This window comes from Sporichthya brevicatena (genome assembly GCF_039525035.1).
Classification (GTDB): Bacteria; Actinomycetota; Actinomycetes; order Sporichthyales; family Sporichthyaceae; genus Sporichthya; species Sporichthya brevicatena.
In genome coordinates this window covers 10,187-62,032 of the sequence record NZ_BAAAHE010000027.1, presented here as the reverse complement: position 1 = coordinate 62,032, position 51,846 = coordinate 10,187, and the positions used below count along the sequence as shown (strand labels likewise).

Annotated in this window: 44 protein-coding genes; 20 read left to right on the top strand and 24 right to left on the bottom strand. The window is 72.8% G+C overall.

Translation table 11 applies throughout. The features are described 5' to 3' along the window. Positions 1-32 precede the first annotated feature (32 nt). Complete coding sequence (locus ABD401_RS16735; RefSeq protein ID WP_344606763.1) at positions 33-1,946, bottom strand: putative glycoside hydrolase; 1,914 nt, start codon at positions 1,944-1,946, stop codon at positions 33-35. Between the two features lie 304 nt (positions 1,947-2,250). On the opposite strand from ABD401_RS16735, the gene ABD401_RS16730 reads away from it, so the two are divergent. After that, on the top strand, positions 2,251-3,366 hold the full coding sequence (locus tag ABD401_RS16730) for a polysaccharide deacetylase family protein (RefSeq protein WP_344606761.1): 1,116 nt from the start codon (positions 2,251-2,253) through the stop codon (positions 3,364-3,366). Positions 3,367-3,714: 348 nt separating this feature from the next. Here ABD401_RS16730 and sepH read toward each other — a convergent pair whose 3' ends face one another. Together sepH and ABD401_RS16720 are read right to left on the bottom strand one after the other, a co-directional pair. Then, positions 3,715-4,869: a septation protein SepH gene (gene sepH / locus ABD401_RS16725; RefSeq protein ID WP_344606759.1), complete on the bottom strand. Its 1,155-nt coding sequence runs from the start codon at positions 4,867-4,869 to the stop codon at positions 3,715-3,717. Positions 4,870-4,959: 90 nt separating this feature from the next. Further along, positions 4,960-5,388, bottom strand: a complete 429-nt coding sequence (locus tag ABD401_RS16720; RefSeq protein WP_344606757.1) for an MFS transporter — start codon at positions 5,386-5,388, stop codon at positions 4,960-4,962. 599 nt (positions 5,389-5,987) lie between these two features. On the opposite strand from ABD401_RS16720, the gene ABD401_RS16715 reads away from it, so the two are divergent. From ABD401_RS16715 to ABD401_RS16700, 4 genes are all read left to right on the top strand, one after another. Continuing rightward, the gene (locus ABD401_RS16715; protein WP_344606783.1) at positions 5,988-7,061 is read left to right on the top strand and encodes a ferrochelatase; all 1,074 of its coding nucleotides are present in this window, start codon (positions 5,988-5,990) and stop codon (positions 7,059-7,061) included. Continuing rightward, complete coding sequence (locus ABD401_RS16710) at positions 7,058-7,915, top strand: inositol monophosphatase family protein (RefSeq protein WP_344606781.1); 858 nt, start codon at positions 7,058-7,060, stop codon at positions 7,913-7,915. Before ABD401_RS16715 ends, ABD401_RS16710 begins: the two co-directional genes overlap by 4 nt. 68 nt (positions 7,916-7,983) lie before the next feature. Continuing rightward, positions 7,984-8,280, top strand: coding sequence for a DUF4193 domain-containing protein (locus tag ABD401_RS16705; RefSeq protein ID WP_344606755.1), 297 nt, complete (start codon positions 7,984-7,986; stop codon positions 8,278-8,280). Positions 8,281-8,371: 91 nt separating this feature from the next. Continuing rightward, on the top strand, positions 8,372-9,766 hold the full coding sequence (locus ABD401_RS16700; protein ID WP_344606753.1) for a phosphodiester glycosidase family protein: 1,395 nt from the start codon (positions 8,372-8,374) through the stop codon (positions 9,764-9,766). A gap of 16 nt (positions 9,767-9,782) precedes the next feature. On the opposite strand, the gene ABD401_RS16695 is transcribed toward ABD401_RS16700, so the two are convergent. After that, the gene (locus ABD401_RS16695; protein WP_344606752.1) at positions 9,783-10,067 is read right to left on the bottom strand and encodes a DUF4235 domain-containing protein; all 285 of its coding nucleotides are present in this window, start codon (positions 10,065-10,067) and stop codon (positions 9,783-9,785) included. A gap of 76 nt (positions 10,068-10,143) precedes the next feature. Here ABD401_RS16695 and dut point away from each other — a divergent pair, with 76 nt between their 5' ends. From dut to ABD401_RS16675, 4 genes are read left to right on the top strand one after another with little or no spacing between them, the layout of a single operon-like run. Further along, positions 10,144-10,671, top strand: a complete 528-nt coding sequence (gene dut / locus ABD401_RS16690; protein ID WP_344606750.1) for a dUTP diphosphatase — start codon at positions 10,144-10,146, stop codon at positions 10,669-10,671. Positions 10,672-10,673: 2 nt separating this feature from the next. Further along, entirely contained in the window at positions 10,674-11,564 is an 891-nt protein-coding gene (locus ABD401_RS16685; RefSeq protein WP_344606748.1) for a DUF3710 domain-containing protein, read from the top strand. Beyond that, complete coding sequence (locus tag ABD401_RS16680) at positions 11,564-11,950, top strand: OB-fold nucleic acid binding domain-containing protein (protein WP_344606746.1); 387 nt, start codon at positions 11,564-11,566, stop codon at positions 11,948-11,950. Before ABD401_RS16685 ends, ABD401_RS16680 begins: the two co-directional genes overlap by 1 nt. Positions 11,951-11,961: 11 nt before the next feature. Beyond that, positions 11,962-12,654, top strand: coding sequence for a DUF3159 domain-containing protein (locus ABD401_RS16675; RefSeq protein ID WP_344606744.1), 693 nt, complete (start codon positions 11,962-11,964; stop codon positions 12,652-12,654). A gap of 1 nt (position 12,655) precedes the next feature. Here the strand turns inward: ABD401_RS16675 and ABD401_RS16670 are convergent, their stop codons facing one another. Together ABD401_RS16670 and ABD401_RS16665 are read right to left on the bottom strand one after the other, a co-directional pair. Continuing rightward, a complete protein-coding gene (locus ABD401_RS16670) occupies positions 12,656-13,321 on the bottom strand; it encodes a potassium channel family protein (RefSeq protein ID WP_344606742.1) in 666 nt (221 codons plus the stop codon). Further along, a complete protein-coding gene (locus tag ABD401_RS16665) occupies positions 13,321-13,983 on the bottom strand; it encodes a potassium channel family protein (protein ID WP_344606740.1) in 663 nt (220 codons plus the stop codon). Before ABD401_RS16665 ends, ABD401_RS16670 begins: the two co-directional genes overlap by 1 nt. A 79-nt stretch (positions 13,984-14,062) precedes the next feature. On the opposite strand from ABD401_RS16665, the gene ABD401_RS16660 reads away from it, so the two are divergent. Further along, positions 14,063-15,364, top strand: a complete 1,302-nt coding sequence (locus tag ABD401_RS16660; RefSeq protein ID WP_425566183.1) for a class I SAM-dependent RNA methyltransferase — start codon at positions 14,063-14,065, stop codon at positions 15,362-15,364. 13 nt (positions 15,365-15,377) lie between these two features. Here the strand turns inward: ABD401_RS16660 and ABD401_RS16655 are convergent, their stop codons facing one another. The 6 genes from ABD401_RS16655 to egtA form a co-directional block, all read right to left on the bottom strand. Beyond that, complete coding sequence (locus ABD401_RS16655; protein WP_344606738.1) at positions 15,378-16,979, bottom strand: multicopper oxidase family protein; 1,602 nt, start codon at positions 16,977-16,979, stop codon at positions 15,378-15,380. Between the two features lie 75 nt (positions 16,980-17,054). After that, positions 17,055-18,086, bottom strand: a complete 1,032-nt coding sequence (locus ABD401_RS16650; protein WP_344606736.1) for a hypothetical protein — start codon at positions 18,084-18,086, stop codon at positions 17,055-17,057. A 188-nt stretch (positions 18,087-18,274) separates the two neighbouring features. Then, positions 18,275-19,267 carry an L-histidine N(alpha)-methyltransferase gene (gene egtD / locus ABD401_RS16645; RefSeq protein WP_344606734.1) on the bottom strand — a complete coding sequence of 331 codons (993 nt, stop codon included), beginning with the start codon at positions 19,265-19,267 and terminating at the stop codon, positions 18,275-18,277. Beyond that, on the bottom strand, positions 19,264-20,025 hold the full coding sequence (gene egtC / locus ABD401_RS16640; RefSeq protein WP_344606732.1) for an ergothioneine biosynthesis protein EgtC: 762 nt from the start codon (positions 20,023-20,025) through the stop codon (positions 19,264-19,266). Before egtC ends, egtD begins: the two co-directional genes overlap by 4 nt. Then, a complete protein-coding gene (gene egtB, locus ABD401_RS16635; protein WP_425566186.1) occupies positions 20,025-21,398 on the bottom strand; it encodes an ergothioneine biosynthesis protein EgtB in 1,374 nt (457 codons plus the stop codon). Before egtB ends, egtC begins: the two co-directional genes overlap by 1 nt. Before the next feature lie 29 nt (positions 21,399-21,427). Beyond that, positions 21,428-22,672 carry an ergothioneine biosynthesis glutamate--cysteine ligase EgtA gene (gene egtA / locus ABD401_RS16630; RefSeq protein ID WP_344606730.1) on the bottom strand — a complete coding sequence of 415 codons (1,245 nt, stop codon included), beginning with the start codon at positions 22,670-22,672 and terminating at the stop codon, positions 21,428-21,430. Positions 22,673-22,948: 276 nt separating this feature from the next. On the opposite strand from egtA, the gene ABD401_RS16625 reads away from it, so the two are divergent. From ABD401_RS16625 to ABD401_RS16615, 3 genes are all read left to right on the top strand, one after another. Further along, entirely contained in the window at positions 22,949-25,741 is a 2,793-nt protein-coding gene (locus ABD401_RS16625; protein WP_344606728.1) for an aconitate hydratase, read from the top strand. 71 nt (positions 25,742-25,812) lie between these two features. Beyond that, positions 25,813-27,729: a 1-deoxy-D-xylulose-5-phosphate synthase gene (dxs, locus tag ABD401_RS16620; protein ID WP_344606775.1), complete on the top strand. Its 1,917-nt coding sequence runs from the start codon at positions 25,813-25,815 to the stop codon at positions 27,727-27,729. Beyond that, positions 27,722-29,179, top strand: coding sequence for a protoporphyrinogen/coproporphyrinogen oxidase (locus ABD401_RS16615; protein ID WP_344606726.1), 1,458 nt, complete (start codon positions 27,722-27,724; stop codon positions 29,177-29,179). Before dxs ends, ABD401_RS16615 begins: the two co-directional genes overlap by 8 nt. A gap of 10 nt (positions 29,180-29,189) precedes the next feature. Here the strand turns inward: ABD401_RS16615 and ABD401_RS16610 are convergent, their stop codons facing one another. From ABD401_RS16610 to ABD401_RS16600, 3 genes are all read right to left on the bottom strand, one after another. Continuing rightward, entirely contained in the window at positions 29,190-30,461 is a 1,272-nt protein-coding gene (locus ABD401_RS16610; protein WP_344606724.1) for an HRDC domain-containing protein, read from the bottom strand. A 137-nt stretch (positions 30,462-30,598) separates the two neighbouring features. Further along, positions 30,599-31,144 (bottom strand): LuxR C-terminal-related transcriptional regulator, encoded by a 546-nt coding sequence (locus ABD401_RS16605; protein ID WP_084671810.1) that lies wholly within the window; start codon positions 31,142-31,144, stop codon positions 30,599-30,601. Positions 31,145-31,445: 301 nt separating this feature from the next. Beyond that, positions 31,446-32,099 carry a DUF3000 domain-containing protein gene (locus ABD401_RS16600; RefSeq protein ID WP_344606722.1) on the bottom strand — a complete coding sequence of 218 codons (654 nt, stop codon included), beginning with the start codon at positions 32,097-32,099 and terminating at the stop codon, positions 31,446-31,448. A gap of 146 nt (positions 32,100-32,245) precedes the next feature. Here ABD401_RS16600 and hemE point away from each other — a divergent pair, with 146 nt between their 5' ends. Beyond that, positions 32,246-33,313: a uroporphyrinogen decarboxylase gene (gene hemE / locus ABD401_RS16595; protein WP_344606720.1), complete on the top strand. Its 1,068-nt coding sequence runs from the start codon at positions 32,246-32,248 to the stop codon at positions 33,311-33,313. Between the two features lie 109 nt (positions 33,314-33,422). On the opposite strand, the gene ABD401_RS16590 is transcribed toward hemE, so the two are convergent. Then, complete coding sequence (locus ABD401_RS16590) at positions 33,423-34,718, bottom strand: TolB family protein (protein ID WP_344606718.1); 1,296 nt, start codon at positions 34,716-34,718, stop codon at positions 33,423-33,425. Positions 34,719-34,782: 64 nt separating this feature from the next. Between ABD401_RS16590 and hemG the strand changes: the two genes are divergently transcribed. Next, positions 34,783-36,189 (top strand): protoporphyrinogen oxidase, encoded by a 1,407-nt coding sequence (gene hemG / locus ABD401_RS16585; RefSeq protein ID WP_344606716.1) that lies wholly within the window; start codon positions 34,783-34,785, stop codon positions 36,187-36,189. After that, positions 36,186-36,929 (top strand): hydrogen peroxide-dependent heme synthase, encoded by a 744-nt coding sequence (gene hemQ / locus ABD401_RS16580; RefSeq protein WP_344606714.1) that lies wholly within the window; start codon positions 36,186-36,188, stop codon positions 36,927-36,929. The genes hemG and hemQ overlap by 4 nt, the downstream gene beginning before the upstream one ends. Positions 36,930-36,999: 70 nt before the next feature. Here hemQ and msrB read toward each other — a convergent pair whose 3' ends face one another. After that, on the bottom strand, positions 37,000-37,413 hold the full coding sequence (gene msrB / locus ABD401_RS16575) for a peptide-methionine (R)-S-oxide reductase MsrB (RefSeq protein ID WP_344606712.1): 414 nt from the start codon (positions 37,411-37,413) through the stop codon (positions 37,000-37,002). A 75-nt stretch (positions 37,414-37,488) separates the two neighbouring features. Here msrB and ABD401_RS16570 point away from each other — a divergent pair, with 75 nt between their 5' ends. Next, positions 37,489-38,553, top strand: coding sequence for a DNA polymerase domain-containing protein (locus ABD401_RS16570; RefSeq protein ID WP_344606710.1), 1,065 nt, complete (start codon positions 37,489-37,491; stop codon positions 38,551-38,553). 3 nt (positions 38,554-38,556) lie between these two features. Here the strand turns inward: ABD401_RS16570 and ABD401_RS16565 are convergent, their stop codons facing one another. Then, on the bottom strand, positions 38,557-40,287 hold the full coding sequence (locus ABD401_RS16565; protein ID WP_344606708.1) for a S8 family peptidase: 1,731 nt from the start codon (positions 40,285-40,287) through the stop codon (positions 38,557-38,559). Between the two features lie 107 nt (positions 40,288-40,394). On the opposite strand from ABD401_RS16565, the gene ABD401_RS16560 reads away from it, so the two are divergent. Then, positions 40,395-41,477, top strand: coding sequence for an ATP-dependent DNA ligase (locus tag ABD401_RS16560; RefSeq protein WP_344606706.1), 1,083 nt, complete (start codon positions 40,395-40,397; stop codon positions 41,475-41,477). A gap of 92 nt (positions 41,478-41,569) precedes the next feature. On the opposite strand, the gene ABD401_RS16555 is transcribed toward ABD401_RS16560, so the two are convergent. Both ABD401_RS16555 and treZ read right to left on the bottom strand, forming a co-directional pair. Further along, positions 41,570-42,313 carry a dihydrofolate reductase family protein gene (locus ABD401_RS16555; RefSeq protein WP_344606704.1) on the bottom strand — a complete coding sequence of 248 codons (744 nt, stop codon included), beginning with the start codon at positions 42,311-42,313 and terminating at the stop codon, positions 41,570-41,572. Continuing rightward, positions 42,310-44,061 (bottom strand): malto-oligosyltrehalose trehalohydrolase, encoded by a 1,752-nt coding sequence (treZ, locus tag ABD401_RS16550; RefSeq protein WP_344606702.1) that lies wholly within the window; start codon positions 44,059-44,061, stop codon positions 42,310-42,312. The genes ABD401_RS16555 and treZ overlap by 4 nt, the downstream gene beginning before the upstream one ends. Before the next feature lie 153 nt (positions 44,062-44,214). Between treZ and ABD401_RS16545 the strand changes: the two genes are divergently transcribed. Continuing rightward, positions 44,215-45,546, top strand: coding sequence for a S8 family serine peptidase (locus tag ABD401_RS16545; protein WP_344606700.1), 1,332 nt, complete (start codon positions 44,215-44,217; stop codon positions 45,544-45,546). A gap of 39 nt (positions 45,547-45,585) precedes the next feature. Here the strand turns inward: ABD401_RS16545 and treY are convergent, their stop codons facing one another. Together treY and glgX are read right to left on the bottom strand one after the other, a co-directional pair. After that, complete coding sequence (gene treY / locus ABD401_RS16540; protein WP_344606698.1) at positions 45,586-48,015, bottom strand: malto-oligosyltrehalose synthase; 2,430 nt, start codon at positions 48,013-48,015, stop codon at positions 45,586-45,588. Next, positions 48,009-50,099, bottom strand: coding sequence for a glycogen debranching protein GlgX (gene glgX / locus ABD401_RS16535; protein ID WP_344606771.1), 2,091 nt, complete (start codon positions 50,097-50,099; stop codon positions 48,009-48,011). Before glgX ends, treY begins: the two co-directional genes overlap by 7 nt. 194 nt (positions 50,100-50,293) lie before the next feature. On the opposite strand from glgX, the gene ABD401_RS16530 reads away from it, so the two are divergent. After that, positions 50,294-50,824, top strand: a complete 531-nt coding sequence (locus ABD401_RS16530) for a class I SAM-dependent methyltransferase (RefSeq protein ID WP_344606696.1) — start codon at positions 50,294-50,296, stop codon at positions 50,822-50,824. Here ABD401_RS16530 and ABD401_RS16525 read toward each other — a convergent pair. Continuing rightward, positions 50,802-51,542, bottom strand: a complete 741-nt coding sequence (locus ABD401_RS16525; RefSeq protein ID WP_344606694.1) for a VIT1/CCC1 transporter family protein — start codon at positions 51,540-51,542, stop codon at positions 50,802-50,804. The two genes, ABD401_RS16530 and ABD401_RS16525, sit on opposite strands and share 23 nt — an antisense overlap. A gap of 60 nt (positions 51,543-51,602) precedes the next feature. Further along, positions 51,603-51,846 (bottom strand): sirohydrochlorin chelatase (locus tag ABD401_RS16520; RefSeq protein WP_425566181.1); only part of this gene is annotated, 244 nt, incomplete at its 5' end.

The window sequence follows — 51,846 nt, the reverse complement described above, 5'->3', positions numbered from 1 at the left end:
TCCGGTTTGCTGCTGAGTTGACGCCGAGGTGCCTACGGCGTGGCCGAGGGCGACGGGGAGGCGGTGGCGCCGTCCGTCGACTCGGTGCTCGCGGACTCGGTGCCCTCCGACTGTGTCGCGGAGTCGGCCGCGGAGTCGGTCGACTCCTCGGTCGACGACTCCGTGCCCTCGGTCGTGGCCGGGTCCGGCGTGGTCTGCGATCCCGGCGGCACGAACGTGGTGCCGTTCTTCTTAGCCTCGAAGTAGGCCTTGATGTACTCCTCGGCCGCCTTGGCGTCCTTGGTGCCCTCGCCGGGGTTCACGCCCGGGCGGACCATGGAGTAGATGAGCTCACCCGGCTGGGCGTCACCCGGCTGCATGGCCTCGAGCGCCGCGGCCGTGTACTTGCTGGACGCGTTCCAGAGGTAGAAGCCGTTGATGCCGGCGTCGGCCGCGGCCTTGATCTGGGCCTTGACCTCCGCGACGCCGTAACGCACACCGAGGGAGAAGTCCTGCAGCCACGGGACGATCGCGCAGTCCGTGCCGAGGACGAGGCGGTTGAACTCCATGACGGAGCGGTTGACGATGTCGTACGGCTGGCTGTTCGGCGAGGCGACGCTGTACTCGCCCGGGCCCCAGTGCGACGGGTAGACCATCGGCGCGATGAAGTCGAGGTGCTTCGCCATGCCGGGGATGTCCTGCGCGACCGAGACCGGCGTGAACGCCGAGATGCCGTAGACCGCGGCGCCGACGAAGGCGCCGGCCGCACGGACGCGGGGAGCCGCCTCGGCGACGAAGTCGACGATCGCGGTCATCGCGTCACGGTCGCCGATGCCCGGGTAGACCTGACCCGAGTTCTCCGGCTTGCGGATGTAGTCGAACATGATCTGGTCGAAGCCGAGCTTGGCGGCTTCCTCGGCCAGACTGATGTTGTAGTCCTTGACCTCGGAGTTGGCGAAGTTCGTGAACGACGCCCGGCCGTACTTGCCGGCGTCGTACGCGCCGCCCGAGGAGTTCTGGATGACCAGGTCCATCTTGCCGTTCTTGACGGCCCAGCCCGCGAGCTTCGGGTCGCGGAAGGCGACGATGCGGCCGGTGACGGTGCCCCCGAGGTCGTGGATCTGCTTCAGGGCGTCGGCGGCGTTGTAGCGGTCCGTCCCGGTGCCCGCGGCCTTCGCCAGCGGCACCTCGGACTGGTAGCCGACGATGCCGTCCTCGTCCTTGATGTCGAGCTGGACGTTGTCGATCTTCTTGTCCTTGAGCATCTGCAGGACGGGCTCCCGCAGGGTCGAGGACGACCACCCGAAGGCGGTGATGTGCACGGAGCGGACCGCCGGGTTGAAGACCGGGATGGACGCTGCCTGCTCGGTGACGTTGCCGGCCTCGTCGGTCGCCTTGAGGATCGCGCCGCGCGGCGGGGCCGCGAACTCCTTGGAGAACGAGCCGTCGTTGGCGAGGTCGAGCTGCTCGCCGTTGATCTCCGCGGTCTTGGCGCCCTCGACCTTGCCCTTGAGGGTGAAGGCCTGGTCCATCTTCACCGGCTCGTCCGGGATCTCGAACGTCACGACCGGCGCGACGGTGTCGATCTCGAAGGACTGCGTGGAGGTGGCGGTCCGGCCGGGGAGGCGGCCGTCCTTGGAGGCGGAGAAGGTGTGCTTGCCGTCGGCGAGGTCGGACGGGGCGCGGTAGACGATGTTGTCGCCCTCCTGCGTGCCCTGGACCTCCTGGCCGTCCAGCTTCAGGGTGACGTCGGACATCTTCGCGCCGTTGATGGTGAAGACGAGGTTCTTCGCGGCGTCAGCGTTCAGCATCCCGGTCTGGCTGGCGACCAGCTCGACCTTGGAGCCCGCACCGAGCGGCGAGGCAGCGGCCCCGACGACGAGCAGCAGGGCGGCGACACCACCGACGATGGCGACGTTGCGTCCGGTCTTGCGCTTCTTCGCCACGACCGGCCCTGCAGCCGGCACAGCCGCCGGAACCACCGGCGGCGGCACAGCCGGCGTGCCCTCTCCGCCGTCGCCGGATGCCCCCCACGGGGCGGGCGGCATGCCATCAGAGCCCGTCATATCCCCATCCACCTTTACCGAGTTGAAGCCGAAGCGGCGCGCTGATTTCCCCACCCTCGCCCGCACGGGTACGCCATGATCACCGTTAATGATCAGCGAACTGATCCTGGTCGCAAGATCACGCAGACCAAGAGTGGCAGTACCAAACGACTTTGGGGGGAAAATGCGCCCACGCGATGTAGTGGCGGCGGCTCTCGTTGCCGGATTGTTGCTTTCCGGTTGCAGCAGCGACGACGACGATCCGAACGTCGCCGAGAGCCCGGCCCCGACGGCGGGTGAGACCACCACGCCGACGCCCGACGCGACCCCGGAGCCGTCGGCCGTCGACCCGGCCTCGGTCAAGGCCAACGAGCTCGCCGCGATCCCGGTGATGATGTACCACCAGGTCAAGGCGGAGGTCTGCAGCGCCTGCGTTTACGACCAGACGCCGGCCGAGTTCAAGGCCGAGCTCGCGCGTATGCACAAGGCCGGATTCGTCCCGATCACCGTCGCGCAGATGGTGGCCGGGGAGATCGACGTCCCGGCCGGCAAGCACCCGGTGGTGCTCACCTTCGACGACTCGTCCGCGAGCCAGATTCAGATCGATGCCGACGGCAATCCGACCCCGGATTCCGCGGTCGGCGTTCTGGAGGCATTCGCGAAGGAAAATCCCGATTTCCGCGCGATGGGTTCTTTCTACGTGAACGACACCTCGTTCAACGACCCGAAGGCGCTGCCCTGGCTGGTCGAGCACGGCTACGAGGTCGGCGTCCACACGGTGACGCACGCGAACCTCAAGCAGAGCTCCGACACCACGGTGCAGAAGGAGATCGCGAACAACATCGCGGCCATCAAGGCGCAGGCGCCTGACGCGAAGGTGAACACCATCGCGCTGCCGTTCGGCATCTCGCCGAGCAACCCGCAGCTGCTCCGCTCGGGTGAGTTCGAGGGCAAGTCCTACACCCTCGACGCGGCCCTGCTGGTCGGGTCGAACCCGGCCAAGTCGGTCTTCGACGCGGACTTCGACCCGTACAAGATCGCGCGCATCCGCTCCGGCCCGAAGAACAAGCCGGTCGAGACCGACTCGACCTACTGGCTCGACCTGTTCGACCAGGGCAAGTGGGCCGCGTACACCTCCGACGGTGACCCGACCAAGATCTCGTTCCCGTCGACGTCGACGAAGAAGGTCGGCTCGAAGTGGGCCGACAAGGCGAACCCGTACGAGCCCGCGGGTGAGGGCAGCGGCTCCAGCTCGTCCCCGTCGCCCAGCGCGACCGCGAGCACGCCGCCGTCCTCCTCCCCGGAGGAGACCCCGGCAGCGACGCCCACGTCCACCTCGTGACGTCTGGCTGACGGACCGTCAGCAACTGCGCCGCTCACCTCGGCCCGATCCCCGTTCGCGGGGGTCGGGCCGAGGCCGTCTCCCGGTCCTCCCCGCCCCGTCCCCTCTGCTCTGCGGGATGACGTCCCGCAGCGCCCCCTGTCAGCCCGGGGGCGGGCTGACACCGGCACCGTGCGGGACGTCATCCCGCAGGGGTGGGGTGTCGGCCCGGGGGCGGGCTGACAGGGGCACCGTGCGGGACGTCATCCCGCAGGAGGAACGAGCGAGAGGGGCCCGCACCGGACGGTGCGGGGCCCTCTCGACGATCTGGCGACTCGTGGATCTGGGGACTCGACGATCTGAGGAGGACTACTCCTTGGGGCGGGTGCCGATCAGGATGTCGTCCCAGCTCGGGACCCGGGCGCGGCGACGGCCGCCGGAGCGGGTCGGGGTCGGGGCGGGGGCCTCGTCCGCGGACGCGTCGTGGGTCCCGGTGCGCCGGACGGGCATCGCCTCGGCCGGGGTCGGCGGCGGGTCCATCGGCAGCGTCGGGGTGTCGATGATCGACCGACGCGGGGCCGCCTCGACCGCGGGGGCCGGAGCCGGCGCGGGTTCCGGGGTCGGCTCCGGAGCGGCCTTGGCCGCCGGGGCGACCGGAGCGGCCGCCGGGAGCGGCGGGACCACGGGCGGAGCGGGCGGCGGGGGAGTGACCACCGTCGCCGGGCGCGGGGCCGGGGGCGGAGCGGGGGTCGGCTCGGGGCGGCGCGCTACGACGTCCGGCGGACGGCGGTTCAGCGTCGGGTCCGGGCGACGCATCGCCGTCGGGGCGACCTTCTCCTCGGCCTCGAGTTCGACGTCCTCGTCGTCCTCGACCTCGGCGACGGGTTCGGCGCTGCGCAGCGGGACCGGCGCCGCGATCCGGGGCCGGAACGGCTCGCGAGCGGGGTGCTCCTCGAGCTCGCCGGTGAGGAAGCGGGCCTGGTCGTTCTCCGCGACGACCGTGCGGGCGCGCGGGTCGAACAGGAACGTCGCCTGCTGCGTCAGCGCGTCGTGGTCGTAGCTGACCTGCACCAACCAGCGGCCGTCGTCGCGACGCCACGAGTCCCAGTTCAGGTCGGTCGGCGCGAGGCCGATGAGCTGCAGCTGGGTCGGCACCGACTCGGCGAGGGTGTTCGGGCGCAGCTCGGCCTGGCCGGGGCGGCGCACCGAGGCGCGCTGCGACATCTGTGCCATGTGCTCGCGCTCGGCGAGGACGGGTCCCTCGAACCGGCGCACGCGGTCGACGTGGACGCCGGCCGCGGCCGCGACCTGCTCCGCCGACTCGCCGGCCCGGATACGTGCCTGGATCTCGCGCGGTCGCAGCTGGCCGACGCCGGCGTCGAGCTGTGACAGGAGGGTCTTGTCACCGCGAATCGCGGCGCGCAGGCGCTCGTCGATGGGCACTACGAACTTCTCGCCGTCCGGCGAACGGAGCACCAGATGGGTGCCGCGTTCATTCGCCGCGACGAGACGGAGATCCTGCATGACCGAAGTCCTCCTGCTGCCGACGGCACCTGAGGTCGGTTACGAGTTTGTCCGTTCGAGCGGCCAAAGCCGTGGAGGCGCGCCCGTGAGTCAGGGCACTGTGCCGGGAACTACTCCGATCGGGTGAACGCCGGGCCCCCGACGCAGCCGTGGCGCCCCCGCGGCGGCCAGGGTGGCGGCGCTCAGGGCCGCCACCGTGGCGGCCCAGAACGCGTCCGCCGGCCCGACGTGCTCGGCCAGCCAGCCCGCCGCGGCGGATCCCGTCATCAGGCCGACGGACAGCCCGGTCGTCGCCCAGGCGAAGCCCTCGGTCAGCCGCGCGGGCGGGGCGAGGGACCGGACCAGCCCCATGCCGCTGATCAGCGTCGGAGAGATGGGGACCCCGGCCAGGACGATCAGCCCGGCCAGGACGCCCAGGGACGGCACGAACGGCATCGCGAGCGCCGAGGCGCCGATGCCGACCGCTCCGGCCAGGAACCCCTGCCACGGCGGCGCGTGCCGGCGGGCGGCGCCGAACACGACCCCGGCCACCAGGCTGCCCAGCGCGTAGAGCGCCAGGAGGCCGCCGGCGGCCCCGCGGGCGCCCGCGTCGCCGCGATCGGGCCGACGACGAAGATCACCTCGTCGACGACCGACTCGAAGGAGAAAGCGGTGTGGAGCCGGGCCGCGCCGGTCGGAGCCTGCGCCGGGTCGGACCCGCCGAGCAGTGTCGTCCACCGCGCCCGGACCAGACCGCCGATGCTCGGCATCGTCATCCCGGTGAGCAGGGACAGCGCGACCAGCACGGCTCCCGGCGCCTCGTTGGTCCCGGCGAGGATCAACGCGCCGAGCGCGACGGCCTGCGCGGCCGCCGCCGGACGCAGCACCGCGGCCTGTCCGTACCCGTCGACCAGGCGGGCCAGGCGGGGCCCCGCGACGACGAAACCCAGGTTCACCGCGCCGGCCGCGGCGCCGGCCAGCGCGTAGGAGCGGCCGGTCCCGGAGACCAGCAGAACGACCCCCAGGGTGAGCATCGAGATCGGCAGGCGGGCGAGGAAGCCGGCCAGGCTGAACCGCAGTGCCCCGGGTTGCGTGAGCACGTCGCGGTAGGGGGTCAGCACTTTGACAGGATGACCGACATGAGCGCCGGTCCTTTTGATGCCTTCCTGCTGGTGTCGTTCGGGGGACCCGAGGGCCCCGACGACGTCATGCCCTTCCTGCAGAACGTGACGCGCGGCAAGGACGTCCCGCCCGAGCGCCTCGCCGAGGTCGCGGAGCACTACCACCGCTTCGGCGGGGTCAGCCCGATCAACGGGCACTGCCGCGAGCTGCTGGGTGCCCTCGAGGCCGACTTCGCGGTCAACGGGATCGACCTGCCCATCTACTGGGGCAACCGCAACTGGAACCCGTCGCTGCGCGACGCGATCGCCCAGATGGCCGACGACGGCCGCCGCCGGGCGCTGGTCCTGCTGACCTCGGCGTACGCCTCGTACCCGGGCTGCCGGCAGTACCGCGAGGACATCTTCGCGGCGAAGGCCGGCATCCCGAAGGCGCCGAACTTCGCGCGCATCCGGCACTACTTCAACCACCCGGGCTTCGTGAAGCCGATGGTCGCCAACACCGTCGCTGCGCTCGAGCAGCTGCCGGCCGACCAGCGCGAGTCCGCGACGATCCTGTTCACCACGCACTCGATCCCGATGGCGATGGCGTACAGCGCGGGCCCCGAGGGCGGGCTCTACGTGCGGCAGCACGAGGACGTCGCGGCCGTGGTCGCCGCGGGCGTGCAGGAGGCGACCGGGATCGAGCGGCCCTACGAGCTCGTCTTCCAGTCGCGCTCCGGCCCGCCGCAGGTCCCGTGGCTGGAGCCGGACATCGGCGACCGCCTCACCGCCCTGTCCCAGGTCGGCACCACCGCGGTGGTCGTCGTCCCGATCGGGTTCATCTCCGACCACATGGAGGTCGTGTACGACCTCGACGTCGAGCTCAAGGAGCAGGCCGACAAGCTCGGGGTGGCGTTCGCCCGCGCCGGGACGGTCGGGGCGGCGCCGGAGTTCGTCGCCGCGATCCGTGAGCTCGTGCTCGAACGCGCCAACAGCGTCATGCCGGACCAGCGGCCGGCGCTCGGCGAGCTCGGCGCGTCCTACGACCTGTGCCCGCCGGGGTGCTGCCCGAACCCGAAGGGACCCCGGCCCGCGGTCGCGGGGCGGGACTGAGCGTGCCGGCATCGCCCACGGAGCTCCCCACACAGGAACTGCTCGAGGTCGCCCTACTGGTGGCCCGGGAGGCGGGCACCCTGCTCGCCTCCGGGCGTCCGAGCGGGCCGCTGCGGGTGACGTCGAAGTCGACGCCGACCGACGTGGTCACCGAGATGGACCACGCCGCGGAGGCGCTGATCACCGAGACCCTGGCCCGGCTGCGGCCGGCCGACGGGATGCTCGGTGAGGAGGGCACGGACCACCCCGGGACCTCCGGGGTGCGCTGGGTGGTCGACCCGCTCGACGGGACCGTCAACTACCTCTACGACCTGGGTGGCTGGGCGGTCAGCCTCGCCGCCGAGGTCGCGGGGGAGTCGGTGGTCGGGGTCGTGCACGTCCCGGCGGCGGGGGAGACGTTCGCCGCCGTCCGGGGTCAGGGCGCGACCTGCAACGGCCGGCCGCTGCGCGTGAACCCGGCCCCGCCGCTGGACCGCGCGCTCGTGGCCACCGGATTCGGCTACGACCCGCGGCGTCGGGCGCACCAGGCGGAGGTCCTGCGGCACGTGCTGCCCGCCGTCCGGGACATCCGCCGCCACGGCGCGTGCGCCGTCGACCTGTGCGCGCTCGCCGCCGGGCGGGTGGACGCCTACTTCGAGCGGGGCGTCAACCCGTGGGACTTCGCCGCGGGCGGGCTGATCGCGGCGGAGGCCGGCGCCCGCGTGGCGGGCCTCGCCGGCGAGGCACCCTCCTCGCGGTTCCTGCTGGCCGCACCGCCGGAATTATTCGACCCGCTGGAGGCGTTGTTGCTCGCCGCCGGAGCGGGTCACGAGACGGGCTTGACGGACCCCGTCGCCACCCCCGCCCTGCCTTAAGGCACAATTCCCGCCCCGGGCAGGCATACTGCGGTCCCGCCAATCAGCACGAGGAGACCCGGACCTACATGGCGACTGATTACGACGCCCCCCGCAAGACGGACGACGAGCTCGGCGAGGACAGCATCGAGGAGCTCAAGTCCCGGCGGGTGGACAAGGGCGCCAGCACGGTGGATGTCGACGAGGCCGACCTCGCCGAGTCCCTCGAACTGCCCGGCGCCGACCTCTCCGGTGAGGAGCTCAGCGTCCGCGTGCTCCCGCGGCAGGCCGACGAGTTCACCTGCTCGTCCTGCTTCCTGGTGCACCACCGCAGCCAGCTCGCGAGCGAGAAGAACGGCCAGTTCATCTGCCGCGACTGCGCCTGACGCACGCCGGGCGCACGTCTGGCGCACGTCAGGTTCACTGCGGGGCGCACCCTGGGAGCGCACTCAGAAACGGTGATCATGATGTGCGGCCATGACGTTCCTCTGCCGAGTTCGTCCGGCTTCCTACGCGCTCGCCGGGATCGTCACGGCGACCGCGGTCGCCACGGCCGGGCTCCCGGACTCCGCTGACGCCGTCGCCGCGGCGCCGGCCCCGGCGCCGGACCCGCTGTCCTCGCTGATCGGGAATCTGGCGCCCACGCCCGACCCGGCGCCCACGCCGCCCCGGGCGGCGGAGACGCCGCGGGTCTCCCACGAACCCGCCCTGCCGCTCGGCCGGGCGGGCCTGGCCGAGCGCCGCACGACCAAGACACTCGCGCCCGGCGTCACCCTGACCGTCATCCACCGCGGCACGGGGAAGGCCAAGCGCAAGCGCTGGGCCTCGACGTCCACGGGGCCGTGGGTGGTCAACGTTCTGACCATCGACCCGGACCGGGCCGACGGGCGCCTGCAGCGCACCTACGGCAGGACGCTCGCGGACCCGGACCGCACCACCGCCCTCGCGCGCCGGGCCAGCGCGCTCGTCGGGGTCAACGGTTCGTTCTTCTCCCTGCAGGCGGACAAGCGCTACCGCGGCCTGCCGCAGGGGCTGACGATCTCGGACGGCCGGGTGCTCTCGAAGCCGACCGGGACCTCGCAGGAGGTCACGCTCGCCCTCGACTCCGAGCAGAACGCGCTGCGCATCGGCCGCTTCGACTGGACCGGCAAGGTCCGCTCCCGCGCCGGAGCGGGCGTCCTGACCCTGAACCGGGTGAACAGCCCGCCGAACGTGCCGAAGGGCTGCGCCAAGCACGCGGCGGCGCGCAAGCAGCGGTGTGCGGACTCGGGTCAGCTCGCCGAGTTCACCCGCGACTTCGCCGGCCGCACGCCCACGGGACCGGGCGTCGAGGTCGTGCTCGACCGCGCGGGCTGTCCCGTGCGGATCCTCGGGCACCGCGGCGTCCGGCTCACGGGCGCACAGACGTCCCTGCAGGGCACCGGCGCGACCGCCCTGCGGCTGCGCCGCGTGGCGCGGGCCGGCTGTCTCGACGTCGAGCAGACCGTCGTCAACCGCCCGGACGGCCGGCGGCTGCCGCTGCGCGACGGCGTCTCCGCCGTGACCGGCCGGTACCGCCTGGTCCGCGACGGCCAGGCGATCCTGCACCGGCGCGACAGCAGCCTGTTCGGGCGCAACCCGCGCACGATCGCCGGCACCGACGCCGCGGGCCGCCTGATGTTCGTCACGATCGACGGCCGACAGCCCCGCAGCGTCGGGGCGACGCTGTGGGAGGCGGCGCGTGTGGCCCAGGCGCTCGGCATGCACCAGGCGCTCAACCTCGACGGCGGCGGCTCGACCACCATGGCCGTGCGCGGGAAGGTCGTGAACCGCCCCGTCGGTTCCGAGCGCGCCGTCGCCGACGCCCTGGTCTGGCTGGCGGCGAAGGACTGACCCGCGGCGGCCCGCGTCAGCTCGTGGTGAGGCCGGGCGGCAGCTGGCCGGTGGCCGCCCGCCACGACGAGGCGGCCTTGCGGGTGATGAGCAGGCGCACCGCGCCCGCGACCGCGCCGGTGAGCATCGCCCAGGCCAGGGCCTGCGCCCAGGTGGTGTCGGGGTTCTCGGGGTGCTCCGGGGGAGCGCCGCCGGTGGCGGCCTTCCAGACCCCGGCCACCGCCTTCCGGGTCACGAAGGTGGCGGCGACCGCGCCCCCCGTGGCGACCGCCTTCCAGGCCACGTTGTTGCTCTCTGCCACGCCGCACTCCGCTCTCGCTCGGCCGATCTCCCGGCTGCGCGGGCAAGCCTGCCAGAGGCGGGTAGTGTCGGGCACCGTGACCGCTGACCTGCAGGGAGCCCTGTCCGTGGGCGAGCGGGTCGACGTTCTCGTCCAGCGCCTCGACCCCGAGCTGCCCGTCCCCTCGTACGCCCACCCGGGCGACGCCGGGGCGGACATCTGCACGGCCGTCGACGTCGTGCTCGCCCCCGGCGAGCGTGCGAAGGTTCCCACCGGCCTGGCGATCGCGCTGCCGGCCGGGTACGCCGCGTTCGTGCACCCGCGGTCCGGGCTCGCCGCCCGGTTCGGCGTCGGCATCGTGAACGCGCCGGGGACGGTCGACGCGGGGTACCGCGGCGAGATTCAGGTCATTCTGGTCAATCACGACCCCGAGCAGCCGGTCGTGCTGCGCCGGGGCGACCGGATCGCCCAGTTGGTCATCCAGCGGGTCGAGCTCGCGCGGTTCCACGAGGTGGAGTCGCTGCCGGGTTCGGCCCGGGGCACCGGCGGGCACGGATCCACCGGCGGCTTTTCCGCGCGCGAGTCGACCGCGCGCGAGAATGGCCCCATCGACGAGGGGAACTGAACGTGGCTTTCCGACGCCGCAAGAAGGGCGAGCCCGAGGCGGGCGCCGAGCTGGACTCGTACACCGAGTCCGACGGGGCCGGCAGTGAGGCCGGTGCCGACGCTGGTGCCGACGCCGGTGCCGACGCCGAGCTCGAGGCCGACCCGGGTGAGGTCGACGAGGTGCTCGCCGCGCTGGGCGACACCTCCGCCGCGGACGCGGACCAGAGCCCGTCCTGGCCGGTGGGCACGATCCGCGAGCGGGACGGCGGTCCGTGGGACGCGGACAGCGCCCCCGAGGACAAGATCGAGCGCGTCGACCTCGGCGGGGTCCGCATCCCGATCCTCAACGGCATGGAGCTGCGGGCGGAGCTCGCGGAGGACCAGGTCGTCGCGGTGACGCTGATCATCGAGCGCAGCGCGCTGCAGATCCAGCCGTTCGCCGCCCCGCGCACCATGGGCATCTGGGACGAGGTCCGCGGGGAGATCGCCGAGGGGATCATCGCCTCGGGCGGCCGGTCCACCGAGGAGGAGGGCCGGTTCGGCACCGAGCTCGTCGCCGAGGTCGGCGTCGCCCTGCCCGACGGCTCGACCGGTCTGCAGACCGCGCGCTTCCTCGGCGTCGACGGGCCGCGCTGGTTCCTCCGCGCCGTGATCACCGGGGAGGCCGCCACCGACGCCTCGCTGCGGCGTCCGCTCGAGGACCTCCTCGCCGACGTGGTCGTCGTCCGCGGTCAGGACGCCATGGCCCCGCGCGACCCGATCCCGCTGCAGCTCCCGCAGGAGGTCGAGATCGGCGAGCACGGCGAGCAGTTCCTCGACGAGGACGACGACGAGGGCGACGAGGACGGCGCGCGCCGGACCGACGACCTCAAGCCGTTCGAGCGCGGGCCGGAGATCACCGAGGTCCGCTGATGACCACCGACGCGCCGGCCAAGGGCCTGCTCAAGCGCATGATCGGGCGGATCACGGCCCCGACCCACGAGGTCGAGGCGCGTGAACTGCAGGAGGACGTCGCCGACGCCGGCGGCACCCCGATCCAGCAGTGCTGCGAGCGGGAGATCATGACGATGTGCGGCACGCTGCGGACCGTCACGCTCCGCCCCCGCGCCGGCGTCCCCGCCCTGGAGGCGGAGCTCTACGACGGGTCGGGCACGGTCTCGCTGGTGTGGCTCGGCCGGCGGCAGATCGCCGGCGTCGAACCCGGCCGCGGCATGAAGGTGACCGGCCGGGTCGCGATGGTCGAGGGCCGTCCCGTGGTCTACAACCCCCGCTACGAGCTCCGGCCCGGCGTCGGGTGACCGATGAGCCGGTGACGGGGGAGCGTCCCCCGAACGTCGAGACCGTCGAGGAACTCGTCCGCAAGCAGCTCTCCACCGCCCTCGGCGGACCGCGCGGCGTGCTCGAGGCCGCGATCCCGACCGCGGCGTTCACGCTCGCCTACGTCGTCACCGACGAACTCAAGTTGTCGCTGGCGATCGCCGCCGGTCTGGCGGCGGCCGCGCTGGTCGTGCGGCTGATCCAGCGCAGCACCGTCCAGTTCGTGCTCAACGCCGCGTTCGGCATCGCGATCGGCGCGGCCTTCGCGCTGCGGGCCGACCGGGGCGGGGACGGCGACGACGGCGCGCTCGCGTACTTCCTGCCGGGGATCCTCTACAACACCGGCTACGCCGCGGTGCTGCTGCTGACGGTGCTGATCCGCTGGCCGCTGATCGGCTTCATGGTCGGCGCGGTCACCGGCGACCCGACCGGGTGGCGCTCCGACCCGGCGATGGTCAAGCTCTGCAGCCGTCTGACGCTGCTGCTGGCCGCGCCGTGCATCCTGCGCGTCCTCGTGCAGTACCCGCTCTACGAGGCGGGCGAGGTGGGCCTGCTGGGCACGGCGAAGGTCGTCATGGGCTGGCCGCTGCAGGTGGCCGCGCTGCTCGCCATGGCCGGCCTGCTCGCGAAGGGCCGCACGCCGCTGGTCGATCCGCCGCTGGTCGATCCGCCGGCCGGCACCTGACTCAGTCGTCGTGCGGGGACAGCAGGTTCTGCAGACGGCGCTCCTGGTCCGCGGAGGCGACGAACAGCAGCTCGTCGAGGGCCTCCAGCGGGTCGTCCCGGGAGGGGACGAGGACGCGGTTCTGCCGGATGATCGCGACCAGCGCGGTGTCGGTCGGCCACGGCACGTCGCCGACGCGGTTGCCGATCTGCGGTGAGTCCTCGGGGAGCGTCAGCTCGACGAGGTTGGCCTGGCCCTGCTTGAACGAGAACAGGCGGACCAGGTCGCCGACGGTCACGGCCTCCTCGACCAGCGCCGAGAGCAGACGCGGCGTCGACACCGCGACGTCGACGCCCCACGACTCGTTGAACAGCGACTCGTTGCCGGGGTGGTTCACGCGGGCCACGACGCGGGGCACCGCGAACTCGGTCTTGGCCAGCAGGGACACGACGAGGTTCACCTTGTCGTCACCGGTGGCGCAGATGACGACGTCGCACCGCTGCAGCTGGGCCTCCTGCAGCGAGGACATCTCGCAGGCGTCGGCCAGCAGCCACTCGGCGTCGGGCACGCGCTCGACCTTGATGGCGGACGGGCTCTTGTCGACGAGCAGGACCTCGTGGCCGTTGCCCAGCAGCTCACGGGCGATGGAGCGGCCGACGGCGCCGGCCCCGGCGATGGCGACGCGCATCAGTGCACCTCCGGCGCCGCACCGAACACGGCCTCCGCGGCGTCCGCCGAGTCGTCGCGGAGCAGCACGTGCACGAGGTCGCCCTCCTGCAGGACCGTCTCGGCGGTCGGGAGGAAGCCTTCGCCCAGACGGGTCAGGAAGGCGATGCGGGCGCCGGACGCCGCTTCCAGCTTGGTCAGGGGCAGCCCGATCCAGCCCGGGTGGACGCTGACCTGCGCGAGGGCCACGCAGCCGCTCGGATCGCGCCAGACGGGCTCCGAGCCGGGCGGCAGGAGTTTGCGCAGGATCTGGTCCGCGGTCCAGCTCACGGTCGCGACGGTCGGGATGCCGAGCCGCTCGTAGACCTCGGCGCGAGCCGGGTCGTAGATGCGGGCGACGACGTTCTCGACGCCGAACTGCTCGCGCGCCATGCGTGCGGAGATGATGTTGGAGTTGTCGCCGCTGGAGACCGCGGCGAAGCCGCCGGCCTGCTCGATGCCGGCCTCGAGCAGCGTCTCCTGGTCGAAGCCCACCCCGGTGACGCGACGACCGGAGAACCCGGTCCCGAGCCGGCGGAACGCGTCGGACTCCTGATCGACGACGGCCACGTCGTGGCCCTTCGCCTCCAGGGCGAGCGCGAGCGTCGACCCGACACGTCCGCAACCCATGATCACGATGTGCACGTGGCGAAGTCCTCCTCGGCCAGCCTCCTGGCGTCCCGCACGGACGCTACACGCCTGCACCACTAGTCTCGGCTCCGCCATGGCCCCTTCCTCCTCACCCTCCGAACGGCCGCGCCGACCAGACCGCCGGAGGAGCCGCCGGGGCGGTGACCGCTCCGGCAGCCGGGGCGCCGCGCGGCCGAGCCGCTCCGGGCCGGGGAGCCTGGCGGGGACCGAGTACGAGGTGGAGGTCGGGCCCGTCGCGCACGGCGGCTTCTGCGTCGCCCGCCACGAGGGGCGGGTCGTGTTCGTACGGCACGCGCTGCCCGGCGAGCGGGTGCGCGTGCGCGTCACCGAGGGGCGCCCGAGTGACCGTTTCCTGCGCGCGGACGCGGTGGAGGTGCTGACCGCCTCACCCGACCGCGTCGTCCCGCCCTGCCCGTACGCGGGCCCGGGGCGCTGCGGGGGTTGCGACTGGCAGCACGCGACGCCCGCGGCCCAGCGGGCGCTCAAGGGCGCCGTCCTGGCCGAGCAGCTGCGCCGCCTCGCCGGGCTGGACCTGGAGCCCGTCGTCGAGGCGGTCCCGGGAGCCGGCGACGGCTCGGGCTGGCGGACGCGCGTCCGGTTCGCGGTCGATCCGGCCGGGCGGGCCGGGTTCCGGCGCCACCGCTCGCACGACGTCGAGCCCGTCGACGCCTGCCTGATCGCGGCCCCGGCGGTGAACGCCTCCGGCGTGCTGACCGCCGCGTGGCCGCCGGGGGCGGAGGTCGCCGTGACGGTGCCGGCGGCGGGCACCGGGGACGTCGTGGTCTCGCCGGCGGCCGACCAGCGCGTGCTCGAGTCCGTCGACGGGAGGGAGTTCTCCGTCCCGGCCGACGGGTTCTGGCAGGTGCACCCGGCCGCGGCGAGCGTGCTGACGGCGGCGGTGGCCGAGGCGCTCGCGCCGCGCCCGGGCGAGACGATGCTCGACCTGTACGCCGGATCCGGCCTGTTCGCCGGGATGCTCGCCCCCGCTGTCGCGCCCGGGTCCGTCGTCGCCGTCGAGTCCGACGCGGCCGCCGTCGCCGCCGCGCGCGACAACCTCGCCGACGTCCCCGGGGCGCGGGTCGTCGAGGCCGGCGTGGACGCGGCGGTGCTCGCGGAGGTCGGCCCCGCGGACCTGGTCGTGCTCGACCCGCCGCGCACCGGCGCCGGCCGCGAGGTGGTCGACGGCGTCGCGGCGCTGGCGCCCCGGCGCATCGCCTACGTCGCGTGCGACCCCGCCGCGCTGGCCCGCGACCTCGCGTACTTCGCCGAGCGCGGGTACGTCCTCGCCGGGCTGCAGGCGTTCGACCTGTTCCCGCACACGCACCACCTCGAAGCGGTGGCGACGCTCGAACCGGCAGAGGCACAAGGCACCTGACGGAACCTCAGCATCAGGTGAGGTAGCGGACCTCGCGGTTCATGCCGTTCTCCATGTGGTAGTGGTTGTGACAGTGGAACAACCACGCACCGGCGTTGTCGGCGACGAAGTCGAACTCGACGACCCCGCCGCGGGGCGGGACGAGCACCGTGTCCTTGACCGGTCCGCGCCCCGAGGGTGTCGCCACCCAGAACGGGTGGCCGTGCAGGTGCATCGGGTGGGCGAGGTCGGCGGTGTTCGTGAGCCGGAAGCGGACCAGCTCGCCGGCGGCGACCTCGAGCGGGTCGGCGTCGGGGTAGCGCTGGCCGTTGATGCGGCTGTTCGAGGTCAGCGTCAGGTCGAAGGTCCGGTCGGGCCCGGTGTTCGGGCGGGTGCGCTCGCCGGCGTAGTGCAGTTCGTCGTAGGGGGCCTGACGCCCACTCAGTTCCGCGGGCCGCTCGTCGACCGACGGCGGGTCCGACGCCGCCGCGTCGGTGTAGCGCAGGACGGCCCGGGCGAAGCCCTTCTTCGCCTCCGGCAGAGCGGCCAGCTGCCAGACCCCGGGGTTGTCGGCGGTGACGACGACGTCGTACCGCTCGCCCATGCCCAGGCGCACGGCCTCGACCTCGACCGGCTCGATCGGCATGCCGTCGGTGTGCGTGATCGTCATGCGGTGCCCGGCGATCGCGACGACGAAGCCGGTGTCGGCCCCGATGTTCATCAGCCGGAGCCGCACGCGCTCCCCGGACCGCACCTCGAAGGTCTGCGGGTCCGCCGCGGGGCGACCGTTGATCAGGTACATCGGGTAGACCTTGCCGCCGAGGCGCTCGCCGGGGTTCGCCCCGGGCGGGGGCGGCGCGTCCTCCTCGGGCTCACCCGCGGCGTCGTCGGCGGTCGGTGAGGGGCTGGGGGAGCTGCTCGCGGACGAGCCCTTGTTGCCGCCGAACCCGCCGAGGAAGTCGAAGCCGCCGGCCGGGCCGCGGGGCGGGGCGGTCGCGTGCCCCGAGTGGACGCCCGGCTCGGTGACGCCGAGTCCGTCGCGCCAGTCGTCGATCATGACGACGTACTCGCGGTCGTAGGGCAGCGGCTCCTCGACGTCGGAGGTGACGATCAAGGGCCCGTACAGGCCGAGGTCGAGTTGGTGGCCGACGTGCGCGTGGTACATGAACGAGCCGGCGTCGGGGACCCGGAACTCGTACTCGAACAGCTCGCCCGGGCGGACCGCGTCCTGGGTGACGCCGGGGACGCCGTCCATCGCGTTGACGAGGTTGATCCCGTGCCAGTGGATCGTGGTCTCGTCCGAGAGGGCGTTGGTGAGGCGGGCACGCACGGTCTCCCCGCGCTTGAGCCGGACCTCCGGACCAGGCACGGAGCCGTTGTAGCCCCAAGTCGTCACGACCGTGCCGGCGAGGTCGATCTCGATCGGCGAGGCGGCCAGGGTGCCGGCCGCGTTGCCGGGCTGGAGCAGCCCGATCCCGGTGGGGCTCGGGTTCGCGGTCGGACCGGTGGTGGCCGGCGGCACCGGGATCAGGCCCGGCCGGTCGTCGTTCGCGCACCCGGCCAGCACGCCGAGACCGACGCCCCCGGCCACGCCGAGGAAGCGCCGGCGCGGCATCGGCCGTCCGGGTCCGGTCACCAGGTCTCCTTGGAGCGCGCGAACGGGGCCCGGCGGAAAGCCGGGCCCCGTCGTCAGAGCGAAATGTTACGTGCGTCAGCCGGAGGTCGAGGTCGGTTCCGGGGACGCGGTCTCCTCGTCGTCCGAGGCGGTCGAGGCCGAGGACGAACCCGAGCTCGACGACGAGCCGGAGGACGAGCCGGACGACGAGCCGGAGCTGGACTCGGAACCCGAGGAGGACTCGGCGTCGGAGGTCGCGTCGGCGCTCGGGCTGGCCGTCGCCTCGCTCGGGTCGACGACCTTGAGCTCCTCCATCATGCCCTTGGTGAAGTGGGGCGGGCCGTCACCGTTGAACTCGTGCTCGGCGTCCGAACCCTCGGAGATGAAGCACAGCACCGCGTAGCGGCCGGGAGTCAGCTCGAAGAAGTTCGTCGCCGTGGTGCCGGGAGCGGCGAGGACCACGCCCATCGGCTGGACCTTGCCCTCGACCTCGTCGTCGTCCATCTGGAGGAGCTGCTCGACGGACTCGGTGACGTCGTCGCCGATCCGCATGAGGACCATCTCGTGGAACTCCTCGCCCTCGTTGGTGAGGGTGAGGGCGGTCAGGCCGGCGGAGGTCTCGGCGGGGAGGCCCTCGAACTCGTAGTCGGCCGCGGTGGCCGCCAGCTTCGAGACCTCGCACCGCTCGGCCAGGAAGTCGTCGACGACCTTGTCGGCGGCGGCGAAGTCCGCGTCCATGAAGAACTCGGGGTTGCCGTCGGTGATCGCCTTGTCGAGGGCAGCGGCCTGCTTCTCGACGTCGGCCTTGACCTCGGGCTGCGCCGTGCGGACGTACTCGTCGTAGAGGCTCTTGTAGGTCGCGGAGATGCCCTGGCCGACGACCTGCGGGTCCGGGCTCGCAGACTCGGAGCCCTCGCCCTCCTCGGGCGGGCCGCCCTGGAGGAAGGCGGCGTCGATGGCCACCTTCGCCTTGCAGAAGTCGTCGATCGACGGGGCGGCCGACGGGGACGGAGAGTTGGGCTGGCTGGGGGACGCGATGGGGTCGTCGTCGTCCGCGCACCCGGCGAGGAACAGGGCCGAGGCGAGAGCGGCGGTGGCGGCGAGCAGACGCCGCTTCGGGGTGTACATGCGGGTTTCCTTCCGGGGGTCGTGGCCGGGCGCGCTGGTCGTGGGGCGTTCACGGCGCATTCCCAGGCAACGCAGACCTTAGGCCGATGCCCGCCAAGTCCGGGGCGAAACGGACCCATGAATTGGGAAGGATGAGGCGGGCGAGACGAATGTGACCGAACCGAAACAAACGTCGGCGGATCGGGAGGTCAGTCGGGGCGGGCGAGGGACAGGCCGAACCGCCCGGCGGCGTCGGTCCACCACCGGGTCAGGGCCAGGTCGGCGGCGTCGAGTTCGGCCGCGACGCCGGCGCGGCGGAACTTCGCGGAGATCTCGGTGCGCATCGATTCGCCCGCCCCGAAGGCGACCTCGAGGTCGAGGGCCGCGATGTGCACGCGCTGCGCCTCGCGGGTGCGCAGGCGCATCTCGATCCACTCGTTGCGGGCGTCCCAGACCGCGACGTGCTCGAACGCCTCGACGGCGAAGTCGGCCCCGAGCTCGCGGTTGATCACCCGGAGCACGTTGCGGTTGAACTCCGCGGTCACCCCGGCGGCGTCGTCGTAGGCCGGCACGAGGACGTCGGGGGACTTCACCAGGTCGGTGCCCAGCAGGAACGCGTCACCCGGGCGCATCCGGGCGCGGACGGCCGTGAGGAAGCGGCGCCGCTCGGGCGGGGCGAAGTTGCCGATGGTGCCACCGAGGAAGACGAACAGGCGCCGGTCACCGGAGTCGGGGAGCCGGTCGAGGTGGGAGTCGAAGTCGCCGACGACGGCGTTCACCTCGAGGTCCGGGTAGTCGCGGAGCAGCGCGCTCGCGGCGTCGGTCAGGGCGGCGGCGGAGACGTCGATCGCGACGTAGCGGCGCAGCGTCCCCGCCGTGTCGAGGGCGTCGAGCAGCAGCCGGGTCTTCTCCGACGACCCGGACCCGAGCTCGACGACCGTGGACGACTCGGCCGAGGCCGCGATCTCGGCGGCCTCGCGGGCGAGGATCTCCCGTTCGGCCCTCGTCGGGTAGTACTCGGGCAGCCGCGTGATCTGCTCGAACAGCTCGCTGCCGCGGGCGTCGTAGAACCACTTCGGCGGCAGGGTCTTCGGCGTCGCCGTCAGCCCGGTGCGGACGTCGGCCCGCAGCGCCTGCTCGGCGAAGTCCGGCGGCAGATGCTCGGTGAGCGTGAAGCGGTCCGACGTCTCGAGGATGGTCACAAGCTCTCCAGGGTCAGGTTCTCGGCGGTGGCGACGAGCAACGAGTTGTCGGGCACGTCCATCCAGCCCTCGGCGTCGTCGAACGGTTCGGAGGCGACGATCACCGCGGGCGCGACGTCGCCGTCGGGCGTCGGGACCCCGCCCTGGCGGTGGCACAGGGTGTCGCCGGCGGTGGTGGCGACGATCTGCTCGCCGTCGAGCAGCAGGAGGTTCGTCCGCGCCCCGGTGGCCTCATGGACCCGTCGCGTGACGGCGGCGACCGCCTTGCCCGCGTCCTCGCCCGCCTCGAGACGCTCGAGGAGCAACGCCCAGATCAACGTCGAGTCGGTGAGCGTCTGCTGCCGGGCCAGGGCGGCGAACGGAAGGTCGGCGGCGAGCGCCGCGGCGCTGTCCGGCCAACCGGGGATCGCTCCGTTGTGGCTGAACAGCCAACGCCCGGCGGTGAACGGCGCGGCCGCGCCCTCCTGCACGGGGTGGCCCGGGGTCGCCGACCGCACCGCGCCGAGGATCGCCCGCGACCGCGTCACCCGTGCCAGCCCGCGCACGTTCTCCTCGCCCCACAGCGGGACCGCGCGCCGGTAGCGAACCGGCTCGGCCTGCCCGTCGACGTACCACCCGAAGCCGAACCCGTCGGCGTTGAGCAGCCCGTGCTGTTGCCGCCGCGGGGCGTACGACTGCCGCTCCAACCCGAACGGGGCCGCGTACACGAGGTCGTGCAGCGACGCCGCCGGGCCGAGGTAGGCGAATTGACGGCACATCAGTTCTGCTCCGTTGCGTCGCGTGCTGTCCGGAAGCCGACGAAGATCTGACGCCGGATCGGGTAGTCCCAGTTGCGGAAGGTTCCGCGGCAGGCGACGGGGTCCACGGCCCAGGAGCCGCCGCGCAGCACCTTGTACTCGCTGCGGCCCCCGGGGGCTGGGAAGAACACCTCGGAGTACTCGCGGTAGGGGAACGCGCGGAAGCCGGGGTAGCCGGTGAAGTCGCTGCTCGTCCACTCCCAGACGTCACCGATCAGCTGGTGCACGCCGGCGGGGGAGGCGCCGTCGGGGTACGCACCGACCACGGCGGGGCCGAGGTGGCGGCCGCCGAGGTTCGCGCGTTCCGGCGTCGGGTCCTCGTCGCCCCATGGGTAGCGGCGCGACCGGCCGGTCCCCGGGTCGTGGCGTGCGGCCTTCTCCCATTCGGCCTCGGTGGGCAGCCGGCGTCCCGCCCACCGTGCGTAGGCGTCGGCCTCGTACCAGCAGACGTGCTGCACCGGTTCGTCCGGCACGATCTCGGCCTCGACCCCGAAGCGGCGGACCACCCAGCCCGATCCCTCGCGGCGCCAGAACTGCGGAGCGTCCCAGCCGGCGGAACGGATGTGCCCCCAGCCGGCCGGATGCCAGAGCCGCTCGTCGGAGTATCCGCCGGCGGCGACGAACTCGGCGTACGCGGCGTTGGTCACCGGCGTCGTGTCGAGGAAGAACGCGGGGACGTGCACGCGGTGCGCGGGCCGTTCGTTGTCCAGCGCCCAGGGCTCGAGGTCGGTGCCCATCTCGAACTCGCCGCCAGGGACGAGCACCTCGGCGGGCAGGGCGGCGCGCAGGTCGGCCGACCGGCGCGGAGCCGGCGGCGCGGTCAGGACCGCCTCGCCCTCCCGGAGCTGGTGCGTCGCGAACATCGTCTCGACGTGCTGCTGCTCGTGCTGCGCGACCATCCCGAAGACGAACCCGTCGCGGGTCAGGGGATCCGCGCCCTCCAGGGCCGCCGCCTCGAGGAGGTCGAGCACCCGGCCGCGCACCTCCCCGACGTAGCGACGCGACTCCGTCGGGTCGAGCAGGGGCAGTGCCGGCCGATCCCGCCGGGGGTGCCGGAACGCGTCGTAGAGCTCGTCGATCGTCTCGGGCAGGATCGCGTCGCGCTGCCCCACCTGCCGGAGCAGCCAGAGTTCCTCCTGGTTGCCGATGTGCGCGAGGTCCCACACCAGCGGCGACATCAGCACCGAGTGTTGCCGCGTCAGATCCCGGTCGTCGACGGCGTCGGTCAGCGCCCGGGTCCGCCTCCGCGCCCGTTCGAGATCGGCCGCGATCCGTTCCCGCAGCCCGTCGACCGCTCCGTTCCGTTCAAAAAGGGTGACACCCTTTTTTGACAGGGGGGTGGCTTCCCGTCGTGCGGCCGCGGTCACGGCGTCTCCTTCCCGGGGGACTTCCCGGCGGACCAGGCGTCGAGGGTGTCGTCGGCGGGGCAGCGGCCCCGCTCGACGTAGCGGTCGGCGAACGCGGCGAGGGCGGGGGCGAGCCCGGCGGCGTCGAGCCGGCCGAGCGCGCCGAGGGCGGCGGTGAAGCATCCCTTCGCGGCGACGGCGAGCTCGGGGTCGGCGAGGCCGTCCCGGCGGGCGCGCAGCAGCACCGCCGGGTCGGCCGGGACGGACTCCAGCACCTCCCGGGCGCGGTCGGCCGCGGTCGGGTCCGAGCAGAGCGCCCAGACCAGGGCGAGCGCGGCGCCGGCGTCGGCCTCGGTCCGCTGGGCGTCGAGGACGCGCAGCTCGAGGTGACCACGCGGCCGGACCGGCGGGAACAGCGTCGTCAGGTGGTACGCCAGGTCCGCCTCGGTCACCGGCCGCGGGCCACGACCCCGGAGCCAGTCGCGGAAGGTCAGGCCGGGCGGGGCGCTCCAGTCCGGGCCCTCGGTCCGGACGCAGAGCACCGGGGCCGCGAGGGCGTACTCGGTCCACGCCGTCCGTGCGTCGAGGCCGGGTACGGGCACGGGCCGGGTCCGGGCCGGGTCGAGCGCCGCCCACACCGCGGCGCGACCCGAGCGGGCGCCCCGCGCCGGTCCGGTCGGGACGGGGGAGTTGGCGAAGGCCGCGACGAGCACGGGCGTGAGGGCGTGGAGGAGGTCCCAGCGGGCGGACACGTCCGCGCCGACGTCGAGGTTGATCTGGACGGCGGCGGTCGAGCACATCATCGAGCGGCCGACGCCGCCCTGCCGGTCGAAGTACGCCTCCATCGCGGCGTACCGCGGCTGCCGGAGGACCCGGCGCGGCGGTCGGAGCGGGTCGAGACCGAGGCCGACGAGTTCGAGCCCCGCGGGCGCCAGGGCGGCGCGGAGGGCGGCGACGTCGGCGGTGATGCGACGCAGACCCTCGACGGGGTCCGGGAACGGGTCGCTGGAGAGTTCGAGCTGGCCGCCGGGTTCGACGGTGAGGCGGCCGGTTGTCAGAACCTCGCCGACGGAACGGGCGAGGTCGAGGTCGCCGGGGGAGAGGTGGCGGGCCGGGTCGGCACGGTGGCGCAGGAGCCATTCGAGTTCGATGCCGACCAGGCGCGGGGGCCCGGTCTTGAAGCACGTGCTCGCGACGTAGGTCTCGGCAGCGACCTCGGAGAAGCGTCCCGCGGCGATCCGCCGACCCAGGTGCTGGTCCACGTGGCGCCGCCTCCTCTTGCCCGCGTCTGGAGCAGGTGCGCGCGAACTGCCCGTCCGCACGTCCTCCGAACCCTAGGCACGGGGACCGACATTCCGGGTCGACAAATCTGACGATCAGCTGACGGTCGTCCGACCTTCTCCCGGTGTCCGGTGCGCTACGATGGTGTCTCGATATCAAGATACTTTGGATCGAGACAGAAGTAAGGCTTACCTCACAAACTCCGGCCCGCAGGGCGGACGGGAGGATGACGAGGTGTTCGGAGAGAGGGAGACGTCGTGAGCGCTTCGGTGGACAGCTTCGGCAGCCGCGGGACTTTGCAGGTCGGCAACAACAGCTACGAGATCTACCGGTTGAGTGCGGTCGAGGGTGCGGCGAACCTCCCGTTCAGCCTCAAGGTGCTGCTCGAGAATCTGCTGCGGACCGAGGACGGCGCGAACATCACCGCCGACCACATCCGCGCGCTCGGTGGCTGGGACCCCGCGGCCGAGCCGGACACGGAGATCCAGTTCACGCCCGCCCGCGTCGTGATGCAGGACTTCACCGGCGTCCCCTGCGTCGTCGACCTCGCGACGATGCGTGAGGCCGTGCGCGACCTCGGCGGCGACCCGAACAAGGTCAACCCGCTGGCGCCCGCCGAGCTCGTCATCGACCACTCGGTCATCGCCGACTTCTTCGGCACCGGCGACGCCTTCGCCCGCAACGTCGAGCTGGAGTACGAGCGCAACTTCGAGCGCTACCAGTTCCTCCGGTGGGGCCAGACCGCCTTCGACGAGTTCAAGGTCGTCCCGCCCGGCACCGGCATCGTCCACCAGGTCAACATCGAGCACCTGGCGCGCGTGGTGATGGTGCGCGACGGGAAGGCGTACCCCGACACCTGCGTCGGCACCGACTCGCACACGACGATGGTCAACGGCCTCGGCGTCCTGGCCTGGGGCGTCGGCGGCATCGAGGCCGAGTCCGCGCTGCTCGGTCAGCCGGTCTCGATGCTCATCCCGCGCGTCGTCGGCTTCAAGCTCTCCGGCGAGCTGCAGGACGGCGTCACCGCGACGGACCTCGTCCTGACGATCACCGAGATGCTGCGCGAGCACAAGGTCGTCGGGAAGTTCGTCGAGTTCTACGGCCCCGGCGTCTCCGCGGTGCCGCTCGCGAACCGCGCCACGATCGGCAACATGAGCCCGGAGTACGGCTCGACCGCCGCGATGTTCCCGATCGACGCCGAAACCCTGCGCTACCTCGAGCTGACGGGCCGTCCGGCGGAGCAGATCGCGCTCGTCGAGGCGTACTGCAAGGAGCAGGGCCTCTGGCACGACCCGGCCGCGGAGCCGCGCTTCTCCGAGCACATCGAGCTCGACCTCTCGACGGTCGTCGCCTCGATCGCCGGCCCGAAGCGTCCGCAGGACCGCATCGCGCTGACCGACGCTCAGGCCGCGTTCCGCAGCAGCCTGCGCGACTACGTCGACCACACCGAGTTCGACGCGACCAGCGAGGTCGACCAGGCCTCCGCCGCCTCGTTCCCGGCCAGCGACCCGGCCACCCCGGCCCCGGGTGACGAGCACGCCGACGACACCAACGGCGCCCCGCGCGTCCCGGTCGGCGCCGGCTCCGGCCGCCCGTCGAAGCCTACGACCGTCACGCTCGCCGACGGCTCCACCTTCGAGATCGACCACGGCGTCGTCACGATCGCCGCGATCACGTCCTGCACCAACACCTCGAACCCGTCGGTCATGGTCGGCGCGGCGCTCGTCGCGAAGAAGGCCGTCGAGCGCGGCCTGACCCGCAAGCCGTGGGTGAAGACGACGCTGGCCCCGGGCTCGCAGGTCGTCTCGGACTACTACGACCGCGCGGGTCTGACGCCGTACCTCGACAAGGTCGGCTTCAACCTCGTCGGCTACGGCTGCACGACCTGCATCGGCAACTCCGGGCCGCTGCTGCCGGAGATCAGCAAGGCGATCAACGACGCCGACCTCGCCGTCACCGCGGTGCTCTCCGGCAACCGCAACTTCGAGGGCCGGATCAACCCCGACGTGAAGATGAACTACCTCGCGTCGCCGCCGCTCGTCGTCGCCTACGCGATCGCCGGGACGATGGACATCGACATCCTGAACGACCCGCTGGCGACCGACCCCGAGGGCAAGCCGGTCTACCTGCGCGACATCTGGCCGTCGACGGCCGAGGTCGAGGAGGTCCTCGCCGGCGCCGTCACGCAGGACATGTTCCTCAAGGACTACGCGGACGTCTTCGCCGGCGACCAGCGCTGGCAGTCGCTGCCGACGCCGACCGGCTCGACCTTCGAGTGGGACGCGAACTCCACCTACGTGCGCAAGCCCCCGTACTTCGACGGCATGGCGATGGAGCCGTCGCCGGTCAGCGACATCACCGGTGCGCGGGTGCTCGCCAAGCTCGGCGACTCGGTCACGACCGACCACATCTCGCCGGCCGGCTCGATCAAGGCCGACTCGCCCGCGGGGAAGTACCTGACCGAGAACGGGGTCGCCCGGCCCGACTTCAACTCCTACGGCTCGCGCCGCGGGAACCACGAGGTCATGATCCGCGGCACGTTCGCCAACATCCGGCTGCGCAACCAGTTGGTGCCGGGTGTCGAGGGTGGTTTCACCCGCGACTTCACCGCCGGCGGCGAGCAGAGCACGATCTACGACGCCTCGGTGAACTACCAGGCCGCCGACATCCCGCTGGTGATCCTGGCCGGCAAGGAGTACGGCTCCGGGTCCTCCCGGGACTGGGCGGCCAAGGGCACCGCGCTCCTGGGCGTGAAGGCTGTCATCGCCGAGTCCTACGAGCGCATCCACCGCTCGAACCTGATCGGCATGGGCGTGCTGCCGCTGCAGTTCCCGGAGGGCCAGACGGCCGACTCGCTGGGCCTGACCGGCGAGGAGACGTTCGACATCGTCGGCGTGGACACCCTCAACGCCGGGGAGATCCCCTCGGAGGTGACGGTGCGGGCCGGCGGCGTCGAGTTCGCCGCCAAGGTCCGGATCGACACCCCGGGTGAGGCGGACTACTACCGCCACGGCGGGATCATGCAGTACGTGCTCCGCAAGCTCATTTGATTCGTCGCGTCCGGCCAACTGCGGCCATGAGTCACAATTGGCCGGACGCACGCGAACGTCTGGAGGACTGGGTGGGGTTGCTCGAGGAGATCTCGGGGCCGGCTGACGTCAAACGTCTGCGGCCCGCCGAGCTCGAGACGCTCGCCGCGGAGATCCGGAACTTCCTGGTCGAGGCCGTCTCGCGCACCGGGGGACACCTCGGGCCGAACCTGGGCGCGGTCGAGCTCTCGATCGCCCTGCACCGGGTCTTCGACTCCCCGCGGGACCGGATCGTGTGGGACACCGGTCACCAGGCCTACGTGCACAAGATCCTCACCGGCCGGGCGGCGGACTTCACGACGCTGCGCCAGAAGGGCGGCCTGTCGGGCTACCCGTGCCGGGCGGAGTCCGAGCACGACGTCATCGAGAACTCCCACGCCTCGACCGCCCTGTCCTACGCGGACGGGCTGGCCAAGGCCTACGCGCTGCAGGGGGACACCTCCCGCGCGGTCGTCGCGGTCGTCGGTGACGGGGCCCTGACCGGCGGTATGGCCTGGGAGGCGCTGAACAACATCGCCGCCGCCCCGGACCGGCCGGTCGTCATCGTCGTCAACGACAACGAGCGTTCCTACGCGCCGACGATCGGCGGGCTCGCCAACCACCTCTCGGCGCTGCGCACCAAGCCGAACTACGAGCGGTTCCTGCGCTGGAGCGGTACCCGCGTGCAGCAGACCCCCGTGGTCGGGCGCACGGCCTTCCACGCCCTGCACGGGCTCAAGAAGGGCCTCAAGGACTGGCTGGCCCCGCAGGGGATGTTCGAGGACCTCGGGCTCAAGTACGTCGGCCCGATCGACGGTCACGACATCGGAGCGCTCGAGGCCGCGCTGATGCGGGCGCGCAACTTCGGCGGGCCGGTCATCGTCCACGCGATCACCCGCAAGGGCGCCGGCTACGCCCACGCCGAGAACGACCTCGCCGACCACTTCCACGGCATCGGCGTTCACGACCCGCTGACCGGCCGCCCGCTGACCGCCAAGAGCGGCACGTCGTGGACCTCGGTCTTCGCCGACGAGATGGTCGCCGTCGCCGACGAGCGGCCCGACGTCGTCGCGATCACCGCGGCGATGCTGATCCCCGTCGGCCTGCACCACTTCGCCGACAAGCACCCGAACCGGGTCTTCGACGTCGGCATCGCCGAGCAGCACGCCGTGACCTCTGCGGCCGGGCTCGCGATGGGCGGCCTGCACCCGGTCGTCGCGGTCTACTCGACCTTCCTCAACCGCGCGTTCGACCAGGTCCTGATGGACGTGGCGCTGCACGGCTGCGGCGTGACGTTCGTCCTCGACCGCGCCGGGGTCACCGGCGAGGACGGCGCCTCCCACCACGGCATGTGGGACCTCGCGATGCTGCAGCCGGTCCCCGGCCTGCGCCTCGCGGCCCCGCGCGACGCCGCCCAGTTGCGCGCGCAGCTGCGCGAGGCCCTCGACGTGGACGACGCCCCCACCGTGGTCCGCTTCCCGAAGGGGACGGCCCCGGACGAGGTGCCGGCGATCGACCGCGTCGGCGGCGTCGACGTCCTGCACCGCGCGGGGGAGCCGGACGTGCTGCTCGTCTCGGTCGGTGCGATGGCGGCGACCTGTCTCGACGTCGCGCAGCGCCTCGGCGACCAGGGCGTCGGCGTGACCGTCGTCGACCCGCGCTGGGTCAAGCCGGTCGACCCGGCCCTCGTGGAGCTCGCCGCCGGCTACCGCCTGGTGGTGACGGTCGAGGACTCCGGCCGCGTCGGTGGTGTCGGTGCGTCGATCGCGCAGGCGCTGCGGGACGCCCGGGTGCGGACCCCGGTCCGTGACTTCGGTATCCCGCTGCAGTTCCTGCCCCACGGGACGCGGGCCGAGGTCCTGTCCGAGATCGGGCTGACGCCGCAGGAGATCTCGCGCGAGGTCGTCGAGATCGTCGCGGGCCTGCAGGACGTACCCGAGTCCGCCGACCGTCCCGCCCCACGTGCCTGAGGCTCTTTCCGAGCCTGTTCCGGCCGACGGGCCGACGGGCGCTCCCGAGCCCGCGCTGATCGAGCGCACGTCGCGCGAACGCACGTCCGTCGACCTGCTCGTCCTCGGTGCCGGCACCGCGGGACTGGCCGCGGCCGTCCGGGCCGCGCGCCGGGGGCGGAGCGTCCTGGTCCTCGACCACGCCGAGCACGTCGGGGGCCTCGCCGCCAGCTTCGACCTCGCCGGGATGCCGGTCGACTACGGCAGCCACCGGCTGCCCGCGCGGCTCGCGCCGGACGTCCTGGCCGACCTGGAGGAGTTGCTCGGGCCGGACCTGCAGACCCGCCGGCGCAGCGCCCGGGTGCGCGTGGCCGACCGCTGGGTACCGCTGGAACGGCCCGCGTCAGACCTGCGGCGGCTGCTGCCCCACCCACTGTTCACCGCGATGATCTGGGACGCGACCCGCACCGCCCTGCACCGCAGCGGTGGGGACGACTACGCCGACGCGATGCGCGCGCGGGTCGGGCGGCGGATCTACGAGGCGGTCCACGAGCCGTACGCCCGCAAGATCTGGAACCAACCCGGCTCCCGGCTCGACGCCGAGGCGACCGGCCGGATCGTCGGCGCCGACATCACCTGGCGGGCGGGTCGCAAGTACCGCGCGGCGGGGTCGGAGTACCGCTACCCGCGTCGTGGGTTCGGTCAGATCGCGTCTGCGCTCGCCGACGCCGCGGTCGACGCCGGGGCGGAGATCCGGCTCGGGACGGAGATCGACGCCGTCGAGCCGGCGTTCGGCTCGGTGACCGTGCGTACCTTGGAGGGCGCAAGTCTGACAGGCCGTCACGCATTTTCGACGTTGCCTCTGCCGCGTCTGGCGCGGTCGACGCGGCCCGGTCCGCCGCTGGGTGCGATCGAGACCGCGACCCGGCTGCGGTTCCGCGGGATGGTGCTCGTCTTCCTCGTGCACGAGGGCGGCCGGTGGACCGCGCACGACTGCCACCACATCCCCGGCGACGACACCCCGGTGCTGCGGATCTCCGAACCGGCTAACTATCGCGACAACGCCGACGACCCCGTCGGCCACACGGTCCTGTGTGCGGAGCTGCCCTGCGCCGTCGGCGACGAGATCTGGACCGCGGGCGAGGCTGACCTCGCCGACCTCGTGGTGGCGGCGGCGGCGCGCACCGACCTGCCGGAGATCCGGGTCGTGCAGGTCCAGGTGCACCGTTCGGCGATGTACTACCCGACCTACACGCTCGGATACGACCGCGACCTCCACGGCCTGGACTCCTGGCTGCGCGGGATCCCGTCCGTGACCTCGTTCGGCCGGTTCGGGCTGTTCTTCCACGACAACACCCACCACGCCCTGCTCCTGGCCCGGGAGGCGGTCAACGCCCTCCGGCCCGACGGCGCGTTCGACCACCTCCAGTGGGAACGCGGCCGCGAACGCGTCGAGGCGCTGCTCGACTGAGGTTGCGGCCTCAGGAGGCGTCGGGCTCCGCGGCGGGTTCGGCGGCGGCCTTGGCGGCGTCCTCGAGGCCGGTCACGATCACCCCGGCGGTGAGGGCGATCTGCCACGGTCGGGCGCCGTAGCCCTCGAGGGCGGCGGTGATGACCTCGAGCGTCGGGTTCTCTGGCGGCGACCACGCGATGCGCCGCACGTAGTCCGGGGCGAGGAGGTTCTCCGTCGGGAGCTTGTTGGCCTCGGCGACGGCCCCGAGGGCGGCGCGCAGGGCCGCCAGGCGGGCGGCGGCCGCCGGGTCGCGCTCGGCCCAGCTGCGGGGCGGCGGGGGACCGGTGGACGGCAGATGGGCCGGCGGGAGCTGGTCGTCCGGGAGCGCCCGGGCGGCCTCGATCGCGGCGAACCAGGTCCCGGCCGCACGGCGGGTCGAGCGGCCGCCGAACACCGGCATGGCGGCGAGCTGCTCCACCGACGTCGGCATGGCCAGGGCGGCCTCGACGATCGCGCTGTCCGGGAGGATCCGGCCCGGGGCGATGTCGCGGGTGGCGGCCATGCGGTCGCGGGTCTCCCAGAGCGAGCGGACGACGGCGAGCTGGCGGGCGCGGCGCACCCGGTGCAGCCCGGAGACGCGGCGCCAGGGGTCCACCCGGGGCCCGGGGAGGGGGTTCGCGACGATCGCGGAGAACTCCTGGTGGGCCCACTCGAGCTTGCCGTCGGCCCGGAGCTGGGCCTCGAGGGCGTCGCGGAGGTCGACGAGGACCTCGACGTCGAGGGCGGCGTAGCGCAGCCAGGGCTCCGGCAGCGGCCGCACGGACCAGTCGACGGCCGAGTGGCCCTTCTCCAGGCTGAGGCCGAGGACGACCTCGACCATGCTCCCGAGCCCGACCCGGGGGTAGCCCAGCAGACGCCCGGCGAGCTCGGTGTCGAAGATCCGCTCCGGGCGGAGCCCGACCTCGGCCAGGCACGGAATGTCCTGGCTGGCGGCGTGCAGGACCCATTCGAGCCCGCTCACGGCCGCAATGATCGGGGTGAGGTCCGGGCAGGCGATGGGGTCGATGAGGAGGATCCCCGAGCCGCGGCGCTGCATCTGGATCAGGTACGCCCGCTGACCGTAGCGGTAGCCGGACGCGCGCTCGGCGTCGACGGCCACGGGCCCGCTGCCGGCCGCCAGCGCAGCGGCTCCTGCGGCCAGGCTCTCGGCGGTCTCGATGACCGGCGGAACTCCGTCGGCCGGTTCGAGCAGGGGGACCGGTCCGTCGCCGTCGCGTGCGTCGTCGGCGGGGCTGGTCACGGGCCTTACGTTACGGCGTCGCGCCGTGCGCGCGCCGTCAGCCTGCAGCTTTGTCGTGTCGTCCGAACCGCAAACGGTCCGGCCCCCCTGGTCGTGCGTGTGGTGCCGCTCGATCCGCGCCGCCCGGGTGCGGGTCGTCAGTCGATCGCGCGGGCCCGGATGGCCGTGGCGACCATGCCGGCGCGGTCGCCCGTCCCGAGCTTGCGGGCGATGCGGGCGAGGTGGCTCTTCACCGTGAGCGCGGACAGGCCCATGGCCTCGCCGATGTCGCGGTTCGAGCGGCCCTCGGCGACGTGCCGGAGCACCTCGACCTCACGCGCGGACAGGCCCAGGCGCGTCGCGGCGCGAGCGGCGTCGGAGTCCGGCCCCCCGCCGGTGACGCGACCCGCGAGCACGCAGCTGCGCACGCGGGCGGCGAGCGCGGCCCGGGCGGCGCGGGCGCCGTCGGCCAGGGGTACGACCGCGCAACCCGCCCAGCCGGCCCGCTGGAGCTCGGCGAGGAGCAGGATGCCCGAACCGTCCGGCAGGGCCGCCTCGGCGAGGCAGACGTCCCGCGGACCGGCCGTCCGGGCCCAGGCGCGGGCCTGCAGGACCGTCCCGGCCTCGGTCACGTCCTTGGCGCCCAGGGCGCGCAGACGGCGTACGGCAAGGGCACGGCGGTACGGATCGGCGCCCACCACCATCGCGGTGAACCACCCGGTGCGTTCGGCACCGAGCGGCAGGTCGTCCGGAGCGAAACGCGGCTCGCGCAGTTCGCGCGACTCGCGGACCAGCGGGGACGGCACCCGTGGCGGGGGCGGAACCGTGCGGTTCGGTCGCGTCAGGACGGAATTCGCCGCCCGAGGCGCGGATTCGAGGAGCGTCACGGAACCTCCCGGTGTTGTGGCCTTTAAGAGCCCATCGGCCGTTCCGGGAGATTCCTTGAATGCTTCTTTACCGAACTTTACGTTTGAGACGTCACAGAGACGGGAGTGACAGGAGGTATCAGCGTCCCCTGCGTCCGCTTGCGCCCCGTTTTACCCCAGCTCTCCGCGGCGCGCCAGAGGTGCCCGGCATCTGGACGACACCGGGGGGAGTGGGGGGCAGCCCGCACGCGGTGCAGAGCACCTCGATCCAGGCCTCGACGTGAGCCGCCAGGTCGCCCTCCAGGGGGCTCCAGGACGCACGAATCTCCAGCTCACCGCCGGGTTCGGCGTCATCCTCGGCCAGTTCGCCGAAGGGGTGCGACTGCACCCGGGTGACGGTGCCGCCGGCCGCCACCAGGGGCAGCCCGTGGGCGCCCAGCGTCTCCGCCAACCACCCCCACGCGACCTCGGGGAGCAGGGGGTCGGTGATGAACTCCGCCTCCAGCGTCGTGCGGAGGTAGGTGACCAGCCGCAGCCGCCCCTCCCAGGCCTCCGGACCCGCGGGATCGCAAAGGAGGATTAAACGACCGGAAGCGACATCCTCGCCCGCGATCGTCACGGTGGCCATCACGGCGGCGGCGTACGGCGCCAGCTGCTGCGGAGCCGGGCACTCGACCAGCTGGACCTCGGGGCGCACCTTCGCGGCCTGGATGCCGTTCAGTGCCTCGAGGAAGTCCGGGGGCAGATCCATCAGCCGGGTCGGCGGGGGGCCGTCCTTCTGGAGTCGCGTCACTCGGGCCTCCTAGCCGTCCACCCCGAGCGAATTCGCTCGGGCCGTGCCGTTCCGGCGGTGCTCGCGCACCCGTCGACGCACGGTGACACGACGGTCCTACCCAACCGTGGATCGAACGCGGCGTGTCGCATGGGACGATCGGCCCCATGTCGCTGGCGTCCTCCGAGTCTGGTCCAGTTGCCGCCGATCCGCGAGGCTCGGCGTTCGTCCGGGCCTGCCGTCAGGAGCCGGTCCCGCACACGCCCGTGTGGTTCATGCGGCAGGCGGGGCGGTCCCTGCCCGAGTACCGCAAGGTGCGCGAGGGCATCGGGATGCTGGAGTCCTGCACCCGCCCCGAGCTGATCACCGAGATCACGATGCAGCCGGTCCGCCGCTACGGCGTCGACGCGGCGATCTTCTTCTCGGACATCGTCGTGCCGCTCAAGGCCGTCGGCGTCGACCTCGACATCGTCGCGGGCGTCGGGCCGGTCGTCGCGCAGCCGTTCGCGGACTGGGCGGACCTCGACCGCCTGCCGGTCCTGGACCCGGCCCAGGTGTCCTACGTGGACGAGGCGGTCCGGCTCCTGGTCGCCGAGCTCGGCGCGACCCCGCTGATCGGGTTCGCCGGGGCGCCGTTCACGCTCGCGTCCTACCTCGTGGAGGGCGGGCCGTCGAAGAACCACGAGAAGACCAAGGCGATGATGCTCGGCCGCCCGGACCTCTGGGCCGCCCTGCTCGACCGCCTGGCCGACATCACGGCCGTGTTCCTGCGCGTCCAGGCGGGCGCCGGGGCCTCGGCGCTGCAGCTGTTCGACTCCTGGGCCGGTGCTCTCGCCCCGGTCGACTACGTCCGCTCGGTGATGCCGGCGAGCGCCAAGGTCTTTGCCGCGGTCGAGGACCTCGGGGTGCCGCGCATCCACTTCGGCGTCGGGACCGGCGAGTTGCTGGGCCTGATGGGGGAGGCCGGGGCCGACGTCGTGGGCGTCGACTGGCGCGTCCCGCTCGACGAGGCCGCCCGCCGCGTCGGCCCGGGCAAGGCCCTGCAGGGCAACCTCGACCCCGCCGTCCTGTTCGCGGGCACCGACGCCGTCGACGCCGGGGTGGACGCCGTCCTCGCCGCCGCCGCCGACCTCCCGGGCCACGTGTTCAACCTCGGCCACGGCGTCCTCCCCGACACCGATCCCGACGTCCTCGCCCGCGTCGTCGACCGCGTCCACGCCCGCACCGCCCGCTGACCCCGCCCGGCGAGAACCTGCGGGATGACGTCCCGCACGGGTGGGGTGTCGGCCCTCCTGCGGGCTGACAGGGGCCCTGCCCGGGACGTCATCCCGCAGAACGGGCCGGCTAGAACTCGCGGACGAAGATGTCGTCGCGGCCGTTGGTGTCGCCGCGGACGAGGTTGGACGCGCGGGAGCCGAAGGCGACGATGCGGCCGTTCGCGCTCATCGCGGGGAACGAGGTGCTCTCGGCGTTCGCGGGGCGGCCGGTGGGGCTCGAGGTGACGCGGACGAGCGCGCCGGTGGTCAGGTCGGCCCGGTAGATGTGGAAGTCCGCGCCGCCACGACCACCGGAACCGCCGCCGCGGAGGAGGTTGCCCGCCGCCGAGAGGAACAGCAGGTACCGCCCGTTCGCCGACAGGACCGGTCCGCCGGAGATGCCGTCGGCCTGGCCGCCACCGGGGCGGACGCTGACGCGCCGGGTCGTGCCGGTCCGCAGGTCGCGGACGAAGACGTCGTCGACGCGGTTGGTGTCCCCGCGGACCAGGTTCGACGCCGTCGAGGCGAACGCGACGTAGCGGCCGTTCGCGGAGATGACCGCACCGCTGCTCTCGCCGTTGCCCTGCCGGCCCTTCGGGCCGACGCTGACGCGCGTGATGCGGCCGGTCCGCCGGTCGAGGACGAAGCAGTCGAAGACGTGGTTGGTGTCGCCCGGGACGAGGTCGCGGACCTCGGAGGAGAACGCGACGTACCGGCCGTTCGCGGAGATCGACGGGTCGACGCCCGCGACGCCGGGCAGACGCGTGCGTTTCCCGGTCCTCGTGTCGTGGACGAACATCCCGGCGAGGTCGGAGTCGTCGCCGACCGAGCGCAGGGGAGTCCCGACGTTGTAGACGACGTACCGCCCGTTGCGGCTGATCACCGGCGAGGTGCCGCCGGTGGTCTCGCGGTCGTCGGTGGCGAGCGAGAGCCGGACGGTGCGCTTCGTCCGACGGTCGTGGAGGAACACGTCGGCGTCGCCGTTGGTGTCGCCGGGGACGAGGTTGGTCGCCTCGGACACGAACGCCACCCAGCGTCCGTCGCCGGAGATCGCCGGGGTGTACGAGCCCCGGTTGCCCTCGGCGCCCGCGCTGGAGACGCTCACGCGGGTCGTGCGCCCGGTCCGGCGGTCGTGGACGAAGACGTCGGTGGCGCGGTTGGTGTCGCCGCCGACCAGGTCCGGGGCCTCGGAGTCGAACGCGACGAACCGGCCGTCGGCACTGATCGCCGGGGCGTAGCTGTCGTCGGAGCCCTGCCGGCCCGCACTGTCCACGCTGACGCGGGTGAGGTCACCCGGGGCGGCGACCGCGGGGGCCGAACCGACCGCCGCGGCCAGGACGAGCGCGCCCGCCAGCCCCCCGCACACCTGGGCAGCGACCGACATGGGGCGACGATACGTGTCCGCCCTGGGGGCGAAGGTCCGCTTTGCGACGTGGAAGTCTGACCCCGTGCGAGTCGTGGTCGTCGGAGGCGGGATCGCGGGGCTGTCCGCCGCGTGGTTCCTGCGGCAGCTGGAGCCGTCGGGCGAGGTCGTCGTGCTCGAGGGCTCGCCCCGGGTCGGCGGGAAGCTCGGCAGCGTCGAGGTCGGCGGCGTGACCGTCGAGACCGGCGCCGAGTCGGTGCTGGCCCGGCGCCCGGAGGCGGTGGACCTGATCCGCGCCGTCGGGCTCGGGGACGACCTCGTGCACCCGGTGACGACGTCGGCGGGCATGTGGAGCCGGGGGCACGTGCGGCCGCTCCCGGCCGAGCAGGTCATGGGCGTCCCCAGCGACCTCGCCGCGCTCGCCCGCTCCGGCATCGTCTCGACCGCCGGCGTGACCCGCGCGATGGCCGAGCCGGTGATGCCGGTGCAGCCGCGGACCGAGGACATCTCGGTCGCCGCGTACGTCGGCGACCGCCTCGGCGAGGAGATCGTCGAGCGCATGGTCGACCCGCTCCTCGGCGGGGTTTACGCCGGCCACGCCGACCAGCTCTCGATGTTCGCCACGCTGCCGCAGTTCGCGCGCGCCGTGACCGAGGGCGTCCCGCTGACCAAGGCCGCGGCCGAGATCAAGGCCGCGACGCAGCCGGGTCACGTCTTCGCCGGGATCACCGGCGGTGTCGCGCGCCTGCCCGGCGCGGTGGCGGCCGCGTCCGGCGCCGACGTGCGGACGGGCGTGACGGTCCAGGGCCTGACCCGCACCCCGACCGGCTGGAGCCTGCGCACCCGTTCCGGGCTGACGGACGAGCACCTGGCGGCCGACGCGGTCGTCGTCGCGGTCCCGGCCCCGGCCGCGGCCCGGTTGCTGGGCGACGCCGTCCCCGCGGCCGCGAGCGAGCTCGCCGGCATCGAGTACGCCTCGATGGCGATCGTGACCCTGGTGTACCCGCCGAGTGCGGGGGAGCCGCCGGTGGCCGGCAGCGGGTTCCTCGTCCCGGCCGTCGACCGGCGGCTGATCAAGGCCGTCACCGTCTCGTCGCGCAAGTGGGACTGGCTGGCGCAGGCCGCCGGCCGGGCGGGCTCCGGGACCGTGCTGCGCGCCTCGATCGGCCGCCTCGGCGAGGAGGCGGACCTCCAGCGCGACGACGAGGACCTCATCCACGGCGTCGCCGTCGACGTCGCGCACGCCACGGGCCTGGCCGGCTCGCCGGTCGATGCCTCCGTGCACCGGTGGGGCGGGGCGCTCCCGCAGTACACGGTCGGGCACCTGGACCGGGTGCGGCGGATCCGGGCGGCCGTCGACGCCGTCCCCGGCCTCGCGGTCTGCGGGGCGGCCTACGACGGCGTCGGGATCGCGGCCTGTGTGGCGACCGCCCGCCTGGCGGCGGAGCGGATTGTCGGTGCCGGTCGGCCCGGCGGCACAATGGGGGCATGAGCGCCCCCGAGACTCCCGCGTCCAACCCCACGTCGAGCGAGCGTCCGCGGTCGGAGATGTCCGCCCGCGAGCTCAACGAGGTCATCCGCTACACGATGTGGTCGGTGTTCCGGGTCGCGCGGCCGCTCGGCGAGACCGACCGGACGGCGCTGACGGAGGAGTTCGTCGCCCTCCTCGACCAGCTCGCGGCCAAGGACGTCGTCGTCCGCGGCCTCTACGACGTGAGCGGTCTGAAGGCCGACGCCGACCTGATGATCTGGTGGCACGCCGAGAACTCCGACGACCTGCAGCAGGCCTACTCGGAGTTCCGGCGCACCGCCCTGGGCCGCGCCTGTGACCCGGTCTGGTCGCAGCTCGCGCTGCACCGGCCCGCCGAGTTCAACAAGAGCCACATCCCGGCGTTCCTCGCCGATGAGCGGCCGCGCGACTACGTCTGCGTGTACCCGTTCGTCCGCACGCTCGAGTGGTACCTGCTCGAGGACGACAAGCGCCGCGGGATGCTCGCCGAGCACGGCCGGATGGCGCGCGAGTACCCGGACGTCCGGGCGAACACCGTCCCGGCCTTCGCGCTCGGCGACTACGAGTGGATGCTGGCGTTCGAGGCCGACGAGCTGTACCGGATCGTCGACCTGATGCGTCACCTCCGCGGCAGCGAGGCGCGGCTGTACACGAAGCACGAGACGCCGTTCTACACCGGCCGTCGCCGCGAGCCCGCGGACCTCGTCGCGGCGCTGCCGTAACCGTCTTCTGCGGCGTTGCGCGCCCATCCCGGGGTCGGGAAGGGCGCGCCGCGCAGGAGAAGTTGCGCCGCTACTCGGCCGGCTCGAGCCGGATCGAGAGCGAGTTGATGCAGTAGCGCAGGCCGGTGGGCTGGTCGTACCCGTCGGGGAAGACGTGGCCGAGGTGGCCGCCGCAGTTCTTGCACCGGACCTCGGTGCGGACCATGCCGTGCGAGCGGTCCTCGATCTCCTCGACCGCGTCGGAGTCCGCCGGGTCGTAGAACGACGGCCAGCCGCAGTGCGAGTCGAACTTGGTCTCGGAGCGGAACAGCTCCGCCCCGCAGGCGCGACAGGTGTAGACGCCGACGGTCTTGGTGTCGTTGTACTCACCGGACCAGGGGCGCTCGGTGCCCGCCTCGCGCAGGACGTGGTACTCCTCGGGGCTGAGCTGCTCGCGCCACTCGGCCTCGGTCTTGGTGACGGGGTACTGCTTCTCAGTCGTCATGCCCACTCCAACCGATCCGCCTGTCCGGGTGTTTCCCGTCCGGTCCTTACCGGGTTGTGACATAGCGTGCGGATCATGGCATCGCCCTTCGTGGAGCTGGAGGTCGGGGAGCGGCTGGTCAAGCTCACCAACCCCGACAAGGTCTACTTCCCGGCGGTCGGGATCACCAAGCGGGAGATGGTCGAGTACTACCTCGCGGTCGCCGACGGGATCCTGCGCGCGCTGGGGGACCGGCCCACGACGCTCGAGCGCTGGCCGGGCGGGGTGTTCGAGGGCGCGAAGCGGGCCACCCGTGCCGACCCGCGCGGGGCCGACGCGTTCTACCAGAAGCGGGTGCCGAAGGGCGCTCCCGAGTGGGTCGTGACCGCCGAGATCGCGTTCCCCTCCGGCCGGACGGCGGACGAGATCTGCCCGACCGAGCCGGCCACGGTGGCGTACTGCGCGAACCTGGGCACGATCACGTTCCACCCCTGGCCGGTGCGTCGCTTCGACGTCGACCACCCGGACGAGCTCCGCATCGACCTCGACCCCCAGCCCGGGACCGACTTCGCCGACGCGGTCGAGGTCGCCGGCTGCGCTCGGGAGGTGCTCGCCGACCTCGGCTGGGTCGGGTTTCCGAAGACCTCGGGCGGGCGGGGGATCCACATCTACGTCCGCATCGAGCCGCGGTGGACGTTCACCGACGTCCGGCACGCCGCGATCGCGTTCGGCCGCGAGCTCGAGCGCCGCATGCCCGGCCGCGTCACCACCAAGTGGTGGAAGGAGGAACGCGGCGAGACGATCTTCATCGACTACAACCAGAACGCCCGCGACCGGACGATCGCGTCGGCGTACTCGATCCGTCCCTTCGCCCACGCGCCGGTCTCGGCGCCGGTGACGTGGGACGAGTTGCCCTCGGTGAGCCCGGCCGACTTCACCGTCCGCACGATGCCGGCCCGGTTCGCCGAGAAGGGTGACCTCCACGCCGCGATCGACGACGTCGCCCACGACCTGACCCCGCTGCTGGAGTGGTACGAACGTGACGAGCGGGACCACGGCCTGACCGACATGCCGTACCCGCCCGAGTACCCGAAGATGGCGGGGGAGCCCAAGCGGGTCCAGCCGAGTCGGGCGAAGAAGGACCCCGACGCGGAGAGCTGAGGTCTACCGCGGAGGGGCCGTCAGATCCGCGAGCGGGAGCAGGTTCCCGACTGCCTGCGCGTTCACGATGCCGCGGCCGTAGAAGCCGTTGGTGGAGTTCGTGGTCTCGCAGGTGTGGGTGAACTCGCGGGTGCCGCTGGCGCCGTTGACCGTGTACGCGTAGTCCGGCGGGTTCGGGCAGGACTGCGTGGTCGCCGTGTTGAACAGCACGCTCTCGGTGATACCCGGGTCGAGGCCGAAGCCCGAACCCTGGCCGAAGCCGACGCGGCTGACCACCAGCGCGGCGACCCCGGCGACGTGCGGCGCGGCCATCGATGTGCCCTGCAGGTACTGGTAGTACGCGCAGACGTCGCCGGCGCAGTCCTTCACGGTGAACGGCGAGGTGGGCTCCCCGTTCTCGTCGATCTCGCCCTCCGCGCGACCGAGGGCCTCGGGATAGGCGGACAGGATCTGGCCCTTGGGGTCGACCTTGAAGTCCGGGGTGTCGAAGGCGTCGCCCCCGGGCGCGGAGATGTCGGTCTGCTCGGTGCCGTAGTTCGAGTAGTACGCCTTGCGGCCGGACGGGCCGAGGGCGGAGACCGAGACGACGCCGGTGGTCTCGGCCGGCACCGTCAGGCAGGAGTTGTCGACGACGCGCTCGCGCTCGTTGCCCTCGGGGAAGTTCGGGCTGGAGTCGTCCGCGCTCACCTTGCCGAGGTCGGTGCTCTCGTTGCCGAGCGCGCCCACGAGCGTGACGCCGTGCCCCCGCGCGTAGTCCGCGGCGCGCTGGACGGCCTCGACGGTCAGGCGCTGCTGCTCCTGCTCCTCGGGCGAGTCGGTGGGATTGGCCGAGCAGTTGTACAGCCAGGGGTCGACGTAGAAGCTCATGTTGACCACGTCGAGGCCGATGTCCGCGGAGTACGTCAGTGCGTCGGTCACGGACTGCAGGAAGAAGAACCCGGAGTCCTGCCCGGCGCGGACGTTGACCAGGGTCACCTCGGGGGCGACGCCCGCGATGCCGATGCCGTTGATCGCCGCGCCGATGATGCCGGCGACGTGGGTGCCGTGGCCGTTGTCGTCGACGTCGGCCGGGTCCTGACACGTCGTCACTTCACACGGGCCGTCAGCCTCGGGGATGTCGGTGGTGAAGTTCTTCGACAGCCGTGCGTCGAAGTTCGGCGCGAGGTCGGGGTGCGCGCCGTCGATGCCGGTGTCCATGACCCCGACGCGGACGCGCTTGTCGCCGAGTTCGGAGGCGTAGGAGCCGGTCGGGGTCGCGCCGATCATCTGCATGTTCCACTGCAGGTCGGCGAGGGGCTCGGCGCCGGCGACGGCCGCGGCGCGATGCGTCTGCTTGGGGGCCGCGGCGCGGAACCGCTTGGTGGCCTCGGCGCGGTCGGCGGGGGAGAGGCGCTCGACGACGTCACGGGTGCGGGTCAGCTCCGGGGCCTGGCCGATGACGCGGTTGGGCACCGCTCCGAGGACGGCGCCGCCGCGGCGCACCAGCGTCCGGAACTGCGTCCGGTCGGTGCGGACCAGCGCGGTGCCGATCGCCTCGTTCTCCTGCAGGATCTGCCCGCCCGCGGCCGAAATGGCGGCGCGCGCCGCGTCCCGGGTCCGGGCGTCGGTCCCGGCGAACAACGTGACGTACTCGACGGGGTCGCCGGTGGAGTCCGCGAGGGCGTTCGTGCCCACCGGGAGCAGCGCCGCCGTCACCGCGGCGGCCAGGCCGGCGATGCCCACAGCACCCGTCACGCGAAAGCCCTGCACGTCATGCCCTCCCGGAAAACACCGTTGGGCGGGATCGCCCCGCGCCGTCCAGTATGTCCCGGGGTGTCTCTGCCGAGTGCAAGGATCGCGGCATGCGCCTCCCGGTTCTGCCTCCTGTGGCCCCCATGCTCGCGAAGTCCGTGCCGGAGATCCCGGCTGGAGATTTCCTGTATGAACCGAAATGGGACGGTTTTCGCGCGATCGTCTACCGCGACGGCGACGAGGTCGAGATCGGCAGCCGGAACACCAAGCCGATGACCCGGTACTTCCCGGAGCTGGTCGCGGCCTTCACCGCCGGGCTGCCGGAGCGGATCGTGCTCGACGGGGAGATCGTTATCCCCGACGAGGCCGGGGTCCGCCTGGACTTCGAGGCGCTGCTGCAGCGCATCCACCCGGCGGCGAGCCGGGTCAAGCTCCTGTCCGAGCAGACGCCGGCCCGCTTCGTCGCCTTCGACCTGCTGGCCCTCGGCGACGAGGACTTCACCGGCCGGCCGTTCGCCGAGCGTCGCGCCGCCCTGGAGGAGGCCCTGGCCGGGGTGAAGGCCCCGATCCACCTGACGCCCGCCACTCGCGACCCCGCCGAGGCCGCGCAGTGGTTCACCCAGTTCGAGGGCGCCGGGCTCGACGGCGTCATGGCCAAGCCCGCGACCGGCACGTACCAGCCGGACAAGCGGACGATGTTCAAGATCAAGCACGACCGGACCGCCGACTGCGTCGTCGCCGGGTACCGCGTCCACAAGTCGGGTCCGGACGCGGTCGGCTCGCTCCTGCTCGGCCTCTACGACGACGAGGGCCGGCTCGCCAGCGTCGGCGTCATCGGCGCGTTCCCGATGGCCAAGCGCAAGGAGCTCTTCGAGCTCCTGCAGGAGTTCGTGACCGAGTTCGACGACCACCCGTGGAACTGGGGCCAGACCGAGGCCGGCACCCGAACACCGGAGGCCGCCGCCGGCAGCCGCTGGAACGCGCAGAAGGACCTCTCGTTCGTCCCGCTGCGCCCCGAGCTCGTCGTCGAGGTCCGCTACGACCACATGGAGGGGGTCCGGTTCCGGCACACGGCGCAGTTCGTCCGCTGGCGCCCCGACCGTGAACCCGAGTCCTGCACCTACGCCCAGCTCGAGGAGCCGGTGAACTTCGACCTCGCCGAGGTCTTCGCCGGTCGGGTCTCCGCGGGATGACGTCCCGCAGGGGTGGGGTGTCGGCCCTCCTGCGGGCTGACAGGGGCCCTCTGCGGGACGTCATCCCGCAGCAAGTAGTGGGGTTGGCTGGGTCAGGCGTTCTGGACGAGGTAGCGGAGGAACAGGAACCCGTCCTCGTCGGTGAGGGTGTGGGCGAGGGTCAACGGGAGGCCGCCGGCGAGTTCGGGGCCGCGCAGAATGCGGCCGGCGCGGCCGCCGGCGAGGATCGGGGAGAGGGCGAGGCAGAGCTCGTCGACCAGGCCGGCGGCGGCCATGCTCGCGAGGATCCCGGGCCCGCCCTCGCAGAGCAGGCGGGTGTGGCCGCGGCCGACGAGGTGGTCCACGACCGCGGGCAGCGGGACCGAGTCCTCCCCGACGATGACGACGTCGGCGACCTTGCGCGCGGCGGCGAACGCCTCGGCCGGGGCGGTCTCGGCGGTGAAGACGATCGTCGGCACCGCGGGCTCGGTGAACAGCGGCGTGGAGAAGTCCAGGTCGAGGCTCGAGGTCATCACCGCGATCGGGGGCGGCGGCCGGTCGCCGCGCACGACGGCGTGGTCCGCGCGGGTCCGGGCGGGGCCGTAGTTCTCGGCCCGCACCGTCCGCGGACCGACGAGGACGACGTCGGAGAGCGAGCGCAGCAGGAGCAGCAGCCCGAGGTCGTTGGCGTTCGAGATCTGGCGCGTGACGCCACTGCCGCCCATCGCCGCGCCGTCGGCGGTGCCGACCATGTTTGCGCGCAGCCAGCGGCCGCGGGGCATGTCGGCGGGGTAGGCGTAGGCGGCGGCAAGGGCTTCGACGTCGAGCTCGGGACCGGGGGTTACGGCGGAGATCACTCCCGCACCGTAACGAGCGCCGCGGACTCGGCTCCCAGCGCCACGGCCGCGCCCTGCGGCTCGGCCTCCGACCACGCGAGCAGGACCTCGCCGGCCGGGGCGTCGAGCGGCACGGTCTGCGGAGTGTCCGCGAGGTTGGCGACGACCCGGATACGGCCGCGGTGCATGACGACCCACTGGGCGGCGGCGTCGAACTCCACGCGCACGGCGTCGAGCCGAGGGTCCGTCAGGTCCGGCTGGGCGCGCCGCAGCGCGATCAGGTCCCGGTACCAGCGGAGCATCGTGGCGTGGGGCTCCTTGTCGAGCTCGGCCCAGTCGAGGGTCGACGCCTCGACGGTCGCGGTGTCCTGCGGGTCGGGGATGTCGTCGCGGTCCCAGCCGTGGGAGGCGAACTCGTTGCGCCGGCCCTCGCGGACGGCGTCGGCGAGCTCGGCCTCCTGGTGGTCCGTGAAGTACTGCCAGGGCGTGGACGCGGACCACTCCTCGCCCATGAACACCATGGGGGAGAAGGCCGAGCACAGGACCAGCGCGGCGCCGATCGCCATGCGGCCGGGGGAGACCGACGCCGAGAGCCGGTTACCGGTCGCGCGGTTGCCGACCTGGTCGTGGTTCTGCAGGTAGGTGACGAAGGCGTGCCCGGGGATGCGGGACCGGTCGACGGGGGCGCCGTGCGTCCGGCCCCGGAACGTCGAGTACGTGCCGGCGTGGAAGAACGCCTCGGTGAGGGTCTTCGCCAGGCATTCGTACGACCCGAAGTCGACGTAGTAGCCCTGCCGCTCCCCGGAGAGCAGCGAGTGCAGTGCGTGGTGGATGTCGTCGGCCCACTGCCCGGCCAGGCCGATGCCGCCGGCCTCGATCGGGGTGACCGTCCGCGGGTCGTTGCGGTCCGACTCCGCGACGAGGAACAGCGGCTTCCCCGTCTCCGCGGCCAGCTCGTCGACCGCGAGCTGAAGCTCCGTCAGCAGGTGGGTCGCGCGGTCGTCGGCGAGCGCGTGCACGGCGTCCAGACGCAGGCCGTCGACGTGGTAGTCCCGCAGCCAGGCGAGTGCGCTGTCGATGATGAAGCGGCGCACCTCGTCGCTGCCCGCGTCGTCGAGGTTCACCGCCGCGCCCCAGGGCGTGTGGTGCTTGTCGGTGAAGTACGGGCCGAAACTGGACAGGTAGTTCCCGCTCGGGCCGAGGTGGTTGTACACGACGTCGAGCATCACGCCGAGCCCGCGGGCGTGGCACGCGTCGACGAAGCGCTTGAGCCCCTCGGGGCCGCCGTAGGCGTCGTGCACCGCGTACAGCGCGACACCGTCGTAGCCCCACCCGTGGCGGCCGGGGAAGGCGGCGACCGGCAGCAGCTCGACCAGGTCGATGCCGAGCTCGACGAGGTGGTCCAGGCGCTCGATCGCGGAGTCGAAGGTCCGGCCCGGGGTGAAGGTGCCGACGTGCAGCTCGTAGGTGACGGACCCGGGCAGGCCGCGGCCGGGCCAGCTCGCGTCGGTCCAGGCGAAGCGGTCGTGGTCGACGACCCGGCTCGGGCCGTGCACGCCGTCGGGCTGCCACCGTGACCGCGGGTCGGGGAACGGGCCGGCGCCGTCCACGACGTAGCCGTAGTCCGCCCCGTGCTCGACCGGGACGTCCGGGGCGGACCACCACCCGTCCTCGCCCCGGCGCATCGCGTGCCGCGCCCCGTTCAGCTCGAGCTCGACCGTCTCCGCCCCGGGGGCCCAGACGCCGAACCCCTCTCTGCCGCGCACCATGCCCGAACCCTGTCGCAATCGCCGCCTCGGGAAACCCCACCCGACTGGTCGAATCGCCCACATCCTGGCCCCGGCTCCCGTCATAATCGACCGGATCGGGACAAACATGAGGTTATGTCCGGTTTGGGCGGGGCGACGGGGAGGCCGGTCCGAGTGCTGGTCAGCGGAGGACGCACGCGCCGCGCCGTGTCGGTCGTCGGTGCGCTCGTCGTGGTCGGGCTGCTCGGTGCCGTCGCGCTGCAGGCCTCGCCGTCGACGTCGGAGGCGGCCCGGGACGCCGCACCGGAGACCAAGCTGCGCCTGAGTGCGCCCGCCGACACGGTCATCCCCGACTCGTACCTGGTCAGCCTGGCCGACGGCGAGCCAGCCGCGATCGCCGCCGAGCATGCCGAGTTCGGCGTCACCGTCGACCGGGTCTTCACCCGCGCCCTGCGCGGCTACAGCGCCCGGATGACCGCGACCCTGGCGCGCCGCGTCGCCGCCGACCCGCGGGTGCGCACCGTGACCCTCGACCGGCGCGTCAGCGCCTCGTCGCAGCTGCTGCCGCCGGGCATCGCCCGCGTCGGGGCCCCGCGCAGCGCCACGAAGGCCGGGGACGGCGCCGGCGACGTGGACGCCGACATCGCGATCCTCGACACCGGCATCGACGTCGACCACCCGGATCTCAACGTCGTCGGCGGGGTCGACTGCGTCTCGGACGGCGCGTTGCTCGGCACCTCGCCGTCCGAGCCCTCCACCGACCCGGCCGACTACGACGACCCCCGCGGGCACGGCACCCACATCGCCGGGATCGCAGCGGCCCGGGACAACGGTGTCGGCGTCGTGGGCGTCGCCCCGGGCGCGCGGCTGTGGGCGGTGCGCGTCCTCGACTCCGCCGGCAACGGCAGCCTCGGCACGCTGATCTGCGGGATCGAGTGGGTCACCGCCAACGCGGGCACGATCGACGTGGCGAACATGAGCCTGAGCGGCCTCGACCCCGACCTGGGCTGCCGTGACGGCGCCCTGCACGAGGCCATCTGCGGCTCGGTGGCGGCGGGCGTCACCTACACGGTCGCGGCGGGCAACGCCTCCGCGGACGCCGAGGACTACAGCCCGGCCACCTTCGCCGAGGTTCTCACGGTCTCCGCGCTCGCCGACTACGACGGCAAGCCCGGTGGTCTCGGGACCAACCCCGAGCCGCTGGACTGCCTCGGGGACGACGACGAGTTCGCCGAGTTCTCCAACTACGGCGAGGACATCGACCTGATCGCACCGGGCGTCTGCATCCTGTCGACCTGGCACGGCGGCGGGTACGTCGAGCTGACCGGCACCTCCCAGGCCGCGGCCCACGTCGCCGGGGCCGCGGCGCTGTACCGCGCCGCGCACCCGTCGGCGACGCCGGCCCAGGTCCGCGCGGCCCTGCTCGCGGCCGGCTCGGTGGACTGGCTGACGAAGACCGACCCGGACGGCCGCCCCGACCGGCTCCTCGACGTCTCGAAGCTCTGAGGCCGTTGCGTCCGGCGAAGTGTGGCCTATAGGCCACAGTCAGCCGGACGTCAGCAGCGCCACGGGGAGGTCGGTCAGCAGCTCGGCGCACCGCACGATGCCGCTGAACTGACGTCCGGTCAGGGAGTCGGTCCACGTGCCCGGCGGGAGGCTGATCGCCGTGTCGCCGAGACCGCCCGAACGCTCGAGGGCCACCGTGAGTCGCAACGCCAGGACCAGCGCCCCGCCCGGGCCGCCCGCGGAGCGCAGGTAGCCGAGGATGTGGTCCGGGGTGTCCAGCGGCGTGTACTGCGCCCCCGGCCCGAACCACTCGGGGTGCTCGCGGCGGACGCGCAGCGCGCGGGACGTCACCAGCAGCTTCTCGGCGTCGAGATCCTTCGGCGGATTGCCGGCGTCGAGGTCGGCGAGGACCGTCCGGCGGGCGTCGAGGTCGACGGGCTGCCGGTTGTCCGGGTCGACGAGCGTGAGGGTCTCGAACTCGGCGCCCTGGTAGACGTCGGGGACGCCCGGCATCGTGAGCTGCACCAGCTTCTGGCCCAGGCTCACCGCGCGGGCGTGCGGAGCGATCATCCCGACGAACGCCTCGATCGCGGCGCGCAGGTTCTCGTCGGCACAGACCCCTTGGGCGAACGCCTTCACCCCGGCGTCGTAGTCGCTGTCGGGGGAGGTCCACGACGTGTGGAGCTTCGCCTCGCGGGTCGCCTTCTCCAGGTAGGCCACGAGGCGGTCGGCCGAGATCGGCCAGGCCCCGACGAGGGTCTGCCAGAGCAGGTAGTCGGTCGCCGGGTCGGGCCAGCCCTCCCAGGAGCGGTAGGCCGCGGCGATCGCGCGCCACGCCGTCACCGCGCGTCCCCACTCCTCGGGGATCTCGGTGAGCACGGCGAGGCGGGCCCGCACGTCCTCGCCGCGCTTGGTGTCGTGCGTCGAGAGCGTGGTCATGGTCTCCGGCCAGTCGGCCTGCAACCGTGCGCAGAACGCGTGGAACTCCGCGGGCTCGACGCCGGCGCGGTCCGGGGTGCCGCCGACCTCGTTGGCGAAGCCGAGCGGGTACCAACGGTAGAACGCGGTGTCCTCGACACCCTTCGCCATCACCGGCCCGGTCGTCTGCTGGAAGCGGACGACGAACTCGTCGCGGCGCACGTCGCGCCCGCGCCGTGCGAGGGCGAGGTCGCGGATCAGCTCGACGGTGGCGTGCCGTTCCTCGGGCAGGTTCTGGGTCGCGACCGCGGCGGCCGCCTCCAACTGACGCTCCGAGACCTCCGGCGCGGGCCCGCCGACGGGGACGTACGCGCGGTACACGCCCATCGCCACGAGCAGCTCGACGAGCGACTCGTGCAGGCCGCGGCGGGTGTGGTCGCGAAGGTTGATGTCGTCGTGGCAGATGTCGGCGAGCAGCGAGACCAGACGCTCGACCTCGGCGTAGAGATGGTCGCGGACGATCGTCCGCTTCGCCTCCTCGACCACCGTCGAGTAGGGCGCCGCGTCCTCGTCGCCCTCGGCCGTGATGAGCCGGCCCCAGACCTCGGTCAGAGGCTGCAGACCGTTCGGGTCGGCGAACACGCCCCCGGCGCGCAGCAGCGCGTCGTAGCCGGTCGTGCCGGCACACGCCCAGTCGCGGGGGAGCTCCTCCTCGGCCTCGAGGATCTTCTCCACGACGACCCAGCACCCGCCGGTCAACTCCTGAAGCTTCGTCAGGTAGCCGGTGGGGTCGGCGAGACCGTCGGGGTGGTCGATCCGGAGGCCGTGGATGAGACCGTCCTTGACGAGGTCCCCGATCAGGCGGTGGGAGTCGGCGAAGACCTCGTCGTTCTCGACCCGGAGCGCCGCGAGGGTGTCGATGTCGAAGAACCGGCGGTAGTTGAGTTCCTCGTCGGCCACCCGCCAGTAGGCGAGGCGGTACCACTGCCGGTCGAGGAGCGTCGGGAGGTCGAGGTCCTCCGTCCCGGGCCGCACCGGCAGGACGTGGTCGTAATACCGGATCACCGGTTCCGAGCCCGATCGGTCGAGCGTGATCTCGCCGTCGGCGAGGCACTCACCGATGCGTCGGCCGAGCAGCGGCATCAGCATCGCGCGGTCCGGCACGGTCCAGTCGACGTCGAACCACCGTGCGAACGGCGAGCCCGGTCCGTCGCGCAGCACCGACCACAACGGAACGTTCAGCGACGCCGGGGTCGGGATCGCCATGTGGTTCGGCACGACGTCGACGACGATCCCGAGGCCGGCCTCCCGCGCCGCGGCGCAGAGCTGGTCGAAGGCCTCCCGCCCGCCGAGGTCGTCGGAGAGCCGGGTGTGGTCGACGACGTCGTAGCCGTGGCCCGACCCGGGCGTCGCCTGCAGGATCGGCGACAGGTACAGGTGGCTGATGCCGAGCGAGGCGAGATAGTCCACCGCGCGGGCGGCGTCGACGAAGGTGAAGTCCTTGTTGAGCTGTAGACGGTAGGTCGCGGTGAGGGGTCCGGGGGTCAGCATCGGCGCAGCACCATCAGGGAGCGGTCGATCATCGTGACCTGTTCGCCGCTGCGGTAGGGCTTGCGGCTGCCGACGTCGGGGTCAGCGGTGTCCAGGACGGCCTCCCAGGCCTCGCCGTACGCCTCGGGCGGGAGGGTGAACTCCAGTTCCCCGTGGTACGCGTTGAACATCAGGTAGAAGCAGTCGTCGACGACCCGCTCGCCGTGCGATCCGGGCTCGGAGATCGCGCCACCGTTGAGGAACACGGCGAGCGACTTGGCGAACCCGGCGCTCCAGTCCTGCTCGGTCATGTCCTCGCCGCCGGGGGTGAACCAGGCGATGTCGCCGAGTGGGTCGCCCTGGCCGCGGCCGGCGAAGAACCGGCGCCGACGGAAGACAGGGTGCTCGGAGCGCAACTGCGCGACGTCGCGGGTGAACGCGAGCAGCTCGGTGTCGATCGAGGCCCAGTCGACCCAGGCGGTCTCGTTGTCCTGGCAGTACGTGTTGTTGTTCCCGCGTTGGGTGCGGCCGATCTCGTCGCCGTGAAGGAGCATCGGGACGCCCTGCGAGAGCATCAGGGTCGCGATGAAGTTGCGCTGCTGACGGGCCCTCAGCTCGAGGACGGTTGGGTCGTCGGTCTCGCCCTCGACCCCGCAGTTCCAGGACCGGTTGTGGCTCTCGCCGTCCCGGTTGTCCTCACCGTTGGCGTGGTTGTGCTTGTCGTTGTAGGAGACGAGGTCGCGCAGGGTGAACCCGTCGTGGGCGGTGACGAAGTTGATGCTCGCCCAGGGCCGGCGCCCGTCGTTCTGGTACAGGTCGGAGGAACCGGTCAGGCGCGAGGCGAACTCGGCCATGTTGTGCGGCTCGCCCCGCCAGAAGTCGCGCACGTTGTCGCGGTACTGGCCGTTCCACTCCGTCCACAGGGGCGGGAAGTTGCCGACCTGGTAGCCGCCCTCGCCGAGGTCCCACGGTTCGGCGATCAGCTTCACCTGCGAGACGACCGGGTCCTGCTGCACGAGGTCGAAGAACGCCGAGAGACGGTCGACCTCGTGGAACTGGCGGGCCAGGGTTGCGGCGAGGTCGAAGCGGAAGCCGTCGACGTGCATCTCGGTGACCCAGTACCGGAGCGAGTCCATGATCATCTGCAGCACGTGCGGGCTGCGCATGTGGAGCGTGTTCCCGGTGCCGGTGGTGTCGTAGTAGTACCGGGGGTCGTCGCCGAGGCGGTAGTACGCGGCGTTGTCGATGCCGCGGAACGCGAGCGTCGGCCCGAGGTGGTTGCCCTCGGCGGTGTGGTTGTAGACGACGTCGAGGATGACCTCGATGCCGGCGCGGTGCAGCGCCTTGACCATGCCGCGGAACTCCTGGACCTGCTGGCCGTCGGTGCCGCGGGAGGCGTAGCCGTTGTGCGGGGCGAAGAACCCGATCGTGTTGTAGCCCCAGTAGTTGCGCAGGCCCCGGTCGGCCAGCGTGTGGTCGTGCACGAACTGGTGCACGGGCATCAGCTCGACGGCCGTGACTCCGAGCGAGCGCAGGTGGTCGATCATCACCGGGTGCGCGAGCCCGGCGTAGGTGCCGCGGATGCGGCGCGGGATCTCCGGGTGGGCGATCGTCAGGCCCTTGACGTGGGCCTCGTAGATGACGGTCTCGTGGTACGGCGTCCGCGGGTGCCGGTCGTCGCCCCAGTCGAAGTACGGGTTGGAGACGACGGAGAGCATCGTGTAGCGGGCGCTGTTGGCGGTGTTCCGCTGGTTGTGCGCGTTGAACCGGTACCCGTAGAGGGCCTCGTTCCAGGCGATCTCGCCGTCGATGGCCTTCGCGTACGGGTCGAGCAGGAGTTTGTTCCGGTTGCAGCGGTGGCCACGGCCCGGGTCGTGCGGGCCGTGCACGCGGAACCCGTAGCGCTGGCCCGGCTCGATACCGGGGATGTACGCGTGCCAGACGAACGCGTCGTGCTCGTTCATGTCGAGCCGGGTCTCGCGCCCGCGCTCGTCGATCAGGCACAGCTCGACCTTCTGAGCGACCTCGGAGAAGACTGCGAAGTTCGTGCCGGCCCCGTCGTAGGTCGCCCCGAGGGGGTAGGCCGTCCCTGGCCAGATCTCCAGGTCTTCCATCAGCGTGCGGCTCTTCCGGTCGGTGGGGTTTCGGCGCGGCGCCGGAACGGCTGGCAAGGCCGTTGTCACGTCATCCTGTCTCACCGGAGGCCCCTACCCCAGATCGCACAGGTGTTATCCCGCGGACTCCCAGCGAGTTGGCGGGTTCGTCGGCGGGGCCAGGAGAGTCGGCGGTACGGAGAAACATGGCTGTGACCAGCGCAGTTCCCGATCGGGTCCGCCTCGCGCTGGCCCTGCTCGACCTCGGCTGCTCCGAACGGGTGATGGAGGTCGGCTGCGGGCCCGGGGTCGCGGCGGCCGAGGTGTGCGCGCGGCTGACCACGGGCACGCTCGTGGCGACGGACCGGTCGGCGGCCGCGATCGCTCGGACGTCCCGGCGCAACGCGGCCGCGATCGCCGTGGGTCGGCTGTCCGTGCGCCAGGTCGCCCTGGCCGACCTCGACCTCCCGCCGGCCTCGGTGGACGCCGCCTTCGCGATCGACGTCAACCTGTTCTGGACCCGCGACCCGGAGCCGGAGCTGGTGGTGCTGCGCCGAGTTCTGCGTCCGGACGGGCGGCTCGTGCTCGTGTACGGCCATGGCCCGCAGGACCCGGAGCGGCTGGCGCCGCTGGTCTCCGATCGCCTCGCCGCCGGGTTCGCCGACGTGATCCCGCACCGCAGCCCGCTCGGCCTCGCGGTCACGGCCCGGCGGGTCAGCCGACCGCCGCGCCGGTGACGTTGCCGATCGCGTAGGTGAGGGCGAGGGCGGCGGAGCCCCCGATCAGGACCCGGAGCACCGGACGCCGAGGGTCGGTGTTGCCCGCCCGGGCCGAGAGCCAGCCGAGCAAGGCAAGGGCGGCGAGCGTCACGGCGACCGTCACCGGCACCCGCGCGGTGACGGGCGGCAGGGTGATGGCGAGCAGGGGGAGCAGGGCGCCGAGGACGAAGGCGAGGGCCGACGCGAGCCCGGCGGTGTACGGGTTGACCAGGTCGTCCGGGTCGATGTGGAGCTCGGCCTCGGCGTGCGCGCCGAGCGCGTCCGCCTCGGCCAGCTCACGGGCGACCTGGCGCGCGGTCTCGGGTCGTAGCCCCTTCTGCTCGTAGATCTCGGCGAGCTCGCGGAGCTCGGCCTCGGGCTCCTCGGCGAGCTCCCGGCGCTCCTGAGCGAGCAGCTCCTGCTCGGCGTCCCGCTGGGAGCTGACCGAGACGTACTCGCCGAGCGACATCGACACCGCCCCGGCGACCAGGCCGGCCAGTCCCGCCGTCAGCAGCGTGGTCCGGTCCGTCGTCGCCCCGGCCACGCCGACGACGAGCCCGGCCTGCGACACGATCCCGTCGTTGGCCCCCAGCACCGCCGCCCGCAGCCGGTTGAGCCGGTCACTGGTCGCCCCGTGCGGGGGATGGGCCTCGCCGGGATGCTCGGTGAGGCCCGTGGTGCTGTTGTCGTCGGTCACCGCCGCAGGCAATCACGCCGGCCGCGGGTAAGGCGAGACTGCGCGCCGGCGACGCCCCGATCAGGCGACCGCGGTCGCGCGGGCCCGGACGGCGTCGAAACGGGCGAGGACGGTACCGACGACCTCGGTGGCGGGGCCGAGGGGGGCGGCGACGGAGTCGGCGCCGGCGGAGAAGGCGGCCGCGGAAGCGCGGTCGAGCAGGAGGCCGGGGGCGAGGAACCAGGCCGCGACGTCGACGCGGGTGGCGCCGGCGGCGCGGAGGGCGGCGACGGTCTCCGCGACCCCCGGCCCGGTGTTCGCGGCG

Bases quoted from the DNA above. Each gene is read 5' to 3' on its own strand.
- sepH (WP_344606759.1), bottom strand. From the start codon at position 4,869: ATGCAGGATCTCCGTCTCGTCGCGGCGAATGAACGCGGCACCCATCTG.
- ABD401_RS16715 (WP_344606783.1), top strand. From the start codon at position 5,988: ATGAGCGCCGGTCCTTTTGATGCCTTCCTGCTGGTGTCGTTCGGGGGA.
- ABD401_RS16705 (WP_344606755.1), top strand. From the start codon at position 7,984: ATGGCGACTGATTACGACGCCCCCCGCAAGACGGACGACGAGCTCGGC.
- ABD401_RS16700 (WP_344606753.1), top strand. From the start codon at position 8,372: ATGACGTTCCTCTGCCGAGTTCGTCCGGCTTCCTACGCGCTCGCCGGG.
- ABD401_RS16680 (WP_344606746.1), top strand. From the start codon at position 11,564: ATGACCACCGACGCGCCGGCCAAGGGCCTGCTCAAGCGCATGATCGGG.
- ABD401_RS16670 (WP_344606742.1), bottom strand. From the start codon at position 13,321: ATGCGCGTCGCCATCGCCGGGGCCGGCGCCGTCGGCCGCTCCATCGCC.
- ABD401_RS16660 (WP_425566183.1), top strand. From the start codon at position 14,063: ATGGCCCCTTCCTCCTCACCCTCCGAACGGCCGCGCCGACCAGACCGC.
- ABD401_RS16650 (WP_344606736.1), bottom strand. From the start codon at position 18,086: ATGTACACCCCGAAGCGGCGTCTGCTCGCCGCCACCGCCGCTCTCGCC.
- egtC (WP_344606732.1), bottom strand. From the start codon at position 20,025: ATGTGCCGTCAATTCGCCTACCTCGGCCCGGCGGCGTCGCTGCACGAC.
- ABD401_RS16605 (WP_084671810.1), bottom strand. From the start codon at position 31,144: ATGGTGGTGGGCGCCGATCCGTACCGCCGTGCCCTTGCCGTACGCCGT.
- hemE (WP_344606720.1), top strand. From the start codon at position 32,246: ATGTCGCTGGCGTCCTCCGAGTCTGGTCCAGTTGCCGCCGATCCGCGA.
- ABD401_RS16590 (WP_344606718.1), bottom strand. From the start codon at position 34,718: ATGTCGGTCGCTGCCCAGGTGTGCGGGGGGCTGGCGGGCGCGCTCGTC.
- hemQ (WP_344606714.1), top strand. From the start codon at position 36,186: ATGAGCGCCCCCGAGACTCCCGCGTCCAACCCCACGTCGAGCGAGCGT.
- msrB (WP_344606712.1), bottom strand. From the start codon at position 37,413: ATGACGACTGAGAAGCAGTACCCCGTCACCAAGACCGAGGCCGAGTGG.
- ABD401_RS16570 (WP_344606710.1), top strand. From the start codon at position 37,489: ATGGCATCGCCCTTCGTGGAGCTGGAGGTCGGGGAGCGGCTGGTCAAG.
- ABD401_RS16560 (WP_344606706.1), top strand. From the start codon at position 40,395: ATGCGCCTCCCGGTTCTGCCTCCTGTGGCCCCCATGCTCGCGAAGTCC.
- treZ (WP_344606702.1), bottom strand. From the start codon at position 44,061: ATGGTGCGCGGCAGAGAGGGGTTCGGCGTCTGGGCCCCCGGGGCGGAG.
- treY (WP_344606698.1), bottom strand. From the start codon at position 48,015: ATGCTGACCCCCGGACCCCTCACCGCGACCTACCGTCTACAGCTCAAC.
- ABD401_RS16530 (WP_344606696.1), top strand. From the start codon at position 50,294: ATGGCTGTGACCAGCGCAGTTCCCGATCGGGTCCGCCTCGCGCTGGCC.